Below are 56403 nucleotides of genomic sequence, written 5' to 3' on the forward strand. Positions count from 1 at the left end.
TGGCTGGGCTTTCCGTTCGTTTTCGCTATGACTACCGGCGTGCTGCAGGCGATCCCCGACGATCTGTATGAGGCGGCGACGATGGATGGCGCCAGCGCCTGGACCCGGCTGCGGACGATTACGCTGCCGCTGGTGCTGTACTCGATTGCGCCGATCATCATCACCCAGTACACCTTCAACTTTAACAACTTCAACATTATCTACCTGTTCAACAACGGCGGGCCTGCGGTGGCGGGCTCGAACGCCGGCGGGACGGATATCCTGGTGTCGTGGATCTACAAGCTGACGATGTCGTCTTCGCAATATGCCATTGCGGCGACCATTACCATCCTGCTGTCGATTTTTGTCGTCGGCCTGGCGCTGTGGCAGTTCCGCGCCACTAAATCCTTTAAAAATGACGAGATGGCGTAAGGGAAGCAACATGGCTAAATCACCCAGTATTAAACGCGAAAAGTGGATTCGCCTGTCGCTCACCTGGCTGGTTATCGCCGCGGTGTCGGCGATCATCATCTATCCGCTGGTCTGGACGGTAGGGGCGTCGCTGAACGCTGGCAACAGCCTGCTCAGCACCTCGATTATTCCGGAGAACCTGTCGTTCCAGCACTACGCCGATCTGTTCAACGGTAACGTGAACTATCTGACCTGGTACTGGAACTCGATGAAGATCAGTTTCATGACTATGGCGCTGACCCTAATCAGCGTCAGCTTCACCGCCTACGCCTTCTCCCGCTTCCGTTTTAAAGGGCGTCAGAACGGGCTGATGCTGTTCCTGCTGCTGCAGATGATCCCGCAGTTTTCGGCGCTGATTGCGATCTTTGTTCTCTCGCAGCTGCTGGGCCTGATCAACAGCCATCTGGCGCTGGTGCTGATCTACGTTGGCGGCATGATCCCGATGAACACCTGGCTGATGAAGGGCTACCTCGACGCGATCCCCAAAGATCTGGACGAGTCCGCACGAATGGACGGCGCCAGCAGCCTGCGGATCTTTTTCGAAATCATCATGCCGCTGTCAAAGCCGATTCTGGCGGTGGTCGCGCTGTTTTCGTTCACCGGCCCGCTGGGGGACTTTATTTTATCGAGCACCATCCTGCGCACGCCGGACAAATACACGCTGCCGATCGGCCTGTATAACCTGGTGGCGCAGAAAATGGGCGCCAGCTACACCACCTATGCGGCGGGCGCGGTGCTGATTGCGGTACCGGTAGCGATTCTCTATCTGGCATTACAAAAATACTTTGTTTCCGGCCTGACCTCTGGCAGTACAAAAGGATAACCCCATGAAAAGATTAACGCCCGCGCTGCTTGCTGTTTGTCTGGCATGCAGTTTTTCCGCCAGTTTGCATGCCGCGGATACGCTGCAAACTCGGTCCTTTAACAATTTGCCCGCCGACTTTATTAAAGGCGCAGATATTTCCACCCTGCTGGATGCCGAAAAGCACGGCGCAAAGTTTTATAACCACAGCAACCTGCTGCAGGACCCCATCGCGATCCTCAAAGCCGACGGCGTTAACTACGTGCGCCTGCGCCTGTGGGTCGATCCTAAAGATGCGCAGGGGCAGGGCTACGGCGGCGGTGATAACGATCTGGCGGCAACGCTGGCGCTGGCGAAGCGGGCAAAAGCGCAGGGTATGAAGCTGCTGCTCGACTTCCATTACAGCGATTTCTGGACCGACCCGGGGAAGCAGTTCAAGCCAAAAGCCTGGGAAAAGATGGATTATCCGCAGCTGAAAACGGCTATCCACGACTATACCCGCGATACCATCGCCCGCTTTAAGCAGGAGGGCGTGCTGCCGGATATGGTGCAGATTGGTAATGAAATTAACGGCGGCATGCTGTGGCCGGAAGGCAAAAGCTGGGGGCAGGGCGGCGGTGAGTTTGACCGACTGGCCGGCCTGCTGAACGCCGCCATCGACGGCCTGAAGGAGAACCTGAAGGGCGGCGAGCCGGTCAAAATCATGCTCCATCTGGCTGAAGGCACCAAAAATGATACCTTCCGCTGGTGGTTCGATGAAATCAGCAAACGCAACGTGCCGTACGACATCATTGGCCTGTCGATGTACACCTACTGGAATGGCCCGATTAGCGCGCTGAAAGCCAATATGGACGATATCAGCAGGCGCTATAACAAAGACGTTATCGTGGTGGAGGCCGCTTACGCCTACACGCTGGATAATTGCGATAATGCCGAAAATAGTTTCCAGGCTAAAGAGGAAAAAGACGGCGGTTATCCGGCAACGATGCAGGGACAATATAATTATGTTCACGATTTAATGCAGGCCGTCGCTGATGTTCCCGGGCATCGCGGCAAGGGCATATTTTATTGGGAGCCGACGTGGATTGCCGTACCGGGAAATACCTGGGCCACGCCGGCGGGAATGAAATATATCCATGATGAGTGGAAGCAGGGGAACGCCCGGGAAAACCAGGCGCTGTTTGATTGCCAGGGCAAAGTATTACCGTCGGTGAAAGTCTTTAATTAATATCCCTGAGAGGTGTTGAGCTTCGGACGCGCTGGCGGAATTTGGCTTCCCGGCATGGTCTTAATTGTCCGCCTTTTGATGCTCAAATTATTCAGGGAATATATGAATGTTAAACTTCAGGATGTTTATTATGAAAAAATTTGCGCCTTTGAGTCCGAAGGTTAATGCGCTATTGCATGGTGCGGACTACAACCCGGAACAGTGGGAAAATTATCCCGATATTATTGACCAGGATATTGCCATGATGCAGCAGGCAAACTGCAATGTGATGTCGGTGGGTATTTTCAGCTGGGCCAAACTTGAACCTCGGGAAGGCGTATTTGAGTTTGGCTGGCTGGATAACATTCTGGATAAACTCTACGCCGCCGGTATTCACGTGTTTCTTGCCACTCCGAGCGGGGCGCGGCCGGCCTGGATGTCGCAGGCCTATCCGCAGGTGCTGCGCGTGGGGCGCGATCGCGTGCCGGCGCTGCACGGCGGGCGGCACAATCACTGCATGAGCTCGCCGGTATATCGGGAAAAAACGTTCAAAATAAACAGCCTGCTGGCAGAGCGCTATTCACAGCATCCGGCGGTACTGGGCTGGCATATATCCAACGAATATGGCGGGGAGTGCCACTGCGACATCTGCCAGGAGCGGTTCCGCGACTGGCTGAAGGCGCGTTATGAAACTCTGGATAATCTGAACCATGCCTGGTGGAGCACCTTCTGGAGCCACACCTATAGCGACTGGTCGCAGATTGCCTCTCCGGCTCCGCAAGGGGAGGTGTCCATCCACGGTCTCAATCTCGACTGGCATCGGTTTAACACCGCTCAGGTTAGCGATTTTTGTCGCCATGAAATTGCCCCGCTGAAAGCGGCAAATGCCGACCTGCCAGTGACCACTAACTTTATGGAGTATTTCTACGATTACGACTACTGGCAGCTGGCAAAAAACCTCGATTTCATCTCCTGGGATAGCTATCCGATGTGGCATCGCGACAAAGATGAGACGACGCTGGCCTGCTACACCGCGATGTATCACGACATGATGCGCAGCCTGAAGGGCGGCAAACCGTTTGTGCTGATGGAATCGACGCCGAGCGCAACCAACTGGCAGCCGACCAGCAAGCTGAAAAAGCCGGGCATGCATATTCTCTCCTCCCTGCAGGCGGTGGCCCACGGCGCGGATTCGGTGCAGTACTTCCAGTGGCGCAAGAGCCGAGGTTCGGTGGAGAAATTCCACGGAGCGATTATCGATCACGTCGGCCACCTCGAAACCCGCGTCGGCCGGGAAGTGACCCGGCTTGGTGAGATGCTGAGTCAACTGCCGGACGTGGCGGGCTGCCGCATCGATGCCAAAGTCGCGATTATCTTCGATCAGCAAAACCGCTGGGCGCTGGACGATGCGCAGGGGCCGCGCAATATGGGTATGGAGTATGAAAATACCGTTAACGAGCACTACCGGCCGTTCTGGGAGCAGGGCATTGCCGTGGATATCATTGATGCCGACGTCGATTTAAGCCCTTATCAACTGGTGATTGCGCCGATGCTCTACATGGTTCGCGACGGCTTTGCCGGGCGTGCCGAAGCGTTCGTTGCCGGCGGCGGTCAGCTGGTGACTACCTACTGGACCGGGATTGTCAACGAGAGCGATCTTTGCCACCTCGGCGGCTTCCCCGGCCCGCTGCGCAACCTGCTGGGAATTTGGGCGGAGGAGATTGATTGCCTGAATGACGGCGAGCGTAATCTGATTCAGGGGCTGGCGGGCAATGAGAGCGGGCTGCAGGGGCCTTATCAGGTGCGTCATCTGTGTGAACTGATTCATGCTGAAGGCGCGCAGCCGCTGGCGACCTATCGCGATGATTTCTACGCCGGGCGGCCGGCGGTGACCGTTAACCGCTTTGGGAAAGGCAAGGCCTGGCACGTGGCATCGCGCAACGACCTGGCCTTCCAGCGCGATTTCTTCGCCTCGATCGGCAAAGAGCTGGCGCTGCCGCGGGCCGTAGACGCTGATTTCCCGCCGGGCGTGGTGGCAACGGCGCGTACCGACGGCGAAACGACGTTCGTTTTCCTGCAAAACTACAGCGCCCAACAGCATAGCGTGACGCTCCCGCAGGGCTACCGGGACTGCCTCTCTGGCGCCGCGGCTGACGCTCCGCTCAGCCTAAGCGCCTGGGATTGCCGTATCCTCAGCCGTAAAGCCTGATTCCTCTCTGCCCATGCCTGCTCCCGTGAGCAGGCTTTTTTTTATCTGGTTATTATCAGGAGCGTATTATGGTGAGTTTAAAATCCTTCCTGCACTATTTCTCCCAGCCCCGTCCGACGGTTCCTCTGAGCGATATGGAAAAGCAGCAGGTTCAGTCCCTCATTTCCGCCTTTGGCGGTGAGGAGAATATTGTTAACGTTGACGCCTGTATTACCCGCTTACGGGTCACGGTAAATAATCTGGCGGTCGTTGACTCTCAGGCTTTACAGCAGCTTGGAGCGTTAGGCGTTATTATTCTTGGGCAGCAGGTACATGCTATTTTTGGTAAGCAGTCGGATACCCTGCGTCAATTATTAGACGGCCATTTCACCACCCGTCGGTAAATAAAAAAGGGATAGCTCAATAGTGAGTTATCCCTAATATACGCATCATATTTCAGGCCGTAGGTGAGTGGCTGCATTCGCTATTTAAAACTCTCTTGCGCCTGCCGCCGTGCCGCAACCCGAAGTATTCAGGATATAAAAATAGCAATGGCAATAATCATTACCGGAGGGTAATTAACAACCTTACAGCTGGAGATAAAACGATATTACGCGATATTTATTACCACCAGGCTTCGACCTGGACACCGAAGTTCCACGTATTGCTGGCAGTCTGATCTTCAAACGGCTTACCGTGCTCTGAATCATTCAGGTAGGAGGCAAAAATACGCAGCTCCGGGCGCGACATAAAGTCAGGACCGTCGGCAAGGCCTAGCGCAATGGTGTATTTCTCACCCGCCTGCTTGTAATCGGTATTGTTCTTATAGCTATCTTTCTGGTAGAAGCCGCCCACCTCGCCGATCAGCCGTACGTATTCAGTAAACTGATACTGTCCGCGGGCGACGAGGGAAAGCAGCCGCGTTTTATTGGTGTAGTCGGTAATGTCGTCGGCGGAGCCCCAGGTCAGAACGTGGTTAATGGAGAACTTCTCGGTAATCGGGATCAGGCCGGTATTGATGACGCGATAGCCGGTAGCGTCGTTGACGTAGTTCCACATGTCGTACCAGCCGCCGCCCTGGGAGACCATATTTTGCGCCAGCCCTTTATTGGCGTACTGCAGCACCAGTTTGTTATAACCGCCCAGCATATCCTGGCTTATCTCACCGGTCAGCATGACGCCATTTTCAGCATCGTACAGGCCGCCGTAGCTGTCCTGCTTCTTGGTGGTGTTCGGCATGGCATAGTCGATACCGAATTCGGTCCACGAGCCGGACCACGGCTTCCAGCCGGCGTAGCGCAGATCGAGGTAGTTAATATTGACGTTGCTGTCGCCATCGACGCGGTAGTCGACGTCGTTAGCGTCGCCGCGGATCCACGCAAATGAGACCGCGCCTGGGCCCAGGGTGTAGTTTTCGAGTCCGGCGCCGGAGCCGGAAATATTCCAGTATTTGGTATCAATGATGTGCAGATCGTGGCGCTGGTAATAGCGTTTACCGCCCCATATCACCGCGTTCGGGTCGCCCGGGACCAGACCTTTAATCTGCAGATTTAGCTGACGCAGGCCAAACTGCGCATCATCGTTAAGCGTGGTTTCGCTGTCGTTGGAACCGTCTGACACCATGCTGACCATGCTATCAAGGTAGAAGCTGACGTCGTCCTTTTTATAGACTTCCGAGCCGAGCTCCAGCTCGCCGTAGGTATCGGATTCGTTACCCAGGCGGCCGATTTTATTTTTTTGCCATTCGGCGAGACTTCCATCACCGGAGACCCCAACTCCGGCGCGCATGTAACCATGAAAATCGATACCCGGAACCGTAGCGGAGGCCGCCATTACGGAAGGTGAAATTAGCGCGGCGGTTAACGCAGCAGAGACGGTGCGCAGCGTAGTGTTCATGTCTATCCTCTTATTGTTTTGTATTACGTTCACATTAACGATGTCATAAAATGCCTAAACGTAAGTTCAGGCAAATCAATGATCGCGATAGTGTGACTAACTGCAAATAAAACCGCGTATTTTGTTACGGTCGGTGAGTCCATTCACAATTTGATGTATTGTGAGCGTAATACTTTTATAAGTGATTTTTCGCCAGGAAACGTTGCGGGGAGCGTTTTTTCAAATAGCCCCTGTTACAATCCAGGGATAACAACATAAGGAACCGGACCATGAAGTCTAAAAGTGCAACCTTAGAAGATGTCGCCCGCCATGCGGGAGTCTCTTATCAGACGGTGTCCAGGGTACTGAATAAATCTGCCAATGTATCCGAAGCCACGCGCCATAAGGTGGAGAAATCCATTGAGCTGCTGCGCTATGTGCCAAATCGCCTTGCTCAGCAGCTGGTGGGTAAGCAAAGTCGGACCGTGGGTCTGGTGACGATTTCGCTCGCGCTACATGCGCCTTCGCAGGTGGCGGCGGCGGTAAAACGCTACGCTAATGTTGAAGGATATCAGGTGCTCATCTCAATGATTGATGAGAGCGTCAACCAAAGTATCCAGGATTCGATCAACGATCTGAAGTCTCAGCTGGTAAACAAGGTGATTATTAACGTCCCTCTGGAGACCGAACAGGCGCAGAAAATCGCCGCTGACAATGACGATATCGTGTGTTTGTTTTTAGATGTCGACCCCTATAGCTCCGTGTTTAACGTTTCGTTTAACCCGGCCGACGGCACCCGGGCGAGCGTGAAGTATCTCTATGAGATGGGCCACCGTGAGATTGCGCTGCTGGCCGGCCCGGAAAGCTCCGTATCGGCCAAACTGCGGCTGAAAAGCTGGCTTGAAACCCTGGAGGGCTATGGTCTGCAGCCGGTAACGGTGATCCGCGGCAACTGGGATGCGCAAAGCGGCTACGCCGGGGCTTTACAGATGCTGCGCGAGACGCCGAAATTTAGCGCGGTGCTGGTCGGCAACGACCAGATGGCGTTGGGAGTATTGAGCGCTTTCCATCAGCATCAGGTGCCGATTCCCGGTGAGAAGTCGGTCATTGGCTATGACGATACCTATGAAAGCTCCTTCTTCTATCCGGCGCTGACGACGGTTTCATTGGATCTCGATTTACAGGGAAAAGAGGCCGTGCGCCGCATTCTGGACAGCGGCGATAGCGAAAAGCTGCACACCTCTTCCATCCTCCCGGCGCGGCTGGTTGTGCGTCACTCTACCGGGCCCAAAATAGAGCAGGGGAAGGACCTGCAGGCCATCGCCGAGCAGCTGCGCGCGCTTGCCCATCAGCTGAATCCCTGATAGCCGGCGGACGGGCGCTGCAGCCCGCCGCCTAAATCCCTTTTCTGTTCATGGTTGATCTTTGTTCTTTAGCGGCGTAACCTTATTGTTATGTTATAACATATCCTATGGGGTTATCATGAAAGCTAATATTCATCCTCATTACCGCACCGTTGTGTTTCACGACACCAGCGCTAATGAATATTTTAAAGTGGGTTCGACGATAAAAACCGAGCGCGAGATTGATCTGGAAGGGGTGACCTATCCCTACGTGGCGATTGAGGTTTCCTCCAAATCGCATCCGTATTACACCGGTAAGCAGAAAACCTTCTCCAATGAGGGGAGCACCGCCCGTTTCCGCAAGCGTTTCGGCAGCTTTATTGATGCGAAAAGGAGCGAATAATGCAGGTGCTTAATTCATTACGCAGCGCTAAACAGCGCCATCCGGATTGCCAGATAGTCAAACGCAAAGGTCGGCTGTACGTCATCTGCAAAAGCAACCCCCGCTTTAAGGCCGTGCAGGGGCGCAAAAAAAGACGCTAGCGTACCTCGGAGCGAAGGCTCTCCAGCGTACGGATCTGCTGGCCATCGGCGCTGAAATTGTCGCTGGCCAGCCATTTCTGCATGGCGCTATCAATCTGCGGCCACTCGGCATCGATAATGGAAAACCAGTCGGTATCCCGGTTGTGGCCCTTTATCACCAGCGCCTGGCGAAAGCGCCCCTCATAATGAAAACCTAGCCGCTGCGCCGCCCGACGCGAAGGTTCGTTCAGACTGTTGCATTTCCATTCGTAGCGGCGATAGCCGAGGGTACCAAACACGTAGCGCATCAGCAGCCAGTGCGCTTCGGTGGCCATTGCCGTTCGGCTAAGCAGCGGCGAAAAATGCACGTGCCCCACTTCGACAACGCCGTTGTTTGCATCAATTCTCATCAGCGCCAGTGAGCCGACCGGCTGCCGGGCCTGGCGATCGATCACCGCAAAATGAATTGGGTCGCTAAGCCCGGTCAGGCCAGCTACCCATGCGCTAAACTCTTCGACGCTGCTATCAGGCTCGCGCAGCAGCCAGGTCCAGCTGCGCGTATCCGGCGCCAGCTGATGGGCAGCGAACAACGCCTCCGCGTGTTTCCCGGCCAACGGCTCCAGATAACACAGGCGCCCTTGCAGGGTTTGCCGCTGCGGATAGGGGCGTGGCTGCCAGTCGGGCAGGGCATCGCCAACGGGTTGACCGAAGTGGTTGTGCTGGTTCATTAAGCTTTCCTTGTATGGACAGATACGCTGAGACTAAGGTCTTGCTGGTTCCATAAAAAGTGCCATTGAATTATATTTTCATGGTGCCACGAGGAGCCGGAATGAATATCCCTGACGATGCCTTTTTCACTTTACTTGAACACGCCCTGCGCGACAGGGGAGATGAGACGCTGCAGCGGACGCTGTATCACGCGCTGCGTGGCGCCATTTTGCAGGGGACTCTGGCTGGAGGCAGCCGTCTGCCGGGTTCACGCGCTATCGCTACGTGGCTCAATCTCTCGCGCAATACGATTAACGCGGCGCTGGAACAGCTGGCGATGGAAGGCTATTTGCTACGCAGCCGGCAGGGGACGCACGTCGCGGCGCTCAAGTCTTCGCCGGAGAGCGAAGCCGCGATACCCGCGATTGCTCTGCCGGAAGGTCTGCTGGCGCTTCCGGCGGGGACCCGGCGCGATTCTCCGGCGCTGGCCTTTACTCCCGGCACGCCGGCGATTAACTACTTCCCTCTCTCCATCTGGCGACGTCTGCTCGATCGCGTCCTGCGCGAGGAGGGCAGTACGCTGTTGGGCTATGGCGATGCGGCCGGGGAGCTGGCGCTGCGGCAGGCTATCGTTCGCCATCTGGCCCTGTCGCGCGGGATTCGCTGCGATGCCCGGCAGATTGTCATTACCGAAGGCGCGCTTGAGGGCGTGAATTTGTGTACTCACCTGCTGAGCGTTGCCGGCGATACCGCCTGGGTGGAGGAGCCGGGATATTTAGGCGCAAAAAGCGTGTTTCTCAAGGCCGGGCTGCGGGTGAAGGGGATGGCGGTCGATAGCGAAGGAATGCGTCCGGAGGTGGATGAGGGCGAAACGCCGAGGCTGATTTTCACTTCGCCTTCGCACCAGTATCCGTGCGGAGCGGTGATGAGCGCCGGGCGACGTCTGGCGCTGCTGGAGTATGCGCGCCAGCATAATGCCTGGATCGTGGAAGATGATTACGATAGCGAGTTTCGCTACAGCGGTGAGCCGATCCCGGCGATGCTGGGGATGATAAAAAACGCGCCGGTAGTCTATCTCGGGACGTTCAGCAAAACGCTGTTCCCGGCGCTGCGCATTGGCTTTGTCGTCATGCCGCCGGCGCTGGCTGCTGCGGCCCAGGGCGTGGTTGGCGCGCTGCTGCGGGGCGGCCATCGCGCTGAACAGCGGGCGCTGGCGCTATTCATCGAAGAGGGTCACTATGCCCGTCATCTGGCCGCAATGCGCCGTTTGTATCGAAAGCGCCGGCTGCAGCTGCGCGAAGCCTTGGCCAGGGAGCTGACGCAGCCTTGTGACATCCTCGGCGGCGAGGGCGGGCTGCATCTGACGGTCGCCATTGAGGGTATTGATGATGAGGCGGTGGTTGAGCAGGCCCGCCGGTTTCAGCAGGCCCCTGCGGCATTAAGCCGCTTCTATCTGGATGCGCAGCGCGCGCGAAGCGGGCTGGTGCTGGGGTATGGCAATACGTCCGCTTCGCATTTTGGCCCTGCGCTGCGGACGTTAAATCGCCTTATCCGGCAGTACCGACGCGGGTCAGGCTGAAGACATCGTAGAACGACAGCTCCCCTTTGGTAGCAATCATTTTTTGCAGCTGCGTTTTCTGCTCGCCCGCTACGCGCGGCGACTGCAGGATCCGCTCGATCAGCTGAGGCGGTACGAAGCGGGTGTTGTACCATTCTCCGTTGTAGCAGACGCGAAAGTCCAGGACGTCGATATCTTCGTAGCGGTAGCGCGGATAGACGTCAAAGAAAAAGAAGCCGTTCAGCAGGACAAACAGCACCACCAGCAGCCACACGGAATCCACCAGCGTCTCTGAGGTGAACATGACGACGAAGGTCGCAGCAAAGGCGGCGTACATCGCGACGAACAGCCACGGATGATTGCGAATAAAACTGATGCTGAAGCGCGGACGGTTGTCGCGCTTCTCTTTCACATTGAGCTCATCAATGGTGTTAGTCAGCAGTTGCTGTATTTCTGTCATTTTGTCCCCGAATTCTACTAAGGCCCAGCCTGAAGGCTATTTTATGTTGCGGGAATCAGATGGAAAAGTAACAGATCAGTTGCGGAAAAGCATAACAGTTACTCTTTTTCCGCCGCCAGCATCCGGATGATTTGCGCGGGATTGCCGCCAACCACCGCATTCGGCGGAACGTCTTTTACTACCACGGCCCCGGAGGCAATGACGGCGTTGTCGCCAATCTTCACGCCTGGGTTAATCACGGCGCGACCGCCAATCCAGACGTTATTACCGATGGTTACCGGTTTGCCGTACTCCCTGCCGCTGTTGCGTTCGACCGCATCCAGAGGGTGAGTGGCGGTATAGATATGTACGCCGGGCGCCAACATGCAGTTATCGCCGATCCGTATCGGGCAGACGTCGAGCATGACGCAGTCAAAATTAGCGTAGAAATTACTGCCGAGATAAATATTGTAACCATAATCACAGCGGAAGGTTGGCTCAATATAGGCATCGCCCGCCTGACCAAATAACGCTGTCAGACAGTTTTTGCGTAGCTCACGTTCGTCCGGCGCCGAATGGTTGTAGCGATGCAGCTCCTGCCTGGCATGCAGGCGGTCCGCTCGTAGCGTAGCATCTCCGGGTTGATACAACTCTCCGGCGATCATCTTAAGCTTCTCTTCACTCATGGGGCTTTCCTCAAATAGCGGGTGGGCCACAGTATAAAAAAGAAACCGGTTTCAGATACGCCGTTTGGCTATTTATGCGAGTAATATCACAAATATACCTAAAGTGAGGGGAGGGGCCGATTATCGCCTGGTAGTTACCTGAAATGAGTTAGCGAATGAATTTCCATACCGAAGTAGGGATTTTGTCGTATAGCTTATTCATGGTCAATTCGGCAAGACGGTGATCGGCCGCTGAGTAAAATACAGCCAGTTCGTTGTCCGGAAGTTCGTATTTATTTTTTTCAATTACGCGTTCCAGCGTATCAATTGTCTGACAGCGGCGTAAGCGCATCAAATAGTCTGTTTTGGTTAATGGTTCACCAGACATAAATTCACCTTTAAATTGTAATAATACTAACAAGAAAGACTTGCCGGATTTTCCCGGCTGGCGTTAACAAAACAACGGAATAACCGATTTCCCGATTTACGCCATTTCTGCAGGTCTACGCTGTTAATGCCGTAGCTGCTAAACAACATGAAAGTGTCATCAAGGTATTCATCGAGCTGAGCAATCAGTTTATTATCCTCAGCGTACTTAATTTTATAATTAAGCGCGAAGGTAGCAATGTGATCGATCAGTTCATTAAGCTGAAGATTGACAGCCGACGTTGGGTCATTAACCCACCCGTGGTTGCTTTCTTCCAGGTTTGCAAGGCAATCATGATACAGGGTTTCGCAGAGAAATCGAAGCTGTGCGATATCATGTCTTTTTGGCGAGTATTCGTCCATAACACATCCCCTTTTGAGTGGTTTAAACGACGACTAACAAGCACCGTTGTGGGATGAACACGACTAACAGACCTGGCACATACATTGTAATCCTGTTGATTTAACTATAATCCACTCTTAAACAGATTTCACCGTGCTATTACGAAAAATTACAATTATCACCGTTAATTTATCTTAAAGCAGCGGACTCTATTATACCGCAGCATATCAAGGTGATGACTATGGGAAAGCACACCTTATGGATCATTGGTTTAGCCGGTTATTTTGTCATGCGCCTGTCGGCAGCCACGGATAACACAGGTATTAAGAATATTCTGAGTGAGGCCGAAGGGTTAAACCGTGAAGAATAATCTGGTAAAAATAGGCTACCTTACATCTACGCTGATTATATATCAGAACATCCGCTAAACAATGACATTGTGTGCGTTTTCATCGATAAAAAAAGGGCCGCAAATGCGGCCCTGAGTTCAGAGATTAATGATGCCCGGTCGGATGACTGTGCTCAATATCTTCCGTTTTTTTACTGAAACGGCGGCGCACGACCACGAAGAATACCGGCACAAAGAAGATTGCCAGAACCGTCGCGGTTACCATCCCGCCCATTACGCCGGTACCTACGGCGTTCTGCGCGCCGGAGCCTGCGCCAGAGCTGATAACCAGCGGCATAACCCCGAGGATAAAGGCCAGTGAGGTCATCAGGATTGGGCGCAGACGCATACGTACCGCCTCCAGCGTCGCTTCAATCAGACCTTTGCCTTCTTTATCCATCAGGTCTTTGGCGAATTCTACGATAAGTATCGCGTTCTTCGCCGACAGGCCGATGGTGGTCAGCAGACCTACCTGGAAGTAGACGTCGTTAGTCAGCCCGCGGAAGGTTGCGGCCAACAGCGCGCCGATGACCCCGAGCGGCACAACCAGCATAACCGAGAACGGAATCGACCAGCTTTCATACAGCGCTGCCAGACACAGGAATACCACAATCAGCGAGATGGCATACAGTGCCGGAGCCTGGTTACCGGACAGACGTTCCTGATAGGACATACCGGTCCAGTCATAGCCAACGCCAGCCGGCAGCTTGCCCGCCAGTTCTTCCATCAGGTTCATGGCTTCACCGGTACTTCTACCCGGCGCCGCCTGACCGAGGATTTCCATCGACGGCAGGCCGTTATAGCGTTCCAGACGCGGTGAACCGTACTCCCAGTGCGACGTTGAGAAGGCCGAGAACGGTACCATCTGGCCGTCGCTACCGCGAACGTACCAGTTGCCAATGTCTTCTGGCAGCATGCGGTATTTCGCTTCGGACATGACGTATACTTTCTTCACGCGACCGCGGTCGATAAAGTCGTTGACGTAGCTACCGCCCCAGGCTGCGCCCAGCGTGGTATTGATGTCACTGATGGATACGCCCAGCGCCTGCGCTTTCTCCTGATCGATATCAACCTTGAACTGCGGAGTATCTTCCAGGCCGTTCGGACGAACGCCGACCAGCAGGTCAGGGTGCTTCGCAACTTCGCCAAACAGCTGGTTACGCGCCTGGGTCAGTTTTTCATGACCTAAGCCGCCCTGGTCGATCAGCTGGAAGTCAAAGCCGGTTGCGGTACCCAGCTCAACGATAGCCGGCAGGTTAAAGGCGAAGACCATCGCATCTTTAATCTGCGAGAAACGCGCCATCGCACGACCGGTAATCGCTTCAACCTTGTTCTCGCTGCCCGGACGTTCGCTCCAGTCTTTCAGAGAAACGAACGCAATACCGGTGTTCTGACCACGACCCGCGAAGCCAAAGCCGTTAACGGCGAACACGGATTCGACGTTGTCTTTCTCTTTCGTGAGGTAGTAGTCCGTCATCTCATCCAGCACTTTCTGCGTGCGTTCCTGGGTGGCGCCAGCAGGTAGCTGCGCCATGCTCAGGAACACGCCCTGGTCTTCATCCGGCAGGAACGAGCTCGGCAGACGAACGAACAGGAATGCCATTCCGACGACGATGATCAGATACAGCACCAGATAACGACCGGTACTGCGCAGGATGTTGCCTACGCTATCGGTGTAGTGGTGGGTGCTCTTATCGAACATGCGGTTAAACCAGCCAAAGAAGCCTTTGTGCTCGCCGTGACCGCCTTTAGCGATAGGTTTCAGCATCGTGGCGCACAGCGCCGGAGTCAGAATCAACGCAACCAGTACCGACAGCGCCATCGCCGAAACGATAGTGATGGAGAACTGACGATAAATCGCCCCGGTTGAGCCGCCGAAGAAGGCCATCGGGATGAATACCGCCGACAGCACCATCGCGATACCGACCAGCGCGCCCTGAATCTGGCCCATTGATTTACGGGTTGCTTCCTTCGGCGGGAGCCCCTCCTCGGCCATGACGCGCTCGACGTTTTCTACCACCACGATGGCGTCATCCACCAACAGGCCTATCGCCAGCACCATACCAAACATGGTTAAGGTGTTTATCGAGAAGCCAAAGATGGCAAGGATGGCGAATGTCCCTAGCAGGACCACCGGAACCGCGATGGTTGGGATCAGCGTGGCGCGGAAGTTCTGCAGGAACAGGTACATGACCAGGAAGACCAGGATAATTGCTTCAGCCAGCGTTTTGACCACTTCATGAATTGAGATTTTCACGAACGGCGTGGTGTCATACGGGTAAACAATTTTCAGGCCCGACGGGAAGTACGGCTCCATTTTCGCCAGTTCAGCGCGAATGGCGTTTGCGGTATCCAGCGCGTTAGCGCCGGTCGCCAGTTTGATGCCCAGACCGGAAGCCGGCTGGTTGTTAAACTTAGCGATGATGTCGTAGTTTTCGCCACCGAGCTCTACTTTCGCCACATCGCGCAGGCGAACCTGCGAACCGTCCTGGTTCACTTTCAGCAGGATATTGCTAAATTCGTCCGCAGATTTCAGACGCGTTTGCGCAATGATCGAGGCGTTCAGCTGCTGGCCTTTCACCGGCGGCGTACCGCCTAGCTGACCGGCTGCAACCTGGGCGTTCTGCGCTTTAATGGCGCTAATGACATCCACCGGCGTCAGCTGGAAGTTGTTCAGTTTGTTCGGATCCATCCAGATACGCATCGCGTACTGGGAACCAAACAGCTGAACGTCGCCCACGCCTGACGTACGGCTAATCGCATCTTTCATGTTGGCGCCAACGTAGTCGGAAATATCCTCCTGCGTCATGGTGCCGTTGGTGTTGATAACGCCGACAACCATCAGGAAGCTGCTGGAGGATTTCTCCACGCTCACGCCCTGTTGCTGTACTTCCTGCGGCAGCAGCGGCATAGCGAGCTGCAGTTTGTTCTGCACCTGCACCTGCGCGATATCCGCGTCGGTACCGGACTGGAAGGTCAGGGTGATCTGTACCGTACCGGTTGAGTCACTGTTGGAGGACATGTACATCAGGTTATCGATACCGTTCATGTTCTGTTCGATAACCTGCGTGACGGTATCCTGCACCGTTTTCGCATCAGCACCAGGGTAGGTTGCGGAGATCGACACTGCCGGCGGCGCAATCGTTGGATATTGCGCGACAGGCAGCTTCAGGATCGCAAGTCCCCCAGCTAGCATGATTATTATGGCGATCACCCATGCGAATATTGGGCGATCGATAAAGAAATTAGGCATGTCTTAACGGCTCCTGTTTAAGTTAAGACCTGGTTTACTCTGACTGAGCGTTGCTTGCAGCTTGCTGCTTGTCGTCAGAGGCTACTTCCTGCGCTTTCACCTGCACGCCTGGTTTTACTTTTTGCAGTCCGGTGACGATGACGCGATCGCCCGATTTCACCCCGGTAGTGACCAGCCATTTATCGCCAATCGCCTGCGTTGCAGTGACCTGACGAACTTCGACTTTATCGCCTTCGCCCACCACCATTACGCTGGCATCACCGCGCGGAGTGCGGGTTACACCCTGCTGTGGAACCAGCAGTGCGTCAGGGTTGGTGCCTTCTTCCAGACGCGCGCGGACGAACATACCTGGCAGCAGGGAGTTATCCGGGTTCGGGAAGATAGCGCGCAAAGTGATAGAACCGGTGGTCTGATCAACGGTCACGTCGGAAAACTCCAGCGTCCCGCCCTGCGGATACTTCAGACCATCGCTGGTGACCAGCTCGACCTTGGCTTTGCCGTTTTCCTGTTTCAGCTTACCGTTTGCCAGCTCCTGTTTCAGACGCAGGAAATCGTTGCTCGACTGGGTAACGTCAACATAGATCGGATCCAGCTGCTGAACGGTTGCCAGCGCGGTGGTCTGGGCATTCTGCACCAGCGCACCTTCCGTCACTGCTGATTTACCAATACGACCGCTGATAGGCGAAGTCACTTTGGTGTACGCGAGGTTAATTCGCGCGGTTTCCACGGCAGCTTTTGCCGCCACGACGGCAGCGTTGTTCTGCTGAGCGTCAGCAACTGCGGTGTCGTAGTCTTGTTGACTGATGTATTTGGTGCCTAACAGTTTCTGGTAGCGCTTGACCGTCAGCTGAGCGATGTTTGCCGCCGCCTGCGCTTTGGCTAAGTCGCCTTTCGCGCTTTCGTAGCTGGCCTGATAGGTTGCCGGATCGATCTGATAAAGGGACACGCCTGCCTGGATATCGCTACCTTCAGTGAAGTTACGTTTCAGAATAATGCCACTAACCTGAGGGCGGACTTCAGCAACGCGGTATGCACTGGTGCGGCCAGGCAGCTCGGTGGTGATTTGTAGAGGTGCGGATTTGAGCGTCACAACGCCGACTTCCGGCATTTGCTGGGCCCCTTGTTGAGCCGGTTTGTCGTCACATCCTGTTAGCGCTAAGCTGCCTGAGAGCATCAGAACGACCGCCAGAGGCGTTAACCCTCTGTTTTTGTTCATATGTAAACCTCGAGTGTCCAATTTCAAATTGTTCAGTGGCTCAAACGACCACAAACCCACTACTGTGTTTCTATTATGGTCATGCTATGGTACATACATTCACAAATGTATGTAAACGTAACCTCTGTAAACTCATCGACCTATGGCACGAAAAACCAAACAACAGGCACTTGAAACCCGGCAACACATTCTGGACGTTGCTCTGCGTTTGTTTTCGCAGCAAGGCGTATCATCTACCTCGTTGGCAGCAATTGCAAAAGCTGCAGGGGTGACGAGGGGGGCTATCTACTGGCATTTCAAGAATAAATCAGATTTATTTAATGAAATATGGGTGCTTTCGGAGGCCAGTATTAGTGACCTCGAAGTTGAGTATCGGGCAAAATTCCCCAACGATCCACTGTCAGTTGTCCGTGAGATCTTAGTCTATATTCTTGAAGCAACGGTGACAGAAGAGCGTCGGCGGCTGATGATGGAAATCATCTTCCATAAATGTGAGTTTGTTGGCGAGATGGCGGTGGTCCAGGAAGCGCAGCGCAGCCTCTGTCTCGAGAGCTACGATCGCATTGAGCACACCCTCAACGAATGTATTGCGGCGAAGATGCTGCCGGCCAATTTATTAACCCGGCGGGCGGCGATTTTAATGCGCAGCTATCTTTCCGGCCTGATGGAAAACTGGCTGTTTGCGCCGGATTCTTTCGATCTGCAAAAAGACGCGCGCGAATTTGTCGAGACGCTTCTGGAAATGTATCAGTTTTGCCCTTCGCTGCGGGCTCCATCCGAGGCCGCGCTTTAGCGCCTGGCCCAAATTTCCGGCGCTGGATCAGCGCGAAAAAATGCCGCGATCCGCCGCTATTCGCGCGCAGGTAGAAGTGCTATTCTGCGCGCTGCGACGACCCCCGGTATTCTCCGGCTTTTGCAATCATTCATGTTAACACTATGCTGCATACTATTCGTTGGCGAAACGCCATTTCCGCTTTTGTAATTGTACTGATGTTTTTCGTTGGCAGCCTTTGCGCGACTCAGGCCTTTGCGGCTGATTTGCCCGAACGCTCTGAAGTGCAGAGCCAGCTCAATACGCTGAATAAGCAGAAGGAACTCACCCCCCAGGACAAGCTGGTTCAGCAGGACCTGACGCAAACTCTCGAAACGCTCGATAAAATTGAGCGCATCAAGTCGGAGGCGGCTCAGCTGCGTCAGCAGGTCGATCAGGCCCCGGCGAAAATGCGCCAGGCGGTCGATGGCCTGAATGCGCTCGGCGATGTGCCGGATGATGAGGCCACGCGTAAAACGCTAGGCTCGCTGTCGCTCCGTCAGCTGGAAGCCCGCGTCACCCAGACCCTCGACGAATTGCAAAATGCCCAGAACGACCTGGCGACGTACAACAGCCAGCTGGTTGCTTTGCAAACGCAGCCGGAGCGCGTGCAGAACGCCATGTACACGGCGTCCCAGCAGCTGCAGCAGATCCGTAACCGCCTGAACGGCACCTCGGTGAGTGAAGAGACCCTGCGGCCAACTCAGCAGGGGCTCCTGCTGACGCAGCAGTCGCTGCTGAACGCGCAGATCGATCAGCAGCGTAAAAGCCTGGAAGGTAATACCGTCCTGCAGGATACGCTGCAGAAGCAGCGGGATTACGTCAGCGCCAACAGCAACCGCCTGGAGCATCAGCTGCAGCTGCTGCAGGAAGCCGTTAACAGCAAGCGGCTGACGCTGACGGAAAAAACCGCGCAGGAAGCGGTGACTCCCGATGAAACCGCGCGCATTCAGGCCAATCCGCTGGTGCAGCAGGAACTGGAGATTAACCACCAGCTTAGCCAGAGGCTGATTTCGGCGACTGAAAACGGCAACCAGCTGGTGCAGCGCAATATTAAGGTCAAAAACTGGCTCGATCGCGCGCTGCAGTCGGAACGCGATATTAAAGAACAGATATCGGTCCTGAAGGGCAGCCTGCTGCTGTCGCGTATCCTCTACCAGCAGCAGCAGACGCTGCCGTCTGCCGACGAGCTGGAGGATATGACCAACCGCATCGCCGACCTGCGCCTCGAACAATTTGAGGTGAACCAGCAGCGCGACGCCCTGTTCCAGAGCGATGCCTACGTCGCAAAACTGGAGGAAGGGCACAGCAGCGACGTGAATCCGGAAGTGCACGACGCCCTGCTGGACGTCGTGGATATGCGCCGCGAGCTGCTCGATCAGTTCAACAAACAGCTGGGTAATCAGCTGATGATGGCGATTAACCTGCAGATTAACCAGCAGCAGCTGATGAGCGTCTCCAGCACCCTGAAAGCCATCCTGACGCAGCAAATTTTCTGGGTTAACAGCAACAAGCCTATGGACTGGGAGTGGATAAAATCCTTCCCTGAAGCGCTGAAAGGGCAGTTTAAGGCGATGAGAATCACCGTAAACTGGGAAAAAGCCTGGCCCGCCGTGTTCGTGGCGTTCCTCGCCGGCCTGCCGCTGCTGCTGATTGCCGGCCTTATCCGCTGGCGCCTGCAGTGGCTGCGCAGCTACCAGGCAAAGCTGGCGTCGCAGGTCGGGCAGCTGCGTAACGATACCCAGCTGCATACGCCTAAAGCGATTTTGATCGATCTGATAAGAGCTCTGCCGGTGGTTTTGCTGATTCTGGCCGTAGGCCTGATTCTGCTGACGATGCAGCTCAATATCAGCGATCTGCTGTGGGCGTACAGCAAGAAACTGGCGCTGTTCTGGCTGGTGTTTGGCCTGTGCTGGAAGGTACTGGAAAAAGACGGCGTGGCGGTGAGCCACTTTAGTATGCCGCCGCAGCTGACCAGCCACTGGCGTCGGCAGATTGTCCGCGTCAGCCTGGCGCTGCTGCCGCTGAATTTGTGGTCGGTTATCTCCGAACTCTCTCCGCTGCATCTGATGGACGATGTGCTGGGGCAGTTCGTGATCTTTATGAACCTGCTGCTTATCGCGGTGCTGGTGTGGCCGATGTGCCGCGAAAGCTGGCGTGATAAGGAGTCGCACAGCCTGCGCCTGGTGACCGTCACCGTGCTGTCGATCGTCCCCATTGCGCTGATGGCGCTCACGGCGACCGGCTACTTCTATACCACGCTGCGCCTGGCCGGCCGCTGGATTGAAACCGTCTATCTGGTGATGCTGTGGAATCTGCTGTATCAGACCGTTCTGCGCGGCCTGAGCGTGGCGGCCCGCCGTATCGCCTGGCGTCGCGCGCTGGCTCGCCGCCAGCACCTGGTCAAAGAGGGCGCCGAGGGCGCTGAGCCGCAGGAGGAGCCGACGATTGCGCTGGAGCAGGTCAACCAGCAAACGCTGCGCATCACCATGCTGGTGATGATCGCGCTGTTCGGCATCCTGTTCTGGGCGATTTGGTCGGATCTGATCACCGTATTTGCCTATCTCGACAGCATCACCCTGTGGCACTACAACGGCACCGAAGCGGGCGTCAACGTGGTAAAAAGCGTCACGATGGGTAGCCTGCTGTTTGCGATAGTTGCCTCGATGGTGGCCTGGGCGCTAATCCGCAACCTGCCGGGTCTGCTGGAAGTGCTGATCCTTTCACGGCTCAACATGCGCCAGGGGACGTCGTATGCGATCACCTCGATTCTGAACTACGCCATTATCGCGATTGGCGCGATGACGGTGTTCGGCTCGCTGGGCGTATCGTGGGACAAACTGCAGTGGCTGGCGGCCGCGCTGTCGGTGGGTCTGGGCTTTGGCCTGCAGGAAATTTTCGGTAACTTCGTTTCCGGCCTGATTATCCTGTTTGAACGCCCGGTACGCATCGGCGATACGGTCACCATCGGGACCTTCTCCGGCACCGTCAGCAAGATCCGCATCCGCGCGACCACGATTACCGACTTTGACCGCAAAGAGGTGATTATTCCGAACAAAGCGTTCGTAACGGAGCGTTTGATCAACTGGTCGCTGTCCGACACCGTTACCCGCGTCGTCATCCGCCTCGGCGTGGCGTACGGCTCGGATCTGGATAAGGTGAAGGAGGTCCTGCTGCAGGCCGCGCATGAGCATCCGAAGGTGATGCCTGAACCTGCGCCGTCGGTATTCTTCACGACCTTTGGCGCCAGCACGCTGGATCACGAACTGCGTCTCTACGTTCGCGAACTGCGCGATCGCAGCTACACGGTGGACGAGCTGAACCGCACCATCGATCGCCTGTGCCGGGAGAACAATATCAACATCGCCTTCAACCAGCTGGAAGTTCATCTGCGTAATGAAAAGGGTGATGAAGTGACGGAGCTGAAGCGTGAGGTCAAAGGGGACGATCCTTCCCCGGCGCTCGGCTGACAGCCGGTCGGGGCGGCCGATGTGCCGCCCCGCAGCGCGCTACCGTTCCTCGTTTTGCGCCGATCCCGGCGCGTTCTTTAGCTTGTTTTCATAATCACGGCGAATGATTTCCAGCGCGCCGAGCACGGTTTGCGCTGAGACCTGGTTTTCTTCAAGCAGCATGATTAAATCAACGGCCAGTTTGACTTCATCCGGGGCGTTTTCTAACGACATTCTCATTCCTCTGTTAGCGCGTCAGGCGTGCCAGCACGCTTTCTATTTTTTCCAGCGCATCGCGGCAGCGGGCCAGCCGTCCGGCATAGGCATCAACCTCTTTTGCCAGGCGCTGCTGTTCATCCAGCGTCGTCGCCTGCAGCCATTGCCGCTGGCGATCGTTGCGCATGGCCAGCAGGCGGCGCTCATATTCCTGGTGCTTCAGCCGACGCCGCTGCCAGCGGCCAGGCCCCGATGACGCGCTGTCCCAGCTGCGCAGCGACCAGGTTGCCGTCTCGCGGCTGATGGCGGCAATTTGCGCGGTCAGGCGTTCCGCCAGCCAGGCAACCTGCGGCAGCTGCTGGTGCGCGACGGCCTGCTGTAATTTGGCGAAATTACCCTGTGCTTCATCCAGGTAGGCCTGCATCAGCGTGCTGCGGGTACGGAACAGCTGGCGATCGAAACGGGCGCTCAGCGTCGCATGGTTGGCCAGCGGCGCGACCTGTTCGGCCAGCCGGGCCAGTTGCTCTTCCAGCGAGTGTAAAAGCCGGGTTGTTTTCAAATAACTCCTCCATACCCTGATAAGCAACTGTGCTACAGTAGCCATCTCTGCTTGATAACGATTCGCATTATGCCACGTATTATTTTAATCATCATTGGCTGGCTGGCCGTAGTTCTGGGAACGCTCGGCGTCGTCCTGCCTTTATTGCCGACGACGCCGTTTATTCTGCTGGCAGCCTGGTGCTTTGCCCGCTCGTCGCCGCGTTTTCACCGCTGGCTGCTGTATCGCTCGTGGTTTGGCGGCTATTTGCGCCATTGGCAGCAGTATCGCGCCATGCCGCCCGGCGCAAAGCCGCGGGCGATAGGGATGATTATACTGACCTTTGCCATTTCCCTGTGGCTGGTTAAGCTTACGTGGGTACGCATCATGCTGCTGGTGATTCTGGCCTGCCTGCTGCTATTTATGTGGCGTATTCCGGTGGTTGATGCAAAGCAACAAAAGCACTGATGCACCATAATGCCTGTTGCAATTGTCGCTGACAGCCAGTAAATTCGAGCGTTTTCGAGCGCGGATACGCCTGGTCAAAGGTTAATCAAATGTTTCCTTGGCCCGTTTGGCGTGTCCGTGAGTAACACCGTTTTGATCAGGCATAAACTTATGACCGCAACTGCACAGCAGCTTGAATATCTGAAGAACAGCATCCAAAGCATTCAGGACTATCCGAAACCGGGTATTCTTTTCCGTGATGTCACCAGCTTGCTGGAAGACCCGCAGGCCTATGCCCTGAGCATCGAGCTGCTGACCGAGCGTTATAAAAATGCCGGCATCACCAAGGTGGTGGGTACCGAAGCGCGCGGTTTCCTGTTTGGCGCACCGGTTGCGCTGGCGCTGGGTGTTGGCTTTGTTCCGGTGCGCAAACCGGGTAAGTTGCCGCGTGAAACCATCTCGGAGAGCTACGAGCTCGAGTACGGCACCGACAGCTTAGAAATCCACGTTGACGCCATCAAAGAAGGCGATAAGGTGCTGGTGGTTGACGATCTGCTGGCGACCGGCGGCACCATCGATGCGACCGTGAAGCTGATCCGTCGTCTGGGTGGCGAAGTACAGGATGCCGCTTTTGTCATCAACCTGTTCGATCTGGGCGGCGAGCAGCGTCTGGATAAGCTGGGTATCAACAGCTATAGCCTGGTTCCGTTCCCGGGTCACTAAGCATTTCCCGATACATAGCCTCGCCGATCCGGCGGGGCTGTGATAGCATGGCCCCTTCGTGATTTCACCTTCCAGCGTTTCAGAGCCAGCCCATGAGTTATCAGGTCTTAGCCCGTAAATGGCGCCCACAAACCTTTGCTGACGTCGTCGGCCAGGAACATGTGCTGACCGCACTGGCGAACGGCTTGTCGTTAGGGCGCATCCATCACGCTTATCTCTTTTCCGGCACCCGCGGGGTAGGTAAAACCTCCATCGCGCGCCTGCTGGCAAAAGGGTTGAACTGTGAAACCGGCATTACCGCAACGCCGTGCGGCGTGTGCGACAACTGCCGTGAAATAGAGCAGGGGCGCTTTGTCGATTTGATCGAGATCGATGCCGCCTCGCGGACGAAAGTCGAAGATACCCGCGATCTACTGGACAACGTTCAGTACGCGCCGGCCCGTGGCCGCTTCAAAGTCTACCTGATTGATGAAGTCCACATGCTGTCGCGCCACAGCTTCAACGCGTTGTTAAAAACGCTGGAGGAGCCGCCCGCGCACGTCAAATTCCTGCTGGCCACCACCGATCCGCAAAAGCTGCCGGTGACGATCCTGTCGCGCTGCCTTCAGTTCCATCTGAAGGCGCTGGACGTCGAGCAAATCCGCCATCAGCTTGAGCATATCCTCGGCGAAGAGCAGATTGCCTTTGAATCCCGCGCGCTGCAGCTGCTGTCGCGTGCGGCGGACGGTAGCCTGCGTGATGCCCTGAGCCTGACCGATCAGGCCATTGCCAGCGGCGACGGTCGTCTGACGACGGAGTCGGTCAGCGCGATGCTTGGCACTCTGGATGACGACCAGGCGCTCTCTTTAATTGAGGCGCTGGTGGCGGCCGACGGCGAGCGGGTGATGGCCGGCGTTAACGAGGCCGCGTCGCGCGGCGTTGAGTGGGAGGCGCTGCTGGTCGAGATGCAGAGCCTGCTGCACCGTATAGCGATGGTGCAGCTGTCGCCCTCGGCGCTCGGTGCCGATATGGCCGCGATAGAGCAGCGGATGCGCGAGCTTGCGCGCACCGTCCCGCCTGCCGATGTACAGCTATACTATCAGACGCTGCTGATTGGTCGTAAAGAGCTGCCCTATGCCCCGGACAGGCGCATGGGCGTCGAGATGACCCTGCTGCGCGCGCTGGCTTTCCATCCGCGTAAGCCGCTGCCCGAGCCGGAGGTCCAGCCCGTGCAGGCGATAGCCGCCGCTCCGGCCCAGGCCGCAGCGGTGCCGCCGGTTCAGCCGCCGCCGCAGAATTTGCCGCAGAACACCAGCCAGGTACTGGCGGCGCGGAGCCAGCTGCAGCGTAATCAGGGAGCACCCAGCCCAAAAAAGAGTGAGCCGGCAGCCGCATCCCGCGCGCGGCCGGTGAATAACTCTGCGCTGGAGCGTCTGAGTTCGATTACCGAGCGCGTGCAGGCACGTCCTGCTGCAGCGGCGCTGGAGCAGGCCCCGGCGAAGAAAGAAGCCTATCGCTGGAAATCGACGAACGTCGTCGAAACGGTGAAAGAAGAAGTCGCCACGCCGAAGGCGCTGAAGAAAGCGCTGGAGCATGAAAAAACCCCGGAGCTGGCGGCGAAACTCGCCGTTGAAGCGGTCGAACGCGATAGCTGGGCGTCGGAGGTTAATCAGCTTGCGGTGCCGAAACTGGTTGAACAGGTGGCGCTTAACGCGTGGAAAGAGCAGGACGGTAACCGTATCTGCCTGCATCTGCGTCCGAGCCAGCGGCATCTCAATTCCGCTGGTTCGCAGCAAAAGCTGGCGGAAGCGCTCGGTGTTTTATACGGCGCGCCGGTTGAACTGACCATCGTGGAAGACGATAATCCTGCGATGCGCACGCCGCTGGAGTGGCGGCAGGCAATTTATGAAGAGAAGCTCGCGCAAGCGCGTGAAGCGATTATTGCGGATAACAACATTCAGACGCTGCGCCGGTTCTTTGATGCAGACCTGGATGAAGAGAGTATTCGCCCCATTTGATGACAAGTTCGACTTGCCATCATCATCCTTAACGATGACTTACTGAGAGAGAAGCCTATGTTTGGTGGAAAAGGCGGCCTGGGTAACCTGATGAAGCAGGCCCAGCAGATGCAGGACAAAATGCAGCAGATGCAGGAAGAAATTGCCAGGCTGGAAGTGACCGGTGAATCCGGCGCAGGGCTGGTTAAAGTCACCATCAACGGTGCGCACAACTGCCGTCGCGTGGAGATTGACCCAAGCCTGCTGGAAGATGACAAAGATATGCTGGAAGACCTCGTGGCTGCGGCCTTCAACGACGCGGCGCGCCGCATTGAAGAGACCCAGAAAGAGAAGATGGCTTCCGTCTCTTCCGGTATGCAGCTGCCGCCTGGCTTTAAGATGCCGTTCTGATGCAAACCAGCCCGCTGTTAACTCAGCTTATGGAAGCACTGCGCTGCCTGCCGGGCGTTGGCCCGAAGTCGGCGCAGCGTATGGCGTTTACGCTACTTCAGCGCGATCGTAGCGGCGGGATGCGTCTGGCGCAGTCATTGACGCGCGCCATGTCGGAAATCGGCCACTGTGCCGATTGCCGCACCTTCACCGAGCAGGAGGTGTGCAATATTTGCAGCAATCCGCGCCGCCGGGAAAACGGGCAGATCTGCGTGGTGGAGAGTCCAGCGGACATCTACGCCATTGAGCAGACCGGGCAATTTTCCGGCCGCTACTTCGTCCTGATGGGCCACCTGTCGCCGCTTGACGGCATCGGACCGGATGACATCGGGCTTGATCGCCTGGAGCAGCGGCTGCGTGACGAATCGATGCAGGAAGTGATCCTCGCCACCAACCCAACGGTGGAAGGCGAGGCGACCGCGAACTACATTGCCGAACTCTGCGCGCAGTACGGCGTGGAAGCCAGCCGCATCGCCCACGGCGTGCCGGTCGGCGGCGAGCTGGAAATGGTTGACGGCACCACGCTGTCGCACTCCCTCGCCGGGCGGCATAAGATTCGGCTTTAGCCCGACATTCAGGCTGCGGGCGCGCGAGCCGCCTGCAGCCTGAATTATTTAGAGTATCAGGGCATTTTTCGCGGCTGTTGCTTGAAAAATTTTCCCGTCGTCCCCATCTCACACTCAACGGTTTTTTTACCATTAAACATGGCATTGTTGAGGTTAAGCTAGATGAAAGGACAAGAAACTCGCGGTTTTCAGTCAGAAGTAAAACAGCTTCTGCACCTGATGATCCATTCTCTCTATTCCAATAAAGAAATCTTCCTGCGCGAGCTTATTTCCAACGCCTCCGATGCGGCCGACAAGCTGCGCTTTCGCGCGCTGTCGCAGCCGGATCTGTACGAGGGCGACGGTGAGCTGCGCGTGCGGGTCTCTTTTAACAAAGACAACCGCACCCTGACCATCGCCGATAACGGCATCGGGATGAATCGTGACGAGGTTATCGATCATCTTGGGACGATTGCTAAATCCGGCACCAAATCGTTCCTCGAATCGATGGGCTCCGATCAGGCCAAAGATAGCCAGCTGATTGGTCAGTTTGGCGTCGGCTTCTACTCCGCGTTTATCGTTGCCGATAAGGTGACGGTACGGACGCGCGCCGCGGGCGATAGCGCTGACAACGGCGTGTTCTGGGAGTCTGCCGGCGAAGGCGATTACACCGTTGCCGATATCACCAAAGCCGATCGCGGGACGGAGATTACCCTGCATCTGCGCGAAGGCGAGGATGATTTCCTCAACGACTGGCGCGTGCGCTCAATCATCAGCAAATACTCTGACCATATCGCGCTGCCGGTAGAGATTGAAAAACAGGAAGAAGTTGACGGCGAAACCGTTATCTCCTGGGAGAAAATCAACAAGGCGCAGGCGCTGTGGACCCGCAATAAGTCGGAAATTAAAGACGACGAATACCACGAATTCTATAAGCATATTGCCCACGACTATAGCGATCCGCTGACCTGGAGCCACAACCGGGTTGAAGGCAAGCAGGAGTACACCAGCCTGCTGTACATCCCGTCCCAGGCGCCGTGGGACATGTGGAACCGCGATCATAAACATGGCCTGAAGCTGTACGTTCAGCGCGTCTTCATCATGGACGACGCCGAGCAGTTCATGCCTAACTATCTGCGCTTCGTCCGCGGCCTCGTTGATTCCAACGACCTGCCGCTGAACGTATCGCGCGAAATCCTGCAGGACAGCAGCGTCACCCGCAACCTGCGCAGCGCGCTGAGCAAGCGCGTGCTGCAGATGCTGGAAAAACTGGCGAAAGACGATGGCGAAAAATATCAGACCTTCTGGCAGCAGTTCGGCCTGGCGCTGAAAGAGGGCCCGGCGGAAGACGCCGCGAACCAGCAGACCATCGCTAAGCTGCTGCGCTTCGCCAGTACGCATACCGACTCCGCGGCGCAGACCGTGTCGCTGGAAGAGTACGTCTCCCGTATGAAAGAAGGGCAGGAGAAGATTTACTACATCACCGCCGACAGCTATGCCGCCGCGAAGAGCAGCCCGCACCTCGAGCTGCTGCGTAAGAAAGGCATCGAAGTGCTGCTGCTCTCTGACCGCATCGACGAGTGGATGATGAGCTATCTGACCGAGTTCGACGGCAAGGCGTTCCAGTCGGTGGCCAAAACCGACGAGTCGCTGGATAAGCTGGCGGATGAAGTCGATGAAAGCACCAAAGAGGCCGAAAAGGCGCTGGAGCCGTTCGTTGACCGCGTGAAAACGCTGCTGGGCGAGCGGGTGAAAGAGGTCCGCCTGACCCATCGTCTGACCGATACGCCGGCCATCGTCACCACCGATGCGGATGAAATGAGCACCCAGATGGCGAAATTGTTCGCCGCTGCGGGCCAGGCGGCGCCGGAAGTGAAGTACATTTTTGAGCTGAACCCGGCTCATCAGCTGGTTAAACGCGCTGCGGATACCCTGGATGATGCTCAGTTTGGCGAATGGGTTGAGCTGCTGCTCGATCAGGCGCTGCTGGCCGAGCGCGGTACGCTGGAAGATCCTAACCAGTTTATCCGTCGCATGAACCAGCTGCTGGCATCGTAATTCCTGCCCCTAATCTCCTCTCCCGAAACGGGGGAGGGGATTTACCCCAGACCTTCTGAAATACCCTCTTCAGCCAAAATAAACTGACCATTAACCGTTTCAGCCGCTCTGCCTTCCTTGAGCCATCTGCGTTCTGGTGGTATGGTTTAGCGTTTTTGAAAAATAGAATCGACTTTTGAGGGGATTTTCGTAATGCGTATTATTCTGCTTGGCGCTCCGGGCGCGGGTAAAGGAACTCAGGCTCAGTTCATCATGGAGAAATACGGTATTCCGCAAATCTCTACCGGTGATATGCTGCGCGCGGCTGTGAAATCTGGCTCTGAGCTGGGTAAGCAAGCTAAAGACATTATGGACGCCGGCAAGCTGGTGACCGATGAGCTGGTTATTGCGCTGGTTAAAGAGCGTATTACTCAGGAAGATTGCCGCAACGGTTTCCTGCTGGACGGCTTCCCGCGCACCATTCCGCAGGCTGACGCCATGAAAGAAGCGGGCATCGTCGTTGATTACGTTCTTGAGTTTGACGTGCCGGACGAACTGATCGTCGATCGTATCATCGGTCGTCGCGTACACGCCGCTTCCGGCCGCGTTTACCACATCAAATTCAACCCGCCGAAGGTTGAAGGCAAAGACGACGTGACCGGCGAAGAGCTGAGCACCCGTAAAGACGATCAGGAAGAGACCGTGCGTAAACGTCTGGTGGAATACCATCAGATGACGGCTCCGCTGATCGGCTACTATCAGAAAGAAGCGCAGGCGGGCAACACCCAATACGCCAAAGTCGACGGCACCAAAGCCGTGGCTGAAGTTCGCGTTGAACTGGAAAAAATCCTCGGTTAATCCAGTCCGTTCTCATCCCGTGGTGACGGGATGAGAACACCTCTCATTCTACCTTTTTCTATGATTGGTTCCGTTTAGCGCCATTTAAGCTACAATTGTCTGCGATTCAAATGGTTAAGAGGCGGTAATGCATCAGACGAAAACAGGTATCTTGCTAGCCAATTTAGGCACTCCCGATGCGCCCACGCCCGACGCGGTGAAGCGCTATCTGCGACAATTTCTGAGCGACAAACGGGTCGTTGATACGCCTCGTCTGCTGTGGTGGCCGCTGCTGCGCGGCGTGATCCTCCCTCTGCGTTCCCCGAGGGTGGCGAAGCTTTACCAGTCGGTATGGATGGAAGAGGGCTCGCCGCTGATGGTATACAGCCGTCAGCAGCAGCAGGCGCTGGCCGCCCGACTGCCCGACACGCCGGTGGCGCTGGGGATGAGCTACGGTTCGCCTGCGCTTGAAAGCGCGGTGGATGAACTGCTGGGCCAGGGCGTTGACCATATCATCGTGCTGCCGCTGTATCCCCAGTACTCCTGCTCCACCGTTGCGGCGGTATGGGACGAGCTGGCGCGGATCCTCGGCAAAAAGCGGGCGATCCCCGGGATCTCCTTTATCCGTGATTACGCCGACGACGCGGGCTATATTGCGGCGCTCGCCGCCAGCGTTCGCGCTTCGTTTGCCGAACACGGCGAGCCGGACGTGCTGCTGCTCTCTTATCACGGTATTCCGCAGCGCTACGCCCGCGAAGGGGATGATTACCCGCAGCGCTGCCGCGACACCACCCGGGAGCTGGTCTCCGCGCTGGATCTCTCTCCCGATCGGGTGATGATGACCTATCAGTCGCGCTTTGGCCGCGAACCGTGGCTGACTCCGTATACCGACGAGACGCTGAAAATGCTGGGCGAACAGGGCGTGAAGCACGTCCAGGTTCTCTGTCCTGGATTTTCCGCCGATTGCCTGGAGACGCTGGAGGAAATTGCCGTGCAGAACCGCGAGTTCTTCCTCGAGGCCGGCGGGCAGAAATATGAATATATTCCTGCTCTCAACGCGGACGCGGCGCATATTGAGATGATGGTTAACCTGACGGCAGCGTATCGCTAATCGCGTGCGGCGCGGGGAATATGCTACTATTCCCCGCCTGTCCACTGCCACTAAATCACCACTATGAAATTTCCCGGTAAACGCAAATCTAAACACTACTTTCCTGTAAATGCCCGCGATCCGCTGCTGCAACAAATTCAGCCGGAAAATGAATCTAATATTTCCTGGGTGGTCGGCATCGATCAGACTCTGGTGGATATCGAAGCGAAAGTGGATGAAGCGTTTATTGTGCGCTACGGCCTGAGCGCCGGACATTCGCTGGTGATTGAAGATGATATCGCCGAGGCGCTTTATCAGGATCTGCTGCGCAACAATCTGATCACCCACCAGTTTGCCGGTGGGACCATCGGCAATACCATGCACAACTATTCGGTGCTGGCGGATGATCGGTCGGTGCTGCTCGGCGTGATGTGCAGCAATATCGAAATCGGCGGCTACGCCTATCGTTATCTTTGTAATACCTCCAGCCGTACCGATCTTAACTATCTTCAGGGCGTGGACGGGGCGATCGGCCGCTGCTTCACCCTGATCGGCGACTCCGGCGAACGTACCTTCGCCATCAGCCCAGGGCACATGAACAAGCTGCGTCCGGAAAGTATTCCGGAAGAGGTGATTGCCGGCGCTTCAGCGCTGGTACTGACCTCTTATCTGGTGCGCTGCAAGCCCGGCGAACCGATGCCGGACGCCACGATGAAAGCGATAGAGTACGCGAAAAAACACGACGTGCCGGTAGTGCTGACGCTGGGAACCAAATACGTCATTGCCGACAACCCGCAGTGGTGGCAGACCTTCCTGAAGGAAAATGTTTCGATTCTGGCCATGAATGAAGAAGAGGCCGAGGCGCTGACCGGGCTTGCCGATCCGCTGCTGGCCTCAGATAAGGCGCTGGAGTGGGTGGATCTGGTGCTATGTACCGCCGGACCTGCGGGCCTGTATATGGCCAGCTTCACCGAAGACGAAGTTAAGCGCAAAACCCAGCACCCGCTGCTGCCGGGGGCCATTGCCGAATTTAATCAGTACGAGTTCAGCCGCGCGATGCGCCATCAGGATTGTCAAAACCCGCTGCGTATCTACTCGCATATCGCCCCGTACATGGGCGGGCCTGAGAAAATCATGAATACCAACGGTGCCGGCGACGGCGCGCTGGCGGCGCTGCTGCACGATATTACGGCGAATAACTACCACCGTCATAACGTCCCCAACTCCAGTAAGCACAAGTGCAAGTGGCTGACCTACTCATCGCTGGCGCAGGTGTGCAAATACGCTAACCGCGTCAGCTATCAGGTACTGAATCAGCACTCGCCGCGTTTAACCCGTGGGCTGCCGGAGCGTGAAGATAGCCTGGAAGAGGCGTACTGGGAGCGCTAAGCGCGTTTCCCTCGCCGCAGGGGGCGGGAGACGTTTGACCGGATCGCGCCCTCTGCCGATGCGAGAGGGCGGCAGAGCTTAGCCGGTGACCACTTCACCCGCCGGCGGCGTTTCCAGCAGCAGCAGCATGGCGCGGGCGATTTCCCGCTCGCCCATCACCACCTGATTCGCGCCGCGTTCGACAATATAGTCCACTTCGTCATCATAGTGCGCGCGGGCGATAATCTCGATATTCGGGCATTTCTCACGCGCAGAGGCAACGATTTCTCCCGCCTCGTAGCCGTTAGGGATGGTCAGAAGCAGCCAGCGGGCGCAGTCCAGATGCGCCAGATTCATAATCTCTTCGTTTGCCGCATTGCCCAGCACCGCGCGGATGCCGCGCTCGCGCAGCTCGTCCACGCGGGTGCGCGACGTTTCGATAACCACCAGCGGAATACCCTGCGCCATCAGCTTCTCGCCGAGCAGGCTGCCGACGCGGCCAAAGCCAACCAGCAGCGCGTGATTGCAGATATCGACCGGAATTTGCTTCTCTTCTTCCAGCACCTCTTCGAGGGTTTGCTCGTCGAGGGTTTCGGTTTTATCGAGGTATTTTTCCAGCAGCGCGAACAGCACAGGGTTGAGCATAATGGAGATGATCGCCCCGGCAAGCACCAGGTTTTGCCCGGCCTGCGGCAGCAGATCCAGCGCCATACCGAGGCCGGCGAGGATAAAGGCGAACTCACCGATCTGCGCCAGGCTGGCGGCGATGGTCAGCGCGGTACGCGGGGAGTGGCCGAACATCCGCACGAGGAAGAAGGCCACCACCGACTTACCGAAGATGATAATCGCCAGGGTTGCCAGTACCGCCAGCGGCTGCTCCAGCAGGATCATCGGGTCGAACAGCATGCCGACGGAAACAAAGAACAGCACCGCGAACGCGTCGCGAAGCGGCAGCGTATCGTGGGCGGCGCGGTGGCTGAGTTCGGATTCGTTCAGCACCATGCCGGCGAAAAATGCGCCGAGGGCAAAGGAGACGTCGAACAGCTCAACCGCGCCGAAGGCAATCCCGAGCGCCAGCGCCAGCACCGAAAGCGTAAACAGTTCCCGTGAGCCGGTCGCGGCGCTGCGCGACATAATCCACGGCACCAGGCGGCGGCCAACCAGCATCATAATGGCGATAAAGGCGACGACTTTACCGATAGTGATGCCCATATCAACGGCCAGCGACGCCAGGCCGACGTTGCCTTTTTCCGTCATTCCGGCGACGGCGGGCAGCAGGACCAGCGTCAGCACCATCACTAAATCTTCGACGATTAGCCAGCCGATGGCGATTTGCCCTCGCTGACTATCAATAAGCTGGCGTTCTTCTAACGCGCGCAGCAGCACCACGGTACTGGCGGTAGAAAGACACAGACCAAAAACGATACCGGTCATCAGCGACCAGCCCAACATCGCTGAAAGCGCCATACCTAGCAGCGTTGCCACGCCTATCTGGGCAATCGCGCCGGGAATGGCGATCGACTTTACCGCCATTAAATCTTTTAAAGAGAAATGCAGACCGACGCCGAACATCAGCAAAATGACCCCAAGCTCGGCCAGCTCTGGCGCCAGTTTGGTATCAGCAACAAAACCCGGGGTAAAGGGGCCAGAGAGTACGCCCGCTAATAAATAGCCCACCAGTGGAGAAATACGTAACTTATTGGCAATCATGCCAAAAATAAAAGCGAGGACCAGCCCGCCGACAATGGTGGTGATAAGCGGTGTTGCGTGGTGCATTCCGTCTCCTTGCATGTGGTGAGCCAATCCATTTTCGGTATTAAACACGTCCTTCTTCAGGCTGCCTCTGCGTTAGCTTCGCGCGTTCGCCCCGACCACATAGTTATCTATGCTCCAGGGGTGTCGTCCACTCGCCGGCTTGATGCAACCCGAATGATATTGTGCATAAACCTAAAAAACCGAGTAATAGTTTATGACACTTTTAGCTGTTTTGTTTATGAATAATTATTGAATTCTTCCGAAAACTGGAATTAGCCCGCAAAAAAGCACAGATCGGAAAACAGGGGCAGGTAATGCAGGAGCGATCCTGATGGGGTAAGGGATTACGGCAGCCAAAGTTTCACTTTGGCTGCCGTATAATCACGCTTTTTGGTGATTGTTAGGGAGGAATATCGTCAATATACCCAGCAGAGGCAGGAAAGCACAGATTTTATAGACCAGCTCGATGCTGGTATGATCGGCTAACAGCCCCAGCACCGCGGCTCCCAGGCCACCCATCCCGAATGCAAAACCGAAGAACAGGCCGGAAACCATGCCAATTCGACCCGGTAATAGCTCCTGAGCGTAAACCAGAATGGCAGAAAACGCCGATGCGAGGATAAAACCAATTATCATGGTCAAAATCCCCGTCCATTCGAGGGTTGCATACGGTAAAATAAGGGTAAACGGCGCTACGCCGAGGATTGAGCCCCAAATCACGTATTTCCGCCCAATTTTATCGCCTACAGGCCCACCAATCACCGTTCCTGCGGCAACCGCGAACAGGAAGATAAACAGGTGTATCTGCGCGTTTTGCACCGATAAGCCAAACTTATCCATCAGATAAAAGGTGTAATAGCTGCTAATGCTCGCCATATAGAAGTATTTCGAGAAAATAAGCATCAGCAGGATGCTTACCGCCAGAATAACTTTATTTTTGGGCAGCGGATTGGCGATGACAGCCTTAGGTTTACCTTTGTTCATCCGATGCTGCGCCGCGTACCAGCGGCTAATTTGCGATAGTACGACGATCGCCAGCAGCGCGGCCAGCACGAACCAGGCGACGTTGCCTTTACCGTAAGGGGCAATGATGACTGCCGCCAGCAGCGGGCCCAGAGAGCTGCCAAAGTTTCCGCCAACCTGGAACAGCGACTGGGCCAGGCCGTGGCGCCCGCCGGAGGCCATGCGCGCCACGCGAGAGGATTCCGGATGGAAGACCGAAGAGCCGGTACCGACCAGCGCGGCGGCCAGCAGCACTGTGCCAAAGCTTCCCGCCAGCGCCAGCAGCACCAGCCCGCAGAGGGTAAAGCACATTCCGACGGGCAGCGACCACGGCATCGGGTGCTTGTCGGTTATATAGCCCACCACCGGCTGCAGGAGCGAAGAGGCGAGCTGGAAAGTGAGGGTGATCATGCCGATCTGCACAAAGGAGAGGGAGAACTCCGACTGTAGCAGCGGGTAGATCGCCAGGATCAGCGACTGGATCATATCGTTCAGCAGGTGGGAAAGGCTGATGGCCCCCAGAATGCGAAACGAGGTGCGGGCTTTTTGCGGCGGCGCAGCGGAGCCGGATAAGGGTTGAGCGGTCTGATTCATTGCCATAGATTCACTTAAAGGTTCTTATTAGAGGATGCAGGTGGAATTATTATCTGACTAACATACCTGCGCCTAAGGTTTGAAGGAAGTCGCAATTCTGAAAACATATTTGTCTAATCGCGTAACTCGCTATACTTTCGGCACTTGTTATTAAATCAGGGAGAGAAGCATGCAATTTGTGAAACGCGGGGTGGCGCTGGCGCTATTCGCGGCGCTATCGCTGGGAAGTCTGTCAGCGCAGGCCTATGAGCAGGATAAAACCTACAAAATCACCATCCTGCATACCAACGATCATCACGGGCATTTCTGGCGTAGCGATTACGGCGAATATGGTCTCTCGGCGCAAAAAACGCTGGTGGACGGTATTCGTAAAGAGGTTGCCGCCGAGGGCGGCAGCGTACTGCTGCTATCCGGCGGCGATATTAATACCGGGGTTCCGGAGTCTGACTTGCAGGATGCGGAACCCGATTTTCGCGGCATGAACCTGGTTGGCTACGACGCTATGGCGGTGGGCAATCATGAGTTTGATAATCCCCTCAGCGTGCTGCGCCAGCAGGAGAAGTGGGCTAAATTCCCGTTCCTTTCGGCCAATATTTACCAGAAAAGCACCGGTGAGCGCCTGTTTAAGCCCTGGGCCTTATTTAAGCGCGGCGGACTGAATATCGCGGTGATTGGCCTGACGACGGACGACACCGCCAAAATTGGTAACCCGGAGTACTTCACCGATATTGAATTCCGCAAGCCGGCGGAAGAAGCGAAGCTGGTTATTCAGGAGCTGCAGCAGAATGAAAAGCCGGACGTGATTCTGGCCACGACCCATATGGGCCATTATGACAACGGCGAGCACGGTTCGAATGCGCCGGGCGACGTGGAGATGGCGCGCAGCCTGCCTGCCGGAGCGCTGGCGATGATTGTCGGCGGTCATTCGCAGGACCCGGTATGCATGGCGGCGGAGAATAAAAAGCAGGTGGATTATGTTCCCGGTACGCCGTGCGCGCCGGACAAGCAAAACGGCATCTGGATCGTCCAGGCGCATGAATGGGGTAAATACGTGGGCCGCGCGGATTTTGAATTCCGCAACGGCGAAATGAAGCTGGTGCACTATCAGCTGATCCCGGTCAACCTGAAGAAAAAAGTGACCTACGACAACGGCCAGAGCGAACGCGTGCTCTATACGCCGCAGATCCCGGAAAACGCGCAGATGCTATCGCTGCTGACGCCGTTCCAGAATAAGGGTAAAGCGCAGCTGCAGGTGAAAATCGGCAGCGTCAACGCTCATCTTGAGGGCGATCGCAGCAAGGTGCGCTTCGTGCAGACCAACATGGGGCAGCTTCTGCTGGCGGCGCAGATGGCGCGCAGCGGCGCCGACTTTGCGGTGATGAGCGGCGGCGGTATTCGCGACTCCATCGAAGCCGGAGATATTACCTATAAAGACGTGATGAAGGTGCAGCCGTTCGGCAACGTGCTGGTGTACGTCGATATGAACGGCCAGGAGGTGACGGAATATCTCACCGCCGTGGCGCAGATGAAACCGGATTCCGGGGCCTATCCGCAGTTCGCCAACGTCAGCTTTGTGGCGAAAGACGGCAAGCTGAATGATTTGAAAATCAAAGGCCAGCCGGTCGATCCGACGAAAACCTACCGCATGGCGACCCTGAGCTTTAACGGCACCGGCGGCGACGGTTATCCGCATATCGACGCTAAGCCAGGCTACGTCAATACCGGCTTCATCGACGCCGAAGTGCTGAAGGAGTATATCCAGAAGAACTCCCCGCTGGACGCGGCGGCGTTTGAACCGAAAGGCGAGGTGAGCTGGCAGTAACGGAGCCGCGCCGCTCGCCGGGTTGTGGTTTTGGCCCGGCCAGCGGCGCGAGGCGGCTGGAGAGATTAATCGCGGCGCGCTATATCGGCGAACTTCGCATCCAGGATTTTCGCCAGGTCGCTGGCCGCCAGCTCGATATCCAGCCCGCGCTTGCCGCCTGAGATATACATGGTGGCAAACTCCTGTGCCGGGGCGTCAATCACCGTCGGCAGGCGTTTTTTCTGTCCAAGCGGGCTGATGCCGCCGACCAGATAGCCGGTTACCCGCTGCGCCACCATCGGGTCGGCCATATCCACTTTCTTCGCGCCCAGCGCTTTGGCCACTTTTTTCAAATCCAGCTGACCAGCGACCGGGGTGACCGCCACGGCCAGATGCTTCATATCCCCGTTGAGCGCCACCAGCAGCGTTTTATAAACCCGATCGGCGTTCAGGCCGAGTTTGCGCACCACTTCGTCGCCGAAATTGGTTTCGCCAGGATCGTGATCGTAGCTGTGGATCGTAAAAGCAATTTTGTTTTTTTCGAGTAACTTAACGGCGGGAGTCATCGCTATCCTTCTTACCAACCGATCTAATGTACGTTAAGCATACGCCTGATGATTGTGTAAAAAATAGTACCATCTTGCGCAATAGTATTGGCAGTGATGGTCACTTTGAGCGACAATCGAACGATCCGAGGTGCGAATCTCGGGATAATAATAATGATGAAATTCCTCTTTGACGGGCCAATAGAAATATTGGCCATTTTTTTACGTCAGCATATCAGGCAGGTTCCCTTCACCGTATAAATGCAGCGCGCCCACGGCGACAACATAGCGCCCCGGAGGCAGAGCCAGCAGTACCTCGCGCCAGGCGAGGTTGCGTTGATGCATCAAAACATCGTACAGCGACTGGCTAAAGGTCGTGGGTAGCGAGGTGGCCCCTTTTGCCGGCGGCTGCTCCAGCCACCAGCCGATCATCACCTGCAGAAGACGGGCGTTGGTTCGCCAGTGGGTCAGCGTGTCTTCCAGCAGCGCCAGCCCGCCATCGGGCAAATCGCGCAGCAGCGCTATCTGGCTATCGGTTCCCTCCAGCTCCATCACCCGCACGCGGCTTTCGCGTGCCGCCATCAGCAGCTGATAATCTATCCCGTAATCCGGACGAAGCCCCAGCTTTTGCGCCTGAGTAGCCTGCAGCGCCATGGCAACCTGCCATAGCGGCTGGCTGTCGAAAATGGCGGTTGCCAGCCCCAGCTCCGCGGCGCGGGCTTCCAGCTCAAGGATCTGTTCAGCGCTCAGGCGCTCGGCCAGCGGCGGATAAGAGGGGAGGTTGCTGAAGGGCGTCTCGTTACCGGTAATGTCGGCTTCGACAATCAGCGCATCGGCCTGGCGAATTTTTTTCAGCAGCCTGGCCGGCGGCGGCGACATATCCCGGGTGCCCATGTGAATGCTGCCGACGAGGTGCAGGTAGCGTCCGCCGGGAAGGGTAATATCCAGCGCCGGCCAGGAATAAGACGAGCCAAAGGCGGCTCGCCACAGCATTTTTATTCGGTTTAACAGGCCCATACGCGCTCCGCAATGTGAAGAACTCATGCTAGCGCGCGCGGCCGGGAGGCGCAAGCGTGGGCGGGGGATAAGCGTGCGGTAGCCCGGACAGGGCGTGATGCCGCTATCCGGGAAGGCTTCAGGTTCGGGCCCGCGTGAGAGTCTACTCTTTTGGTTTAAAACGCAGCAGCCGGTTGGCGTTGCTCACCACGGTTATCGAGGAGAGCGCCATCGCCGCCCCGGCAACCACCGGGTTGAGCAGCGTACCGGTGAGCGGCCAGAGGATCCCGGCGGCAATCGGAATGCCCAGCGAGTTATAGACAAAGGCGCCCAGCAGGTTCTGCTTCATATTACGCAGCGTGGCTTTTGCAATGGCCAGCGCGTCGGCCACGCCGTTCAGGCTATGGCGCATCAGGGTAATCGCCGCCGTTTCAATGGCTACGTCGCTGCCGCCGCCCATCGCAATGCCGACATCGGCCTGCGCCAGCGCCGGGGCGTCGTTAATGCCATCGCCGACCATCGCGACCTGATGCCCCTGGCTTTGCAGGCGCTTGATGGCATCGGCTTTACCGTCCGGCAGGACGCCGGCAATCACCTCGTCGATACCCGCTTCTTTGGCGATAGCGTTGGCCGTAACCGGGTTATCCCCGGTGAGCATCACCAGACGGTAGCCCTGGCGATGCAGGCGGGCCAGCGCCGCCACGCTGTCGCTGCGCAGCGGATCGCGAATGGCGATCAGCGCGGCAACCTCGCCGTCTACCGCCAGCAGCACCGGCGTGGCGCCCTGCGAGGCCTGAGCGTTGAGGTCACTTTCCGCCGCGTCGGTGGCAATATTCTGCTCGTTGAGCAGCGCCTGATTACCGAGCAGGAGATGATGTCCGTCGGCTTCACCGCTCACGCCCAGCCCGCGAAGGGTACGGAAGTTCCCAACCTCCGGCAGCGCGCTATCCGCCGCTTTGTCGAGGATCGCCCGCGCCAGAGGGTGGCTGGAGCCCTGTTCCAGCGCGGCGGCCAGGCGTAAAGCGGTCGCCTCATCGATAGCTGTAAAGGTTTTCACCGCCACAACCTGTGGTTTCCCTTCGGTCAGGGTACCGGTTTTATCGAATACGACGGTATCCAGCTGGCTGGCGCGCTGCAGCGCATCGGCGTCGCGAACCAGCACGCCGTACTCCGCCGCCCGGCCGACGCCGGAAATAATCGACATCGGCGTTGCCAGGCCCAGCGCACATGGGCAGGCGATAATCAGCACCGTGGTGGCGATGATCAGGGTATAGACGATCTGCGGCGCCGGACCGAAGAAGTACCAGATTGCCGCGCTGAACAGCGCAATGACCACGACCGTCGGGACGAAGACGGCGGAAATTTTATCCGCCAGCTGGCCGATTTCTGGTTTACTGCTCTGCGCCTGGCGCACCATGCGGATAATTCGCGCCAGCGTCGTCTGACTCCCCACGGCGCTGGCGGTAAACAGGACGCTGCCATCCTGCACCACCGTACCGGCATGCAGGGGATCTCCGCCGCTTTTCTGCTGCGGGATCGGTTCGCCGGTCAGCATGGCTTCATCAAGCCAGGCCTCGCCCTGGGTGATGGTGCCGTCAACCGGCACCCGGTCGCCGGTGGTCAGACGCAGGGTCATGCCAGGCAGAACTTGCGCCAGCGGTACGCTTTTTTCACCCTCAGGAGTGACCACGCGTGCCGACGGCGGCGTCAAATCGAGCAGTTTTTCCAGCGCCCGCGAAGATCGCTGCCGGGCGCGGGCTTCCAGCATATGGCCGAGGTTAATCAGACCGATAATCATGGCGCTGGCTTCATAATAGAGGTGGCGGGCTTCCATCGGGAACCACTGCGGCCACAGGTTGACGCTCATTGAGTAGAGCCAGGCGACCCCGGTGCCCAGCGCCACCAGCGTATCCATAGTGGCGGTGCCGTTTCTCAGGCTTTTCCAGGCGCTGCGATAGAAGTGGCCGCCGGCAAAGACCATTACCGCAAGGGTGACAAGCCCGATAGCCAGCCACAGCGAGCGGTTGTCGTCGGTGACCATCATGTTGTCACCGAACATTCCCCACACCATCACCGGAACGCCCACCAGCAGGGCGACGATCGCCTGCCAGCGGAAGCGTTTCATGGTGGCGATGGCGGTTTCCTGCTGGCGCTCGCGGCGCTTCAGATCGTCTTCGATAGCTTCTGCGCCGTAGCCCGCTTTTTCCACCGCCTGCACTAATTCTGCGGCGGACGCGCTGCCCATGACCAGCGCAGTGCGTTCCGCCAGATTCACCCGCGCCTGCGCGACGCCCGGTACCGCGGCAAGCGCCTTCTGTACCCGGGAAACGCAGCTGGCACAGCTCATGCCGTTGATCAGTAGCTGTTGACTGTCATCGGTGTCATGGGCTGCCGGAAGCTCAGGAGGGGCCGCTGTCAGTGCTTCCGACGGGAGTATTGATTCCGCCAGCGGTTTAGCCTTTGGGTGGCTGAGCTCCGCACCGTATCCGGCTTTCTGAATCGTATCGATTAGCGCTTCGGCGCTGGCGCTACCGGTGACATGCGCTTCGGTAGTGGTGACGTCCGCCAGTTCAACGTCAGGACGCTGCTCCAGGCTCTCTTTTACGCGTTTGACGCAGTGGCCGCAGGTGAGGCCATCGAGCGTCAGGTCGATGGTTTGTGACATAACAAACTCCTTTATTACGTGGATGAGCTGACTGTGATAAAGGTTAAACCTTCCAGCAAGGGGAAGGTCAAGGCGGTTTTCGTCAATGCGGCAAAAAGACGCCGGCTACGGGGGCGCTTCGACCGGGGAACCCTGAGCTTAATAATCAAGAACGATCAGCGGCGTTTGATTTTCAGACTCTTTAATGACCGTAATGTCGGCCTGATAGAGCGTCTTTAGCGCCCGCTGCTGCAGAACATCCTGCGGACTGCCGCTATCGACGACGCGCCCTTTATCCATCAGCACCACGCGATCGGCATAGCGCGCGGCAAGATTAAGGTCGTGCAGGACGCAGCAGACGTTGAACTGCCGCTCGCGCACCAGCCGGCGCAGCAGGCGAAAAAGATGCTGCTGGTGGTGAATATCGAGGGCGGAAGTGGGCTCATCCAGAAACAGCCATTTGGGGGAGGGGATGGGCTCCCAGAGCTGCACCAGCAGGCGCGCCAGCTGTACCCGCTGCTGTTCGCCGCCGGAGAGCTGCCGGTAGTCGCGGGCGGCCAGCTCGCGGCAGTCGCACAGCGCCATGATGCGATCCGTTTCATCACGCGAGCTGCATGTCCGCCAGGGATGTCTTCCCATGCGGATCACTTCCTGTACGCTGAACGGAAACGCCATATGGCCGTTCTGCCGCATCACGGCGCGGGTTTTCGCCAGCTCGGCTATCGACCACTCCTCCAGCGGCGTACCCAGCAGGGAACATCGCCCGCCGTGCGGCCGCAGATAGCCCGTGAGCTGGCGCAGTAGCGTGGATTTCCCGGCGCCGTTCGGACCCAGAATGGCGACGATCTCCCCGCCGGGCAGCGCCAGAGAGACATTATCGGTCAGGCGACGTCCCTGCAGGGTATAAACCAGATTTTCGGCCAGAATCATGCTGACCTCCGGCTGCGCAGGATCAGCCACAGAAAATAGGGGCCGCCGATCAGGCTGGTCAGCAGGCCGACGGGCATTTCCGCCGGCTGCACCAGCGTGCGGGCCAGGGTATCGGCCACCAGCAGCAGGCAGGCTCCGGCCAGCGTCGAGCAGGGGATAAGCCAGCGATGATCGGCCCCGGTAGTCATGCGGATCAGGTGCGGGATCACCAGGCCAATAAAGCCGATAACGCCGCTCACCGAAACGGCCGCGCCGACCAGCAGCGAGCTGAGCAACAGCAGCTGCTGACGTTTACGCTTAACGTTAACGCCGAGATAGTGCGCCTCTTCATCTCCCAGCTGCAGCAGGTTGAGCGTCCCGGCAAGAAACAGCGTGGCGACAATCGCCGGCAGGACAAACGAGCTGGCGACCAGCAGCGTAGGCCACTGCGCCTGGCCAAGATTGCCCATCATCCACAGCGTGAGCTGGCGCAGCTGCTGCTCGTCGCCGACGTAGCTCAGCACGCCGATCGCCGCTCCGCACAGCGCGTTGATGGCGATTCCGGCTAACAGGAGCTGCATCATGCCGCCGTGAGCGTGGCGCCGGCTGATGAGAAAAATCACCGCGCAGACCGCCATACTGCCCGCGACGGCAAAAATCATCTGCTCGTACAGCGCCAGTACCACCGGAAATGAGAAGGGCAGAACAATCGCCACCCCCACCATCAGCGCGGAGCCGCTGCTGACGCCAAGCAGGCCGGGGTCGGCCATCGGGTTACGAAACAGGCCCTGCATAATGACCCCCGCCGTCGCCAGCGCCGAGCCCACCAGTACCGCCAGCAGAACGCGGGGCAGGCGAATGTTCAGCCAGATATCACGGTATTCCTCGTCAAACAGCGCGCTGAAGCTGATGTTCAGCGCACCCTGGCTGGCGCCAACCAGCACCAGCGCGGCCAGCAGCAGTGAAAGGCCCGTCAGTACGCTGACGGAAGAGAGTGAATCCTTGAGCACGCAAAACTCCATAACGTCTTTGCGGCGCGGATATGCCGCGCCGCAGGGGATTACGCCGGCTTCAGATCCGGCTCAATCAGGCTGTAGACCTGATTGTTGAGCGCCGGCGCAGCGGCCAGATCGTGAATGTGCGCGGCGACGTCCGCACGCCTCACGAAACCGTGGCACTCCTGATTCTGCAACCGTTGCGCTTTACCGGTGGCCTCACCGTTGAGCAGGCCGCCGGGGCGCAGGATGGCATAATCGAGGCCGCTGGTTTGCAGCCAGCTTTCCGCCAGCGTTTTTTCGCGCACGGCCTGACCAAACGCGGCTTTGGCTCGGGGGGATAAAAAGGGCCAGCTATCGCCGCAGCCCAGCGAGGTCACCAGAATCATCCGCCCGATGCCCGCTTTTTCTGCCGCATCAATAACGGTCCTGTGCGCCAGGTAGTCCTGGGCGCCGCCCATAGAGGAGACGATCAGCGCATCCGGACCGGCAGCATGACAGGCGTCAGCCACCGCGGCGGCATCGCAGGCGTCGCCGGCGAAAACCCGCACGCCTTTAGCCTCAAGGGCGGCTACGGATTGCGGGTTGCGCACCACCGCCAGCACCGGACGCTGCTCCGCCAGCGCCAGTTCAAGCACCTTTGCGCCCGTGCCGCTGCCGCCGGCGCCAAAGATTAACCACGGCGTCATCAGGCGGTTTCCTTGAGGGAAGCGGCCAGGGCCTGGAAGGCGCTAACCTGCTCAGCGAGCAGCTGGCGATGCTCATCGCGACCGAGGAAAATCTTAAACATCGCGCTACCTGCTTTGTTAAAGAAGAGAATCGACGCGGTGTCCATGCCCATAAATTTACGTTCAATCAGCGCGATATGGCTGCAGTTTTCCGCTTTGATATGGCCCGTCATGCCCTTTTTACCACGCAGATTGAAATAGCCGTGGCGATGGAATCCGGAAGGAAGCTCGCCGGTAAACTCGAGGATAACGTCGGCGGTATGGACCAGCGTCGTGACTTTGCCCCATTCGCTGACGGTTTCCCAGATGGCGTCAAACCTTTCACCCGACACGACCGTCGGCGAAGGGAGGTTTTGCACCACCTCCAGAAGGGAAGTTTGGTAGCGATCGGCGATCGCTTCCAGGGTGCCGTCCGGCTCGGTTAGCAAAAAATCCGCTAAAGAAACATGGCTCATAAATCACTCCTGTTAGGGTTGCTCTACCGCAATGTGCGGCGCGTTAAGTTGTTGAATCAGCTCATCAAGAGACTGCAAAATGTTGCTGGCCCAGAAGCGTCCTTCATTGGTCAGGCGCAGGCAGGTTGAGGCGTCGCGGGTGAGCCCCGCGCGATGCCACTGGGCGAGTAGAGGGGTCAGCTCCCCGGCGCGCGGGGTCAGTTCATCCAGCGGCACGCGCGCTGTTTCCACGCCCGCCTGCAGCGTATGCCGCCACTGAAAACCGCGCTCGGCGGCGCGCATCATCATCATCAGCGGCTTTTTCCCGGCGGCGATCGATTCGTGCCAGGTCGTCAGGTTACGTTCCACCATCCACGAATAGCCGTTGACCGAGCCGCCCGCGCCGGAGCCCAGGGCCAGGCAGTCGGCCCCCTGTTTAATCAGCAGGTTGTAGAGGTTGCGTTCGCGGGTTGTGCGGGCCCAGTGGCTGTTGCTGATACAGCGCCAGCCCGCGTCGTCCATGAAGTCGCAGCCCTGAAGGTAGAGATCGCGTCGCTCTGCCGGAGTGGGGACGGCGGTGCGACCGTTTTCCACGGCTTTACCCAGCGGCGTGTTGGGGAGCAGATTAAGCGCGTAGAGATCGACGCCGTCGAGCCCGATATCGCGGGCGATTTTGAGATCTTCCTCCCACAGCTTTGCGTCCTGGCCGGGGAGGCCGAACAGCAGATCGCACACCACGGCCGCGCGATCCCGCCGCACCAGCCCCTGCATAAAGGCGGCGGCGGTGGGGCCGTCAGAGGTGCGGGCCATTTTCTTGCGCACCTTGCTGTTGAAGGACTGAATGCCGATGGAGAAGCGATTGGCTCCGGCATCCAGGCAGGCGTCGATGCGGTTGTCATCAAAGTTAAGCACCCGTCCTTCGATGGTGATTTCACAGTCCGGCGCGAGGGGGAGCTTTTCCCGCAGGGTGGTGATAATTCGCGCCAGATCCTGCGCCGCCAGCGCGGAAGGCGTACCGCCGCCAAAGTAAACCGCGTGGATCGGCGCCGACTGGTGCAGGACGCTATCGGCCTCCATCTCGATTTCGCGCAGCAGCGCGTCGGTATAGCGGGCGCAGTGGTCATCTTCGTAACGGTTCTGATAAAAACCGCAAAAAGTACAGTGGGTTGCGCAAAAGGGAATATGCAGGTACAGCAGTCTTTTACGCGGCGGCGCGCTGCGGCTGATGACCTCCTGCCAGGTTTGCTCCAGCTGCTCTTTTGCCACAGGGATCGCGCCGCGCCACGGCATGGTGGCCCGACGATCTTTAAAGGGCTGGTTTCCCTCCAGCGCGAAATGCGCAGAGAGATCCAGGGCGTTGTTAGTCTTCATAGCGTCAACATCAAATCCAGTTATTGGGGCCAAAACTGCTGGTGCAGGGACTCAACCGCGTCGGCAACCCGGGGGCCCATACCGAGGATCAGCGCCTGATCGACGGTAACAATGCGCTGATTTTTCCATGCGGCGGTGTGGGTTATGCCGGCGACGGCGCGCAGCCGGTTAATATCGCCGTCCACCATTTGCGAGGTCACGACAATAACCTCCGGGTTTGCCGCAATCAGCGATTCCGCGCTGTAGCTTTTATATTGCTCGTGCGAAGCCACATTCCGTGCGCCCGCGAGGGTCAGAATGGCGTCGGCAACGCTGCCCTTACCGGCCACCTGCGGCGCGCTGCCGCCCGCGGAGAGAATAAACATCGCCCTGACCGGCGCCTTTTGCGCCGCAACGCTGTGCTGAACGCGCTCCAGACGCTGATGAATCTGGTTTACCAGCGCATCTCCTCGTTCGGGAACCTGCAGCGTCTTCGCCAGCTGGCGAATGTTGGCGTACATCTGTTCAACCGTGGCCGGCACGCGCGGCAGGGTGACAACGTTAACTTTTTGCGTCCGCAGCTGATCCAGAACGATCTGCGGCCCGGCATCCCGCCAGGTGATGAAAACGTCCGGCCTGAGGGATAAAATGCCTTCGCTGCTGAGCTGCTTCCAGTAGCCGATATGCGGCAGCCTGGCCGTTTCCGGCGGCCAGGAGGTGGTTTCATCGACGCCGACCACCTGATTTCCGGCTTCAAGCGCGTAGATCAGTTCGCTAAGCGAGCCTCCGGCAACGACGATACGTTCGCTGGCATAGGTTGCGCAGGCGGCACAAAGCGTCAGCAGGGCGAACAACAGTTTTTTCATCATCAGAAGTTCCACGCAAAACCGACTGCTGCGTTAAATCCGGCCGCCGGAATGGTTTCATGGGCGGTTTGATAGCGTTTGTTGGTCAGGTTGTTGAGCGCCAGGTTGACCTGATACTGCTCCTGCGGGCCAAACTCGGTATTGAACGCGAGGTTAAGCGTTGCCCAGCCCGGATAGCGAATCTCCCTGGTGCCGGTTTTATCGTTGGCGCTGGAGGCGGCGCGCACGAAGAGATCGGAGGTCACGTTGGCGCTATTCAGCAGCAGCGTGTGCTTAAGGCCAGCCCTTCCCGTCACGGTAGGTTCGCCGGTATCCCAGGTTTTAATGGCTTCGCCTTCATACTGCCGGCGGATAAGATTGCCGCTCAGATAGGGCGAAACGGCCCAGCCGTTGTACTCCGCCGTCAGCTCCATCCCCCAGGTTTTGGCGCGATCGATATTGTCGTAATAGAAGTACTCGCCGCGTGAAGAGGTGCTGTTGCCGTTGCAAATCGCCTGACCCGAACAGGCGAGGCTGGCGATATAGTCTTTGGCTTCGGAGTAGTAAATCGCGCCGTCAACCAGCCACATATTGCCTTTGTAACGGGCGCCCAGCTCATAGTTGTTGGAGTGTTCCGCTTTCAGGCCAGTGTTGCCATAGGTGACGCCGCCGCCGGCCGAGGTCTGCATAAACAGCTGGGTCAGCGTCGGGAAGACGTAGCCCTGGGCGTACGCCGCGCGCAGTTCAATATCTTTAAAGCCGGAATAGCGCAGGCTGGTCGAGGTGACCAGCTTATCGTCATGCGCTGATTTTCCGCCCATTGACTGGCTGACCGTGCCGCTCTGGCTGTCGTTGCGGTTAAGCTCAGAGGAGAGCCAGTACTGACGCGCGCCAACGGTCCAGGTCCAGTCATCGGCGAAGCGCCAGTCGTTTTGGGCAAACACCGAGGCGTTGCTTTGTTCCGCTTCAGTATGCGACAGCGTATGGGTCTGGATATCGAATGCGCCGGTCGCCGCCGTCTGGCGCGTGCTGCTGCTGGTATCCTGCTTCACTTTGTCATGCTGATACTGGGTGCCGATAACCAGCTCATTGTTCGCCGGCAGGGAGAAGTTGCCCTGCAGCGTTACGCCCTGGGTATATTGCTTATCGTTGGTATTGGTCTGGTTACTGACCGTCAGCGCCTGGATCGCCGGGCTGGGGATCGGCTGGGTGGTCTTAATCCGGTTTTCAAATTTACGCTCAATGGTCTGGCTGTAGGCGTCGAAGTGAATTTTTTTCAGGTAATCGCCGTCGGCGTCGTAATCATAGAACACGCCGACTTTTTCGCGTTCCAGCTTCGGAATACGAACGCTGAAGTCTTCATATTGGCCGTCCGGATCGTCAAACCAGGTTTGCGTGGAGGTTTTGTAGCGGTCGAGCGACAGGCCGAATTTATGGCGATCGAGATTGTAGCCAAGCCAGACGCCCTGGCTGTTGTTGCGGAAGTTGGTGTTCTGCAATCTGCCGTCCGGCGTATCGCGGTTGCCCTGGTCGGAGTAGCTGCCGTTGATCCGATAGTCGAACTGGCCGATGCTGCCCCAGGCCGCAGCGGACTCTTCCCAGCCCGCGGTCGCCGAGTTATAAACGGCCTTCACCGTCCCGGCGACGGGCTTATCCCCGCCTTTTTTAGTGATAAAGTTAACTACGCCCCCGATGGCCTGCGATCCGTACAGTACCGAGTAGGGGCCTTTTACCACCTCGATCCGCTCCAGCGCGGATTCATCGATCAGCAGCCCGACGCCGTAGTTCTGCCCGGCGCGCTGATAGCTGACTACCTGACCGTCAATCAAAATCAGCACGCGCGAGGAGGCCTCGCCGCGGATGCGGATTTGCTTACGTCCGGCCAGAGAGTTATCGGTCACTTCAACGCCGGGGATATCCCGCAGATCGTCGGCGATAGAGACGCTGGTTGAGTTATTTAGCGTTTCCCGGTCGATAACCTGAACGGTCGCCGGGCTTTCCCAGAGGCTCGATTCGGTACGATTAGCCGTGACGATCAGCGTCTCTTCGTCGGCCGTTTTGGCTGTGCTGGCCGGGGTTGCCGCAGAAACGTTAGCGGCAACAAACAACGACAGGCTGGAGAGTAGCATGCTCCCCCGGTTTGTCCTTTTCACCATTAGAGTAACCTTTATTATAATGATAACTAATATCATTCGCATTTATATTTGTTTCTAAAGTGAACGTCCAGACGCTAAGGGGTAAATGGAATGCACCTTTGATGTGGGTCAATTTCGAACGGTGCGTAAATACTTTTTTGTGAGATTCATCACATTATGGGAAAGCACAGGCGCGGTTAACCTGATAAAAAATATGGCTTATATTTTTCCTCTCCACATAGGGTTGGTTATTGCGCGAATGGTCCTACAATAGGAGCAGTGCGAGAGGCAGCGAGGTGCAGAGGCGATGAATATCAGCGATGTGGCAAAAAGGACCGGCTTAACCAGTAAAGCGATTCGCTTCTACGAAGAGAAGGGGCTGGTGACGCCGCCGCTGCGTAGTGAAAATGGCTACCGCAGCTACAGCCAGCGGCATCTGGACGAGCTGACCCTGCTGCGCCAGGCGCGCCAGGTCGGTTTTAATCTGGAGGAGTGCCGCGAACTGGTCGGTCTGTTTAACGACCCGTCGCGGCATAGCGCCGACGTAAAACGCAGAACGCTGGATAAAGTCGCTGATATTGAGCGCCATATCAGCGAGCTGCAGAGCATGCGTAGCCACCTGCTGGCGCTGGCGGAGTCCTGTCCCGGCGATGACGGCGCGGACTGCCCGATTATCGACAATCTCTCCGGCTGCTGCCATCGCAAGGCGCAGGTTTAGCGGTGGGGAGGGGCGAGCCTGATCCGCAGCGTGATGCCCTCAACGGCCAGCACCTCGACCTTACTGCCGGCGGCGAGGTCCTCGTCGGCGACTACCGGCCATGAGCTATCGCCAACGCGCACGTGGCCGCGGCCGTTAACCAGCGCCGTCTCCAGCGAGAAGATACGGCCAACCAGCTGCTTCCCGCGCTGGTTAAGCTGGGCGTCGGCCGGCTTCTGCCGCTTTACCTGGCGGCGCAGCCAGCGCGACCATAGCCAGGCCGCCAGCAGGGTCAGCGCGGCAAACAGCGCGCCCTGCCACTCCCAGCCCAGCGGCAGCATCCAGGTCAGGGCGCCGGTGATCACCCCGGCAACGCCGCTCCACAGCAGATAACCGTTGCCGCCTAGCATCTCCGCCGCCAGCAGCAGCCCGCCGAGGCTGAGCCAGAAGAGGTGCGGATGAACCAGTATCATCGCAATCATAGTTTTTTCCGTTCGCCGGCGCCTTCTTTAAGCAGTTCGCTAATTCCGGCGATAGAGCCCATCAGGCTGGTCGCGTCGAGCGGCATCAGCACGACTTTGCTGTTATTTGATGCGCCAATCTGCTGCAGCGCGTCGGTATATTTCTGCGCAACGAAGTAGTTAATCGCCTGAATATCCCCGGAGGCAATAGCGGAAGAGACCATCTGGGTGGCGCGAGCCTCCGCTTCCGCCGAACGTTCACGCGCTTCCGCCTGCAGGAACGCCGACTGGCGCTCGCCTTCCGCTTTCAGGATTTGTGACTGCTTTTCGCCCTCGGCTTTCAGAATCTCCGCCTGACGTATCCCTTCGGCCTCCAGGATATAGGCACGCTTGGTTCGCTCGGCCTTCATCTGGGCGTTCATCGAGGCGATAAGCTCCGCCGGCGGGCGCACGTCGCGAATTTCCACGCGGGTGATTTTGATCCCCCACGGGTTGGTTGCCTCATCGACGATATGCAGCAAGCGGGTGTTGATGCTATCGCGCTGGGAGAGCATTTCGTCGAGCTCCATCGAGCCGAGTACGGTACGGATGTTGGTCATCGTCAGGTTGATAATCGCCAGCTCCAGGTTGCTGACTTCATAGGCCGCTTTCGGCGCATCAATAACCTGAATAAAGCACACCGCATCAATGGTGACGTTGGCGTTATCGCGCGAAATAACCTCCTGCGAGGGAATATCCAGCACCTGCTCCATCATATTAATTTTTCGCCCGATGCGGTCCATGAACGGCACCACCAGGCTCAGCCCCGGCTGGAGAGTCATGGTATAGCGGCCAAAGCGTTCGACGGTCCACTGGTAGCCCTGCGGAACAATTTTCACTCCGGCAATAACGATAACCAGCGCGACGAAAATAAGAACGGGGATAAAAATTAGCATCAAAAAACCTCCTGTTTAATTGCCTGCCAGACGTCAGCAAAGTGACGCATGTTTAAACCGAGTATATCTTTCTCCTCATCCTGGCGAAAGAAAAGTGGAGTAAACTAGTCGGGTTTTGGGAAATATATGGAACGATAATGAAGGAAAATAACGCTATCTTGCGCCTTGAGGATGTTGGCTTTCAGGTCGATAAGTCGATCATTTTGCATAATATTAATCTCGAGCTGAGCGCCGGGGAATTTAAGCTGATTACCGGGCCCTCCGGCTGCGGTAAAAGCACGCTGCTTAAAATTATCGCCTCGCTGCTTAGCCCGACCAGCGGGAAGATTTTTTATTCCGGCAAGGATATCAATACGCTATCGCCGGAAACCTACCGCCAGCAGGTCTCATACTGCGCGCAAACTCCGGCGCTATTTGGCGACTCGGTCTATGACAATCTCATTTTTCCCTGGCAAATTCGCCACCAGCAGCCGGACCCGCAGGCGCTGGTTGCCGATTTACGCCGCTTTGGGCTGGCGGAAAATACGCTGGGCAAATCGATCAACGAACTCTCCGGGGGAGAAAAGCAGCGCGTTTCGCTTATTCGCAATTTGCAGTTTTTGCCGCAGGTGCTGCTGCTTGATGAAATTACCAGCGCGCTGGATGACAGCAATAAGCGCAACGTTAACGATATTATTCATCGCTATGTGACGGAAAAGAATATTGCGGTGCTGTGGGTGACGCATGACCGTAATGAAATCGACCACGCCGATGAAGTGATGACGCTGCAGCCGGCTAGCGCAGGCGGTCAGGAGGTTATCAATGAACGGGCATAATATCACTAACGAATCGCTGGCCCTGTCGATGGTGCTGGTACTTGTAGCCATCGTGGTGAGCTATCGCGAAAAGCTGGCGCTGGAGAAAGATATCGTCTGGAGCATCTGTCGGGCGGTGGTGCAGCTGATTATCGTCGGCTACGTGCTGAAATATATCTTCAACGTTAACCACGTCCTGCTGACGCTGCTTATGGTGCTGTTTATCTGTTTTAACGCGGCGTGGAATGCGCAAAAGCGCAGCAAATATATCGATAAGGCCTTCATCTCATCATTTATCGCCATTACCACCGGCGCAGGGCTTACGCTGGCGGTGCTGGTCTTCTCCGGATCGATCTCTTTCGTGCCGATGCAGGTGATCCCTATTGCCGGCATGGTCGCCGGCAACGCGATGGTGGCGGTGGGGCTGTGCTACAACAATATGGGCCAGCGCTTCAGCAGCGAACAGCAGCAAATTCAGGAGAAGCTGAGCCTCGGCGCGACGCCAAAGATGGCCTCGGCCAGATTAATTCGCGACAGCATTCGCGCCGCGCTGATCCCGACCATCGATTCGGCGAAAACGGTGGGGCTGGTGAGCCTGCCGGGGATGATGTCGGGGCTGATTTTTGCCGGGATAGACCCGGTTAAAGCGATTAAGTATCAGATAATGGTCACATTTATGCTGCTATCGACCGCCAGCTTATCAACAATCATCGCTGGCTATCTGACCTACCGGAAATTCTTTAACCCTCGTCACCAGCTGGTGGTGACGCAGTTGAAAAAGAGCGAGTAGCGTCGTTCCCGCAGAAGGCGCTGGACGCCTGACCCGGGCTACGGGGGGCCGTAGCCCGGTCAGCGAAGCGCCGCCTGGGCGTAACGATCAGTACAGCAGGGAGTAGAGCTGACGGCGATATTTCGCGGCCAGCGCATCGCCGGTGCCGAGGGCGGCAAGAATTTCCTGCAGCATCTTGCGCACCTGGCCGTCGCCGGCGTCTAAATCTTTCTGCAGATGGCTGAACAGCAGAGCCAGCGCCTCTTCGTTGCGGCCAACCTGATGCAGCTGCAGGGCCAGCTGAGCCGCCAGCGCCGCGTCTTCCGGATTTTGCTCAACCTGCTGCTGGAGCAGCTGGATTTCCGGCGTATCGGCCGCCTGCTTGAGCAGCTCAATCTGCGCAACCAGCCCCTGGTAGCGGGTATCCTGATCCTGTAGCGGAACCGTTTTCAGCACCGCTTCGGCTTCGTCGGAGCGGTGCAAGGCGATCAGCGTTTCCGCCAGCAGCAGGCCAATCTGGCTCTCCTGAGCGGAGAGCTGCCACGCCTCTTTCAGCAGCGGCAGGGCTTCGGCGTACTTCTCTTCCTGCATCAGCGCCAGCGCCTGCTGGGCTTTTAACTCTTCTTCGCGCGGCAGCACTTTATCAAGCAGCGCGCGGACGGCGGCCTCCGGCTGCGGGCCTTCAAAGCCGTCTACCGGCTGACCGTTCTGGAACAGATAAACCGTTGGAATCGAGCGCAGGCCAAACTGCGAAGCCAGCATCTGCTCGGCATCGCAGTCCACCTTCGCCAGCGTAAACTGACCGTTGTACTGCGCCGCCAGACTTTCCAGAACCGGCGTCAGCTGCTCGCAGTGCTGGCTGCGCGCGGACCAGAAATAAAACAGCACCGGCGCGGTAACGGATTGTTCCAGCGTCTGGTGCAGGTTAGCTTCGGTAATGTTGATAATATTCTGTACTGACATAAGCGCATCTCTTTAATCAATTTTTTGTATACATGGGGGCGACGGCCGGAGCTTCAACTCAGCCCTGGATAATTTTGTCCATCATCCGCGTTGGCAACAGGCGTTTGAGCAGGGCCACCGCGTGTGTGACTAAGGTCACCGGATAGCGCAGCCTGGGTTTATCGCTAACGAAAGCATGGCGCACTTTTTCCACCACCGCCTCCGGCCCGAGGGTAAAGCGCGCGGCGATACCGGGGTTTTCCACCGGCTTATCGCTCCGGGTTTGATTGACGTTGCTCGTAAAGCGGGTGCGAATCGGCCCCGGCTCAATCAGGCTGACCTTAATGCCGCTATAGCGCAGCTCCATGCGCAGGGCGTCGGACCAGGCTTCCAGCGCGTATTTGCTGGCGGCATAGGCGCCGCGACCGGGGCTGGAGATGATCCCCATGACCGAGGAGGTCATCACGATACGGCCCTCGCCGTGCGGCTCCATAGCCGGAAGCAGCAGCATGGTGAGCTGGTGGGCGCCAAAAAAGTTGGCGGAAAACTGCTGCTCCATCTGCTGGCGGCTAACGGCGATCAGCGGGCCATACACGCCGTAACCGGCGTTATTAAACAGGCCATACAGCCGATTATCGGTCAGGGCGATAACCTCTGCCGCAGCGCGCTCCACGCTCAGCGGATCGTCGAGATCCAGCAAAATACCGGTCAGTCCGAGTTCCTGCATCCGCGCAACGTCGTCAGCCTTGCGGCAGGCGGCCAGAACGTTAAAGCCCTGACGTTTCAGATCGAGCGCGCTTTCAAGGCCAATACCGCTGGAACATCCTGTAACTAAAACCGTTTTTTGCATAACTTTACCTGCAAACAACCCCTGAGGATCAGGAGTCATGATTAACTAAGGGAGCCAGCCGCGTCGCCATCCAGTCGGCAATAAACGGCTGGGCGTCGCGGTTGGGGTGGATTCCATCATCCTGCATCCACTGTGGCTTCAGATAGACCTCTTCCATAAAAAAGGGTAACAGAGGAATATCAAACTCTTTGGCCAGTGCGGGATACATTGCGCTAAAGGCTTCATTATAACGACGTCCATAGTTGGCGGGCAGGCGAATTTGCATCAGCAGCGGCTGGGCATTCGCCGCTTTGATATCCTGCAAAACGGTGCGCAGAGTCTGCTCCGTTTGCTGCGGCGGGAAGCCGCGCAGTCCGTCATTGCCGCCCAGTTCGACCAGCACCCAGCGCGGTTGATGCTGTTTAAGCAGCGCCGGCAGACGCGCCAGCCCCTGCTGCGACGTGTCGCCGCTGATGCTGGCGTTAACTACCGGCGTTTTTGCCTGCCACTTATCGTTAAGTAGCGCAGGCCACGCGGCGTTGGCCGCCATTCGATAGCCGGCGCTCAGACTGTCGCCGAGAACTAACAGCGTGTCCGCCGCCATCGCGCGGCAGGTAAACAGGACCAGAAACAGGAAAGGCAAATGCCAGCGGAAAACATACTTGAAGTTCATCATCTTAAGAAGTCCGTCGGTCAGGGAGAGCATCAGCTTTCCATCCTCACCGGAGTTGAGCTGGTTGTCAAACCGGCGCAGACCATCGCCCTGATTGGCGAGTCGGGTTCCGGCAAATCCACGCTGCTGGCGATCCTTGCCGGGCTGGACGACGGCAGCGGCGGTGAAGTCTCTTTACTCGGGCAGCCGCTGCACCGCATGGACGAAGAGGCGAGGGCGCAGCTGCGCGCGAAGCACATCGGCTTTGTTTTTCAGTCCTTTATGCTGATCCCGACCCTCAATGCGCTGGAAAACGTCGAGCTTCCGGCGCTGCTGCGCGGCGAGAGCGACAGCCAGAGTCGGGGCAGCGCCAGGGCGCTGCTGGAGCAACTGGGGCTGGGTAAACGCCTGAACCATCTGCCGGCGCAGCTTTCCGGCGGCGAGCAGCAGCGGGTGGCGCTGGCCCGCGCCTTCAACGGGCGTCCGGAGCTGCTGTTTGCCGATGAGCCGACCGGCAACCTCGATCGGCAGACCGGGGATAAAATTGCCGACCTGCTGTTTTCGCTCAATCGCGAACACGGTACGACGCTGATCCTGGTGACGCACGATCCGCTGCTGGCGGCGCGCTGCGACCGGCGGCTGCGGCTGGTTGATGGTCAGCTGCGGGAGGAAGCATGATTGCCCGCTGGTTCTGGCGCGAATGGCGATCGCCATCGCTGCTGATCGTCTGGCTGGCGCTGAGCCTGGCGGTGGCCTGCGTGCTGGCGCTGGGGTCGATAAGCGATCGCATGGAAAAGGGGCTGAGCCAGCAGAGCCGTGAATTTATGGCCGGGGACCGGACGCTGCGCAGCTCGCGCGAGGTCCCCGCCGACTGGCTCGCGCAGGCGCGTCGGCTGGGATTAACGGTCGGCGAGCAGCTCAGCTTCGCCACCATGACCTTTGCCGGCGATACGCCGCAGCTGGCCGACGTCAAGGCGGTTGACGACACCTATCCCCTTTACGGTCAGCTGGAAACCCAGCCGCCGGGCTTAAAACCGCAGGCGGGCAGCGTGCTGCTGGCCCCGCGATTAATGGCGCTGCTGAATTTAAAAACCGGCGATACCATTGATGTCGGCGACGCCACTCTGCGCATTGCCGGCGAAGTGATTCAGGAGCCGGACGCCGGGTTCAATCCTTTTCAGATGGCGCCGCGGCTGATGATGAACACTGCCGATGTGGCAAAGACCGGGGCGGTGCAGCCCGGCAGCCGCGTCTCCTGGCGCTATAAGTTCGCCGGAACCGCGCCGCAGCTGGCGGAGTATGAGCGGTGGCTGTTGCCAAAGCTGGGGGCGGAACACCGCTGGATTGGCCTGGAACAGGATGACAGCGCGCTGGGTAAATCGCTCGAACGCTCGCAGCAGTTCTTACTGCTCTCGGCGCTGCTCACGCTCCTGCTGGCGGTAGCGGCGGTGGCGGTAGCCATGAGCCACTACTGCCGCAGCCGTTACGATCTGGTGGCGATCCTTAAAACCTTAGGCGCCGGGCGGGCGCAGCTGCGCAAGCTGATCGTCGGGCAGTGGCTGATGCTGCTGGCGCTGGCGGCGATTGCCGGCGGCGCGATGGGGATGGGGCTGGAGAAGATCCTGCTGGTGATGCTGAAACCGGTTCTCCCGGGCGCGCTGCCGGCCGCCAGCCTCTGGCCGTGGCTGTGGGCGATTGGCGCGATGGCGGTGATTTCGCTG

Annotated in this window: 55 protein-coding genes and 1 other annotated feature (2 of these 56 only partly in view); of the genes, 28 read left to right on the top strand and 27 right to left on the bottom strand. The window is 57.5% G+C overall.

What is annotated here, in order from left to right; genetic code table 11:
• The 5 genes from GO007_RS00805 to GO007_RS00825 form a co-directional block, all read left to right on the top strand.
• Positions 1-411: the final stretch of a carbohydrate ABC transporter permease gene (locus tag GO007_RS00805; protein ID WP_045854241.1), read on the top strand. Its footprint begins 897 nt before the window's first position; the window shows 411 of its 1308 coding nt (coding positions 898-1308); the start codon falls outside the window, past its left edge; its stop codon occupies positions 409-411.
• A 10-nt stretch (positions 412-421) separates the two neighbouring features.
• Positions 422-1273, top strand: coding sequence for a sugar ABC transporter permease (locus tag GO007_RS00810; RefSeq protein WP_041144345.1), 852 nt, complete (start codon positions 422-424; stop codon positions 1271-1273).
• 4 nt (positions 1274-1277) lie between these two features.
• Positions 1278-2480, top strand: coding sequence for a glycoside hydrolase family 53 protein (locus tag GO007_RS00815; RefSeq protein ID WP_095094466.1), 1203 nt, complete (start codon positions 1278-1280; stop codon positions 2478-2480).
• A gap of 130 nt (positions 2481-2610) precedes the next feature.
• Entirely contained in the window at positions 2611-4668 is a 2058-nt protein-coding gene (locus GO007_RS00820) for a beta-galactosidase (RefSeq protein WP_095097927.1), read from the top strand.
• 68 nt (positions 4669-4736) lie between these two features.
• Complete coding sequence (locus tag GO007_RS00825; RefSeq protein ID WP_095094468.1) at positions 4737-5051, top strand: glucose PTS transporter subunit EIIB; 315 nt, start codon at positions 4737-4739, stop codon at positions 5049-5051.
• A 220-nt stretch (positions 5052-5271) separates the two neighbouring features.
• Here GO007_RS00825 and GO007_RS00830 read toward each other — a convergent pair whose 3' ends face one another.
• Positions 5272-6543: a maltoporin gene (locus GO007_RS00830; RefSeq protein ID WP_095094470.1), complete on the bottom strand. Its 1272-nt coding sequence runs from the start codon at positions 6541-6543 to the stop codon at positions 5272-5274.
• Positions 6544-6812: 269 nt separating this feature from the next.
• Between GO007_RS00830 and GO007_RS00835 the strand changes: the two genes are divergently transcribed.
• The 3 genes from GO007_RS00835 (at position 6813) to ykgO (ending at position 8408) form a co-directional block, all read left to right on the top strand.
• Positions 6813-7886: a LacI family DNA-binding transcriptional regulator gene (locus GO007_RS00835; protein ID WP_095094472.1), complete on the top strand. Its 1074-nt coding sequence runs from the start codon at positions 6813-6815 to the stop codon at positions 7884-7886.
• Positions 7887-8004: 118 nt separating this feature from the next.
• Positions 8005-8268: a type B 50S ribosomal protein L31 gene (locus tag GO007_RS00840; protein WP_095094474.1), complete on the top strand. Its 264-nt coding sequence runs from the start codon at positions 8005-8007 to the stop codon at positions 8266-8268.
• Complete coding sequence (gene ykgO, locus GO007_RS00845; RefSeq protein WP_003859006.1) at positions 8268-8408, top strand: type B 50S ribosomal protein L36; 141 nt, start codon at positions 8268-8270, stop codon at positions 8406-8408. The genes GO007_RS00840 and ykgO overlap by 1 nt, the downstream gene beginning before the upstream one ends.
• Here the strand turns inward: ykgO and GO007_RS00850 are convergent.
• Positions 8405-9115: a GNAT family N-acetyltransferase gene (locus tag GO007_RS00850; protein ID WP_095094476.1), complete on the bottom strand. Its 711-nt coding sequence runs from the start codon at positions 9113-9115 to the stop codon at positions 8405-8407. The genes ykgO and GO007_RS00850 overlap by 4 nt on opposite strands.
• A 101-nt stretch (positions 9116-9216) precedes the next feature.
• Here GO007_RS00850 and pdxR point away from each other — a divergent pair, with 101 nt between their 5' ends.
• Entirely contained in the window at positions 9217-10674 is a 1458-nt protein-coding gene (gene pdxR / locus GO007_RS00855) for a MocR-like pyridoxine biosynthesis transcription factor PdxR (RefSeq protein ID WP_095094478.1), read from the top strand.
• Here the strand turns inward: pdxR and GO007_RS00860 are convergent.
• Positions 10643-11113: a YlaC family protein gene (locus GO007_RS00860; protein ID WP_095094480.1), complete on the bottom strand. Its 471-nt coding sequence runs from the start codon at positions 11111-11113 to the stop codon at positions 10643-10645. The two genes, pdxR and GO007_RS00860, sit on opposite strands and share 32 nt — an antisense overlap.
• Here GO007_RS00860 and GO007_RS29460 point away from each other — a divergent pair.
• Positions 11103-11243, top strand: a complete 141-nt coding sequence (locus GO007_RS29460; RefSeq protein WP_370525524.1) for a hypothetical protein — start codon at positions 11103-11105, stop codon at positions 11241-11243. The two genes, GO007_RS00860 and GO007_RS29460, sit on opposite strands and share 11 nt — an antisense overlap.
• On the opposite strand, the gene maa is transcribed toward GO007_RS29460, so the two are convergent.
• From maa to tomB, 3 genes are all read right to left on the bottom strand, one after another.
• Positions 11212-11778, bottom strand: coding sequence for a maltose O-acetyltransferase (gene maa / locus GO007_RS00865; protein ID WP_095094482.1), 567 nt, complete (start codon positions 11776-11778; stop codon positions 11212-11214). The genes GO007_RS29460 and maa overlap by 32 nt on opposite strands.
• A 148-nt stretch (positions 11779-11926) precedes the next feature.
• Positions 11927-12145 carry an HHA domain-containing protein gene (locus GO007_RS00870; protein WP_041144355.1) on the bottom strand — a complete coding sequence of 73 codons (219 nt, stop codon included), beginning with the start codon at positions 12143-12145 and terminating at the stop codon, positions 11927-11929.
• Positions 12146-12171: 26 nt separating this feature from the next.
• Positions 12172-12546 (bottom strand): Hha toxicity modulator TomB, encoded by a 375-nt coding sequence (gene tomB, locus GO007_RS00875; RefSeq protein WP_041144356.1) that lies wholly within the window; start codon positions 12544-12546, stop codon positions 12172-12174.
• 221 nt (positions 12547-12767) lie between these two features.
• Between tomB and GO007_RS29370 the strand changes: the two genes are divergently transcribed.
• Entirely contained in the window at positions 12768-12896 is a 129-nt protein-coding gene (locus GO007_RS29370) for a hypothetical protein (protein ID WP_255430867.1), read from the top strand.
• 124 nt (positions 12897-13020) lie between these two features.
• On the opposite strand, the gene acrB is transcribed toward GO007_RS29370, so the two are convergent.
• Both acrB and acrA read right to left on the bottom strand, forming a co-directional pair.
• Positions 13021-16167 carry a multidrug efflux RND transporter permease subunit AcrB gene (gene acrB, locus GO007_RS00880; RefSeq protein ID WP_095094484.1) on the bottom strand — a complete coding sequence of 1049 codons (3147 nt, stop codon included), beginning with the start codon at positions 16165-16167 and terminating at the stop codon, positions 13021-13023.
• Between the two features lie 34 nt (positions 16168-16201).
• On the bottom strand, positions 16202-17383 hold the full coding sequence (gene acrA, locus GO007_RS00885) for a multidrug efflux RND transporter periplasmic adaptor subunit AcrA (RefSeq protein WP_095094486.1): 1182 nt from the start codon (positions 17381-17383) through the stop codon (positions 16202-16204).
• A gap of 142 nt (positions 17384-17525) precedes the next feature.
• Here acrA and acrR point away from each other — a divergent pair, with 142 nt between their 5' ends.
• Positions 17526-18176 (top strand): multidrug efflux transporter transcriptional repressor AcrR, encoded by a 651-nt coding sequence (gene acrR / locus GO007_RS00890; RefSeq protein WP_095094488.1) that lies wholly within the window; start codon positions 17526-17528, stop codon positions 18174-18176.
• A 143-nt stretch (positions 18177-18319) separates the two neighbouring features.
• On the top strand, positions 18320-21664 hold the full coding sequence (gene mscK / locus GO007_RS00895) for a mechanosensitive channel MscK (RefSeq protein WP_095094490.1): 3345 nt from the start codon (positions 18320-18322) through the stop codon (positions 21662-21664).
• A 39-nt stretch (positions 21665-21703) separates the two neighbouring features.
• On the opposite strand, the gene rsmS is transcribed toward mscK, so the two are convergent.
• Both rsmS and priC read right to left on the bottom strand, forming a co-directional pair.
• Positions 21704-21877 carry a pleiotropic regulatory protein RsmS gene (rsmS, locus tag GO007_RS00900; protein ID WP_095094492.1) on the bottom strand — a complete coding sequence of 58 codons (174 nt, stop codon included), beginning with the start codon at positions 21875-21877 and terminating at the stop codon, positions 21704-21706.
• A gap of 13 nt (positions 21878-21890) precedes the next feature.
• Positions 21891-22418, bottom strand: a complete 528-nt coding sequence (gene priC, locus GO007_RS00905; protein ID WP_095094494.1) for a primosomal replication protein N'' — start codon at positions 22416-22418, stop codon at positions 21891-21893.
• Between the two features lie 69 nt (positions 22419-22487).
• Here priC and GO007_RS00910 point away from each other — a divergent pair, with 69 nt between their 5' ends.
• From GO007_RS00910 to GO007_RS00950, 9 genes are all read left to right on the top strand, one after another.
• Positions 22488-22865 carry a DUF454 family protein gene (locus GO007_RS00910; RefSeq protein WP_095097930.1) on the top strand — a complete coding sequence of 126 codons (378 nt, stop codon included), beginning with the start codon at positions 22488-22490 and terminating at the stop codon, positions 22863-22865.
• 150 nt (positions 22866-23015) lie between these two features.
• The gene (gene apt, locus GO007_RS00915; protein ID WP_095094496.1) at positions 23016-23567 is read left to right on the top strand and encodes an adenine phosphoribosyltransferase; all 552 of its coding nucleotides are present in this window, start codon (positions 23016-23018) and stop codon (positions 23565-23567) included.
• Positions 23568-23659: 92 nt separating this feature from the next.
• The gene (gene dnaX / locus GO007_RS00920) at positions 23660-25564 is read left to right on the top strand and encodes a DNA polymerase III subunit gamma/tau (protein WP_095094497.1); all 1905 of its coding nucleotides are present in this window, start codon (positions 23660-23662) and stop codon (positions 25562-25564) included.
• Positions 24897-24961 (top strand) — a sequence feature (DnaX frameshifting element). It overlaps the preceding gene by 65 nt.
• A 57-nt stretch (positions 25565-25621) precedes the next feature.
• The gene (locus tag GO007_RS00925) at positions 25622-25954 is read left to right on the top strand and encodes a YbaB/EbfC family nucleoid-associated protein (protein WP_041144364.1); all 333 of its coding nucleotides are present in this window, start codon (positions 25622-25624) and stop codon (positions 25952-25954) included.
• Entirely contained in the window at positions 25954-26559 is a 606-nt protein-coding gene (recR, locus tag GO007_RS00930; RefSeq protein ID WP_041144365.1) for a recombination mediator RecR, read from the top strand. Before GO007_RS00925 ends, recR begins: the two co-directional genes overlap by 1 nt.
• Before the next feature lie 162 nt (positions 26560-26721).
• Complete coding sequence (htpG, locus tag GO007_RS00935; protein WP_095094499.1) at positions 26722-28596, top strand: molecular chaperone HtpG; 1875 nt, start codon at positions 26722-26724, stop codon at positions 28594-28596.
• 192 nt (positions 28597-28788) lie between these two features.
• Complete coding sequence (gene adk / locus GO007_RS00940; protein ID WP_095094501.1) at positions 28789-29433, top strand: adenylate kinase; 645 nt, start codon at positions 28789-28791, stop codon at positions 29431-29433.
• Positions 29434-29560: 127 nt separating this feature from the next.
• Positions 29561-30523, top strand: a complete 963-nt coding sequence (gene hemH / locus GO007_RS00945; RefSeq protein WP_095094503.1) for a ferrochelatase — start codon at positions 29561-29563, stop codon at positions 30521-30523.
• A gap of 63 nt (positions 30524-30586) precedes the next feature.
• Entirely contained in the window at positions 30587-31891 is a 1305-nt protein-coding gene (locus GO007_RS00950; RefSeq protein WP_095094505.1) for an inosine/guanosine kinase, read from the top strand.
• A gap of 78 nt (positions 31892-31969) precedes the next feature.
• Here the strand turns inward: GO007_RS00950 and ybaL are convergent, their stop codons facing one another.
• Together ybaL and GO007_RS00960 are read right to left on the bottom strand one after the other, a co-directional pair.
• On the bottom strand, positions 31970-33646 hold the full coding sequence (ybaL, locus tag GO007_RS00955; RefSeq protein ID WP_095094507.1) for a YbaL family putative K(+) efflux transporter: 1677 nt from the start codon (positions 33644-33646) through the stop codon (positions 31970-31972).
• A 360-nt stretch (positions 33647-34006) separates the two neighbouring features.
• On the bottom strand, positions 34007-35227 hold the full coding sequence (locus GO007_RS00960) for an MFS transporter (RefSeq protein ID WP_095094509.1): 1221 nt from the start codon (positions 35225-35227) through the stop codon (positions 34007-34009).
• 163 nt (positions 35228-35390) lie between these two features.
• Between GO007_RS00960 and ushA the strand changes: the two genes are divergently transcribed.
• A complete protein-coding gene (gene ushA / locus GO007_RS00965; RefSeq protein WP_095094511.1) occupies positions 35391-37043 on the top strand; it encodes a bifunctional UDP-sugar hydrolase/5'-nucleotidase UshA in 1653 nt (550 codons plus the stop codon).
• Positions 37044-37108: 65 nt separating this feature from the next.
• Here the strand turns inward: ushA and ybaK are convergent, their stop codons facing one another.
• From ybaK to GO007_RS01015, 10 genes are all read right to left on the bottom strand, one after another.
• Positions 37109-37588 carry a Cys-tRNA(Pro)/Cys-tRNA(Cys) deacylase YbaK gene (ybaK, locus tag GO007_RS00970; protein WP_095094513.1) on the bottom strand — a complete coding sequence of 160 codons (480 nt, stop codon included), beginning with the start codon at positions 37586-37588 and terminating at the stop codon, positions 37109-37111.
• Positions 37589-37789: 201 nt separating this feature from the next.
• Positions 37790-38584 carry a TraB/GumN family protein gene (locus GO007_RS00975; RefSeq protein WP_095094515.1) on the bottom strand — a complete coding sequence of 265 codons (795 nt, stop codon included), beginning with the start codon at positions 38582-38584 and terminating at the stop codon, positions 37790-37792.
• Between the two features lie 142 nt (positions 38585-38726).
• Positions 38727-41228, bottom strand: a complete 2502-nt coding sequence (copA, locus tag GO007_RS00980) for a copper-exporting P-type ATPase CopA (protein ID WP_095094517.1) — start codon at positions 41226-41228, stop codon at positions 38727-38729.
• A gap of 138 nt (positions 41229-41366) precedes the next feature.
• Positions 41367-42137, bottom strand: coding sequence for a heme ABC transporter ATP-binding protein (locus GO007_RS00985; RefSeq protein WP_095094520.1), 771 nt, complete (start codon positions 42135-42137; stop codon positions 41367-41369).
• Positions 42134-43126: a FecCD family ABC transporter permease gene (locus GO007_RS00990; RefSeq protein WP_095097933.1), complete on the bottom strand. Its 993-nt coding sequence runs from the start codon at positions 43124-43126 to the stop codon at positions 42134-42136. Before GO007_RS00990 ends, GO007_RS00985 begins: the two co-directional genes overlap by 4 nt.
• A gap of 50 nt (positions 43127-43176) precedes the next feature.
• Positions 43177-43800 (bottom strand): anaerobilin reductase, encoded by a 624-nt coding sequence (gene chuY / locus GO007_RS00995; RefSeq protein ID WP_095094522.1) that lies wholly within the window; start codon positions 43798-43800, stop codon positions 43177-43179.
• The gene (hutX, locus tag GO007_RS01000) at positions 43800-44294 is read right to left on the bottom strand and encodes a heme utilization cystosolic carrier protein HutX (RefSeq protein WP_095094524.1); all 495 of its coding nucleotides are present in this window, start codon (positions 44292-44294) and stop codon (positions 43800-43802) included. The genes chuY and hutX overlap by 1 nt, the downstream gene beginning before the upstream one ends.
• A 12-nt stretch (positions 44295-44306) precedes the next feature.
• Entirely contained in the window at positions 44307-45644 is a 1338-nt protein-coding gene (gene hutW, locus GO007_RS01005; protein WP_095094526.1) for a heme anaerobic degradation radical SAM methyltransferase ChuW/HutW, read from the bottom strand.
• Between the two features lie 20 nt (positions 45645-45664).
• A complete protein-coding gene (locus GO007_RS01010; protein WP_095097936.1) occupies positions 45665-46489 on the bottom strand; it encodes a heme/hemin ABC transporter substrate-binding protein in 825 nt (274 codons plus the stop codon).
• Positions 46490-46491: 2 nt separating this feature from the next.
• Positions 46492-48624 carry a TonB-dependent receptor plug domain-containing protein gene (locus tag GO007_RS01015; protein WP_095094528.1) on the bottom strand — a complete coding sequence of 711 codons (2133 nt, stop codon included), beginning with the start codon at positions 48622-48624 and terminating at the stop codon, positions 46492-46494.
• 286 nt (positions 48625-48910) lie between these two features.
• On the opposite strand from GO007_RS01015, the gene cueR reads away from it, so the two are divergent.
• Positions 48911-49321 (top strand): Cu(I)-responsive transcriptional regulator, encoded by a 411-nt coding sequence (cueR, locus tag GO007_RS01020; RefSeq protein ID WP_095094530.1) that lies wholly within the window; start codon positions 48911-48913, stop codon positions 49319-49321.
• On the opposite strand, the gene GO007_RS01025 is transcribed toward cueR, so the two are convergent.
• Together GO007_RS01025 and GO007_RS01030 are read right to left on the bottom strand one after the other, a co-directional pair.
• Positions 49318-49782 carry an NfeD family protein gene (locus tag GO007_RS01025; protein WP_095094532.1) on the bottom strand — a complete coding sequence of 155 codons (465 nt, stop codon included), beginning with the start codon at positions 49780-49782 and terminating at the stop codon, positions 49318-49320. The two genes, cueR and GO007_RS01025, sit on opposite strands and share 4 nt — an antisense overlap.
• Positions 49779-50696 carry an SPFH domain-containing protein gene (locus GO007_RS01030; RefSeq protein ID WP_045854276.1) on the bottom strand — a complete coding sequence of 306 codons (918 nt, stop codon included), beginning with the start codon at positions 50694-50696 and terminating at the stop codon, positions 49779-49781. Before GO007_RS01030 ends, GO007_RS01025 begins: the two co-directional genes overlap by 4 nt.
• 137 nt (positions 50697-50833) lie before the next feature.
• Here GO007_RS01030 and fetA point away from each other — a divergent pair, with 137 nt between their 5' ends.
• A complete protein-coding gene (gene fetA / locus GO007_RS01035; RefSeq protein ID WP_095094534.1) occupies positions 50834-51511 on the top strand; it encodes an iron efflux ABC transporter ATP-binding subunit FetA in 678 nt (225 codons plus the stop codon).
• Positions 51498-52280 (top strand): iron efflux ABC transporter permease subunit FetB, encoded by a 783-nt coding sequence (gene fetB / locus GO007_RS01040; RefSeq protein ID WP_095094536.1) that lies wholly within the window; start codon positions 51498-51500, stop codon positions 52278-52280. Before fetA ends, fetB begins: the two co-directional genes overlap by 14 nt.
• Before the next feature lie 87 nt (positions 52281-52367).
• Here fetB and GO007_RS01045 read toward each other — a convergent pair whose 3' ends face one another.
• From GO007_RS01045 to tesA, 3 genes are read right to left on the bottom strand one after another with little or no spacing between them, the layout of a single operon-like run.
• Positions 52368-53222 carry a thioredoxin family protein gene (locus GO007_RS01045; protein ID WP_095094538.1) on the bottom strand — a complete coding sequence of 285 codons (855 nt, stop codon included), beginning with the start codon at positions 53220-53222 and terminating at the stop codon, positions 52368-52370.
• 58 nt (positions 53223-53280) lie between these two features.
• A complete protein-coding gene (locus GO007_RS01050) occupies positions 53281-54090 on the bottom strand; it encodes an SDR family oxidoreductase (protein WP_189339809.1) in 810 nt (269 codons plus the stop codon).
• On the bottom strand, positions 54080-54706 hold the full coding sequence (gene tesA / locus GO007_RS01055; protein ID WP_095094542.1) for a multifunctional acyl-CoA thioesterase I/protease I/lysophospholipase L1: 627 nt from the start codon (positions 54704-54706) through the stop codon (positions 54080-54082). The genes GO007_RS01050 and tesA overlap by 11 nt, the downstream gene beginning before the upstream one ends.
• Between tesA and ybbA the strand changes: the two genes are divergently transcribed.
• Positions 54674-55360 (top strand): putative ABC transporter ATP-binding protein YbbA, encoded by a 687-nt coding sequence (gene ybbA / locus GO007_RS01060; RefSeq protein ID WP_041144387.1) that lies wholly within the window; start codon positions 54674-54676, stop codon positions 55358-55360. The genes tesA and ybbA overlap by 33 nt on opposite strands.
• Positions 55357-56403, top strand: partial view of a putative ABC transporter permease subunit YbbP gene (gene ybbP / locus GO007_RS01065; protein WP_095094544.1) — the start only. Its footprint extends 1368 nt past the window's final position; 1047 of the gene's 2415 nt are visible here — the first part of the coding sequence; the start codon lies at positions 55357-55359; its stop codon lies beyond the right edge, outside the window. The genes ybbA and ybbP overlap by 4 nt, the downstream gene beginning before the upstream one ends.

Origin of the sequence: Klebsiella sp. 10-1, assembly GCF_009758445.1 — a bacterium.
Taxonomy (GTDB): Bacteria; Pseudomonadota; Gammaproteobacteria; order Enterobacterales; family Enterobacteriaceae; genus Klebsiella; species Klebsiella scottii.

What these genes read in the sequence shown, in the direction of transcription:
- GO007_RS00960 (WP_095094509.1), bottom strand. Translation starts at nt 35,227, where the DNA reads ATGGCAATGAATCAGACCGCTCAACCCTTATCCGGCTCCGCTGCGCCG.
- GO007_RS00830 (WP_095094470.1), bottom strand. Translation starts at nt 6,543, where the DNA reads ATGAACACTACGCTGCGCACCGTCTCTGCTGCGTTAACCGCCGCGCTA.
- GO007_RS00870 (WP_041144355.1), bottom strand. Translation starts at nt 12,145, where the DNA reads ATGTCTGGTGAACCATTAACCAAAACAGACTATTTGATGCGCTTACGC.
- recR (WP_041144365.1), top strand. Translation starts at nt 25,954, where the DNA reads ATGCAAACCAGCCCGCTGTTAACTCAGCTTATGGAAGCACTGCGCTGC.
- ushA (WP_095094511.1), top strand. Translation starts at nt 35,391, where the DNA reads ATGCAATTTGTGAAACGCGGGGTGGCGCTGGCGCTATTCGCGGCGCTA.
- GO007_RS00810 (WP_041144345.1), top strand. Translation starts at nt 422, where the DNA reads ATGGCTAAATCACCCAGTATTAAACGCGAAAAGTGGATTCGCCTGTCG.
- GO007_RS00815 (WP_095094466.1), top strand. Translation starts at nt 1,278, where the DNA reads ATGAAAAGATTAACGCCCGCGCTGCTTGCTGTTTGTCTGGCATGCAGT.
- GO007_RS00840 (WP_095094474.1), top strand. Translation starts at nt 8,005, where the DNA reads ATGAAAGCTAATATTCATCCTCATTACCGCACCGTTGTGTTTCACGAC.
- ykgO (WP_003859006.1), top strand. Translation starts at nt 8,268, where the DNA reads ATGCAGGTGCTTAATTCATTACGCAGCGCTAAACAGCGCCATCCGGAT.
- fetB (WP_095094536.1), top strand. Translation starts at nt 51,498, where the DNA reads ATGAACGGGCATAATATCACTAACGAATCGCTGGCCCTGTCGATGGTG.
- GO007_RS01025 (WP_095094532.1), bottom strand. Translation starts at nt 49,782, where the DNA reads ATGATTGCGATGATACTGGTTCATCCGCACCTCTTCTGGCTCAGCCTC.
- GO007_RS00860 (WP_095094480.1), bottom strand. Translation starts at nt 11,113, where the DNA reads ATGACAGAAATACAGCAACTGCTGACTAACACCATTGATGAGCTCAAT.
- GO007_RS00925 (WP_041144364.1), top strand. Translation starts at nt 25,622, where the DNA reads ATGTTTGGTGGAAAAGGCGGCCTGGGTAACCTGATGAAGCAGGCCCAG.
- ybaL (WP_095094507.1), bottom strand. Translation starts at nt 33,646, where the DNA reads ATGCACCACGCAACACCGCTTATCACCACCATTGTCGGCGGGCTGGTC.
- acrR (WP_095094488.1), top strand. Translation starts at nt 17,526, where the DNA reads ATGGCACGAAAAACCAAACAACAGGCACTTGAAACCCGGCAACACATT.
- tesA (WP_095094542.1), bottom strand. Translation starts at nt 54,706, where the DNA reads ATGATGAACTTCAAGTATGTTTTCCGCTGGCATTTGCCTTTCCTGTTT.
- chuY (WP_095094522.1), bottom strand. Translation starts at nt 43,800, where the DNA reads ATGACGCCGTGGTTAATCTTTGGCGCCGGCGGCAGCGGCACGGGCGCA.
- GO007_RS01030 (WP_045854276.1), bottom strand. Translation starts at nt 50,696, where the DNA reads ATGCTAATTTTTATCCCCGTTCTTATTTTCGTCGCGCTGGTTATCGTT.
- pdxR (WP_095094478.1), top strand. Translation starts at nt 9,217, where the DNA reads ATGAATATCCCTGACGATGCCTTTTTCACTTTACTTGAACACGCCCTG.
- cueR (WP_095094530.1), top strand. Translation starts at nt 48,911, where the DNA reads ATGAATATCAGCGATGTGGCAAAAAGGACCGGCTTAACCAGTAAAGCG.
- hutW (WP_095094526.1), bottom strand. Translation starts at nt 45,644, where the DNA reads ATGAAGACTAACAACGCCCTGGATCTCTCTGCGCATTTCGCGCTGGAG.
- GO007_RS00820 (WP_095097927.1), top strand. Translation starts at nt 2,611, where the DNA reads ATGAAAAAATTTGCGCCTTTGAGTCCGAAGGTTAATGCGCTATTGCAT.
- ybaK (WP_095094513.1), bottom strand. Translation starts at nt 37,588, where the DNA reads ATGACTCCCGCCGTTAAGTTACTCGAAAAAAACAAAATTGCTTTTACG.
- maa (WP_095094482.1), bottom strand. Translation starts at nt 11,778, where the DNA reads ATGAGTGAAGAGAAGCTTAAGATGATCGCCGGAGAGTTGTATCAACCC.
- tomB (WP_041144356.1), bottom strand. Translation starts at nt 12,546, where the DNA reads ATGGACGAATACTCGCCAAAAAGACATGATATCGCACAGCTTCGATTT.
- acrB (WP_095094484.1), bottom strand. Translation starts at nt 16,167, where the DNA reads ATGCCTAATTTCTTTATCGATCGCCCAATATTCGCATGGGTGATCGCC.
- hutX (WP_095094524.1), bottom strand. Translation starts at nt 44,294, where the DNA reads ATGAGCCATGTTTCTTTAGCGGATTTTTTGCTAACCGAGCCGGACGGC.
- GO007_RS00835 (WP_095094472.1), top strand. Translation starts at nt 6,813, where the DNA reads ATGAAGTCTAAAAGTGCAACCTTAGAAGATGTCGCCCGCCATGCGGGA.
- acrA (WP_095094486.1), bottom strand. Translation starts at nt 17,383, where the DNA reads ATGAACAAAAACAGAGGGTTAACGCCTCTGGCGGTCGTTCTGATGCTC.
- copA (WP_095094517.1), bottom strand. Translation starts at nt 41,228, where the DNA reads ATGTCACAAACCATCGACCTGACGCTCGATGGCCTCACCTGCGGCCAC.
- apt (WP_095094496.1), top strand. Translation starts at nt 23,016, where the DNA reads ATGACCGCAACTGCACAGCAGCTTGAATATCTGAAGAACAGCATCCAA.
- GO007_RS00950 (WP_095094505.1), top strand. Translation starts at nt 30,587, where the DNA reads ATGAAATTTCCCGGTAAACGCAAATCTAAACACTACTTTCCTGTAAAT.
- GO007_RS29370 (WP_255430867.1), top strand. Translation starts at nt 12,768, where the DNA reads ATGGGAAAGCACACCTTATGGATCATTGGTTTAGCCGGTTATTTTGTC.
- GO007_RS00910 (WP_095097930.1), top strand. Translation starts at nt 22,488, where the DNA reads ATGCCACGTATTATTTTAATCATCATTGGCTGGCTGGCCGTAGTTCTG.
- GO007_RS00850 (WP_095094476.1), bottom strand. Translation starts at nt 9,115, where the DNA reads ATGAACCAGCACAACCACTTCGGTCAACCCGTTGGCGATGCCCTGCCC.
- hemH (WP_095094503.1), top strand. Translation starts at nt 29,561, where the DNA reads ATGCATCAGACGAAAACAGGTATCTTGCTAGCCAATTTAGGCACTCCC.
- dnaX (WP_095094497.1), top strand. Translation starts at nt 23,660, where the DNA reads ATGAGTTATCAGGTCTTAGCCCGTAAATGGCGCCCACAAACCTTTGCT.
- GO007_RS01050 (WP_189339809.1), bottom strand. Translation starts at nt 54,090, where the DNA reads ATGACTCCTGATCCTCAGGGGTTGTTTGCAGGTAAAGTTATGCAAAAA.
- GO007_RS01045 (WP_095094538.1), bottom strand. Translation starts at nt 53,222, where the DNA reads ATGTCAGTACAGAATATTATCAACATTACCGAAGCTAACCTGCACCAG.
- ybbA (WP_041144387.1), top strand. Translation starts at nt 54,674, where the DNA reads ATGCCAGCGGAAAACATACTTGAAGTTCATCATCTTAAGAAGTCCGTC.
- mscK (WP_095094490.1), top strand. Translation starts at nt 18,320, where the DNA reads ATGCTGCATACTATTCGTTGGCGAAACGCCATTTCCGCTTTTGTAATT.
- GO007_RS01010 (WP_095097936.1), bottom strand. Translation starts at nt 46,489, where the DNA reads ATGAAAAAACTGTTGTTCGCCCTGCTGACGCTTTGTGCCGCCTGCGCA.
- htpG (WP_095094499.1), top strand. Translation starts at nt 26,722, where the DNA reads ATGAAAGGACAAGAAACTCGCGGTTTTCAGTCAGAAGTAAAACAGCTT.
- adk (WP_095094501.1), top strand. Translation starts at nt 28,789, where the DNA reads ATGCGTATTATTCTGCTTGGCGCTCCGGGCGCGGGTAAAGGAACTCAG.
- GO007_RS00975 (WP_095094515.1), bottom strand. Translation starts at nt 38,584, where the DNA reads ATGGGCCTGTTAAACCGAATAAAAATGCTGTGGCGAGCCGCCTTTGGC.
- GO007_RS00825 (WP_095094468.1), top strand. Translation starts at nt 4,737, where the DNA reads ATGGTGAGTTTAAAATCCTTCCTGCACTATTTCTCCCAGCCCCGTCCG.
- rsmS (WP_095094492.1), bottom strand. Translation starts at nt 21,877, where the DNA reads ATGTCGTTAGAAAACGCCCCGGATGAAGTCAAACTGGCCGTTGATTTA.
- fetA (WP_095094534.1), top strand. Translation starts at nt 50,834, where the DNA reads ATGAAGGAAAATAACGCTATCTTGCGCCTTGAGGATGTTGGCTTTCAG.
- GO007_RS00985 (WP_095094520.1), bottom strand. Translation starts at nt 42,137, where the DNA reads ATGATTCTGGCCGAAAATCTGGTTTATACCCTGCAGGGACGTCGCCTG.
- GO007_RS01015 (WP_095094528.1), bottom strand. Translation starts at nt 48,624, where the DNA reads ATGGTGAAAAGGACAAACCGGGGGAGCATGCTACTCTCCAGCCTGTCG.